Origin of the sequence: Chryseobacterium sp. SC28 (assembly GCF_003932955.1) — a bacterium.
GTDB lineage: Bacteria > Bacteroidota > Bacteroidia > Flavobacteriales > Weeksellaceae > Epilithonimonas.
Map to the genome: position 1 here is coordinate 1 of NZ_QOVY01000018.1, position 56,183 is coordinate 56,183.

The following is a 56,183-nucleotide window of genomic DNA, read 5'->3' on the forward strand; positions in this document are numbered from 1 at the left end:
TCCCAAAGATACACAAAAATGAAAGCAATTCACAACACTTAAATCTGTCTTGTATAAATCTGAATAGTTGTGTTGTATCCCAAAGATACACAAAAATGAAAGCAATTCACAACTAAACCACGATAAAAACGCAAAAAATGGCAGTTGTGTTGTATCCCAAAGATACACAAAAATGAAAGCAATTCACAACAGGATATCCTTACATCCACTACCCTAAAGGGTTGTGTTGTATCCCAAAGATACACAAAAATGAAAGCAATTCACAACGCTTAGGTCTGACATTATCCCCGAGCATTAGTTGTGTTGTATCCCAAAGATACACAAAAATGAAAGCAATTCACAACCCAATCATCTCGCAGTCCGGATGTTTTACGGTTGTGTTGTATCCCAAAGATACACAAAAATGAAAGCAATTCACAACGACTTGAGTAAGCTCTCTGACTCGGCTATAGTTGTGTTGTATCCCAAAGATACACAAAAATGAAAGCAATTCACAACAAAAGGTCGCCCCTTTGAGAATTTTGTAAGGTTGTGTTGTATCCCAAAGATACACAAAAATGAAAGCAATTCACAACTGGAAATCATTCACAGTAAAATTAAATTAAGTTGTGTTGTATCCCAAAGATACACAAAAATGAAAGCAATTCACAACCAGATGATAAACTGTGTATGGTTTCAGATAGTTGTGTTGTATCCCAAAGATACACAAAAATGAAAGCAATTCACAACCATAACATCATCCGCAACCTGTCCGTAAGCGTTGTGTTGTGTCCCAAAGATACACAAAAATGAAAGCAATTCACGGATCAGGGGCAAAAGTTGGGGAGAAGTTTAATAATCCTTAGTTTTGTCTTGTGTTTACAAGTCCAGAATTATTAAAGTTATTACTGCCCGAATATTTAGTGGCGTATTTCGATATTGTAAAATTTGAGGAAAAAGAAGGACAGCTTCATATTTATTTTGAAGAAAAGAATACCATTCCGAAAGAGTTTTCCTCACTTCATCTACAATCCAAAGGCTTTCATGAAGAAATTACGGTGGATGATTTTCCGCTTCGAGGAAAACCCGTAAAACTTCATATCCAACGTAGAAGATGGACAGACACAAAATCTGGAAAAATATTACAACGAGATTGGAATCTCATCGCAAAAGGCACTCGCATGACACAAGATTTTGCAGAGTTCTTAAAAAAAATCAGCCGATACTAAAGCCCTTCCTTTAGAAACCATCGGCGAAATGTACGGGGTAAATGGCAAAAAATTCCGAAGGCAATACAAAAAATCGTTAAGTGATTTTAAAAACTGGAAACAGAAACCCCATGCAGAAGATTACATTCTATTTTCCGAAAATTGTTCTGAAAATTTATCATTAGATGAAGTCGCTTTATCCGAAGGAGAACTTTACACCGTACTTACCTCCAAAACAGCAAGAGGTAGAAAAGGGAGTATTGTTGCCATTATTAAAGGAACAAAAAGCGAAAATGTAATTGAAAAACTTATGAAAATAGGTAGAAAATTAAGGCAAAAAGTAAAAGAAGTGACTCTGGATATGGCAGGTTCTATGAAACTGATTGCTAAAATAAGTTTCCCAAACGCAGTGCAGGTTATTGACCGTTTCCATGTTCAGAAACTCGCTATTGAAGCCGTTCAAGAACTCAGAATAAAACACCGATGGGAAGCGATTGATTTAGAAAATGAAATCCTAAAACATGCCAAAGACAAGAAAACAAAACCCGAAATCGAAGTTTTTGAAAACAACGATACCCGAAAGCAACTCTTGGCAAGAAGCCGTTATTTTTTGTATAAAAGCTGTGAAAAATGGACACAAAACCAAAGACTCAGAGCAGGAATTTTATTCCGAGAATACCCCGATTTAGAAGTCGCCTACAATTTAGCGGACGGTTTAAGAAAAATCTACAACCAAAATATTACAAAATCTGTTGCCATGCTCAAACTGGCTCATTGGTTTAAAGATGTTGAAGAATCAGGTTTTAAATCTTTTACAACACTTAAAAACACCATCACCAACCATTATAACGATATTCTCAATTATTTTGAAATAAGAAGTACCAACGCTTCCGCAGAATCTTTCAATGCTAAAATCAAAAACTTCAGACTTCAACTCAGAGGTGTTAAAGACAAAGCTTTTTTCCTTTTCAGATTATCCCAAATTTTTGCGTAGTCCCCAACTTTTGATACTGATCCCAATTCACAACCAGGTGGACGAACCGCCAGCGCGCGGCTGGGTTGTGTTGTGTCCCAAAGATACACAAAAATGAAAGCAATTCACAACGCAACGTATTTTCGGCAAAAATCCAAAAACGTTGTGTTGTGTCCCAAAGATACACAAAAATGAAAGCAATTCACAACCTTGGATCAGAATTTACCAGAAAAGTCTTCGTTGTGTTGTGTCCCAAAGATACACAAAAATGAAAGCAATTCACAACAAAAACGGCGTCGTAGTAGCGGTAGATATTGTTGTGTTGTGTCCCAAAGATACACAAAAATGAAAGCAATTCACAACAACTCAAATATGTTCCTCGTTTCGGACGCAGTTGTGTTGTGTCCCAAAGATACACAAAAATGAAAGCAATTCACAACAATTCGCCAATAATGCAGATGCAAAGGCTTGTTGTGTTGTGTCCCAAAGATACACAAAAATGAAAGCAATTCACAACAGCTTCATCGCCCAAGTCCTTTATTAATGAGTTGTGTTGTGTCCCAAAGATACACAAAAATGAAAGCAATTCACAACTGGTTATCTTTGGGGGGCTATTGTTATTTAGTTGTGTTGTGTCCCAAAGATACACAAAAATGAAAGCAATTCACAACACGTAAGAAACCAAACCTAAAGGGTGTGCAGTTGTGTTGTGTCCCAAAGATACACAAAAATGAAAGCAATTCACAACTGCTACACTTCGGCGCATTGAGATATCATCGTTGTGTTGTGTCCCAAAGATACACAAAAATGAAAGCAATTCACAACTAGTAAACGTATTACCTATTTTTTGCACACGTTGTGTTGTGTCCCAAAGATACACAAAAATGAAAGCAATTCACAACATGGTATAAAGGTATATACATTTTTGCAATGTTGTGTTGTGTCCCAAAGATACACAAAAATGAAAGCAATTCACAACATTTGCCGGTTTCGCTATCGCTATCTACATGTTGTGTTGTGTCCCAAAGATACACAAAAATGAAAGCAATTCACAACGAGGTTTACGGACAAGTAGACTTCAAAGAAGTTGTGTTGTGTCCCAAAGATACACAAAAATGAAAGCAATTCACAACGGAATTCAACGCCATTTAATTGAAGCGGTTGTTGTGTTGTGTCCCAAAGATACACAAAAATGAAAGCAATTCACAACGTCTTCCGAAAGGGCGTTTAAATAGTCCATGTTGTGTTGTGTCCCAAAGATGCACAAAAATGAAAGCAATTAACAACTTTAGACTTTGAGTTATCATAATGATAGGAGTTGTGTTGTGTCCCAAAGATACACAAAAATGAAAGCAATTCACAACGAAATGCCTAACTTCGTGGATATAGAAATAGTTGTGTTGTGTCCCAAAGATACACAAAAATGAAAGCAATTCACAACACAGACCTTGAGACAAACGCAAATATACTAGTTGTGTTGTGTCCCAAAGATACACAAAAATGAAAGCAATTCACAACTTTCTAATGTTACTTCCTCATTCTTATGAGGTTGTGTTGTGTCCCAAAGATACACAAAAATGAAAGCAATTCACAACCCAATATCGCCGCCTAATGCGCCAAAATTAGTTGTGTTGTGTCCCAAAGATACACAAAAATGAAAGCAATTCACAACGAGACCCAGAAGCCATAGAAATCCTTAACTGTTGTGTTGTGTCCCAAAGATACACAAAAATGAAAGCAATTCACAACCGCTGGCAATGATGATCCCGAAGCAGGCGAGTTGTGTTGTGTCCCAAAGATACACAAAAATGAAAGCAATTCACCGCTCTATTCCTGCCGATTCAGCGTCACCAGAACTGGAAAATGGTCGCTGTAGCCGCCAATATACCGAGATCCAGAATAGGTTCTCAGGGGATAGTGTCTGTGTCCGTTTGTTTTATTTATCAGAATCGGAGAATCGTAAATGTCGGCCGTATTGGTTTCGAGATTGAGTTGTTCACAAAGCATTTCCTCGCTAAACAGAATTTGATCAAAGCCCAGACCTTTTTTATTATGAAAAGTCGTAAATCGGCCGCCGAGGTAAAGCGTTTCAAAAGGGTTGGTCAGTATTTTTTTTCCAGTCGTGTCATAAAGCAGCAACTGCATTTCTTCTGCGTCGGGATTTTCATTAAAGTCGCCCATTAAAATGATGGGTTCTCCTTGGTCGCAAAGGTTTCGCACAGTTTTTCGAAGCTGCTGAATGATGTAAAGTCGATGTTTTTTCTGGATGTCGCCTTCTCTCTTGGATGGTAGATGAAGCACAAAAAAATGAATTTTTTTCCCCTCATATTGGAATTCTGCGTGTAAAATATCACGGGTTTCAAACGCCAAATCAGAATCCTTTTTAAATTTCAAAGTTCTGAAATCTAATACAGTATATTTTTGAGGATCAAAAAGCAAAGCCACACTCAAGCCTCTGGAATCTTTAGATTTCTGATAAAGGATCTGGTAGTCTTTAAGTGGTGAATCATTTTTAAGTAAGTCTTCCAAAACAACTCGATCGCCAATTTCTGCCAGGCCGATGATAGAAGGCAATTGCCCCCGGTCTTGCGCTACAAAACGAAAAACATTGGTGATATTGCGGACTTTCTGTCGGTATTTATACGAATCCCAATTTCGCAATCCTGAGTTTTGATCTGTCACGGAGTCCCCGTCGGGCGGAAAGAAGTTCTCCACATTGTAGAACATCAACAGTTCAGCATTCATCGGTGTTACCAGCGTTTTCTCTTCATATAGATAAAAGTGACGACAACGATGGTCAGCATCAATCCGAGTGTGAAAAAATAGCCATTTTTATGATGCAGTTCCGGCATGTTGTCGAAGTTCATACCATAAACTCCGGCTATAAAAGTGATCGGTAAAAAATAAACGGAATAGATTGCCAAAAGTTTCATCACCTGATTGGCTTTCTGGTCCGATAATGCTAGAAACATCGAGATAAGGTTGGTCGTCTGAGCATTCAGATGGTCGAAGTCTGCGATCACGTCTTTTTGCTTGTCCAGCAGGTCCATCACCTGCACCTCTTCCAGATCCAAAGTTTTGAATTTAGAGATCCATTCTCCCGACATATTGAGGATTCTTGTATTGAGACCAGATCTGCGTTTTAATTTGTAGAGTCGGCGGATTTGTACAGAGCTGTTGGTATTTTTCAGGAAGATCTCATTTTCGATCACATCCAGAAGATCAAGCAGGTTGTTGCTTTCGTCATCGAAGCTTTTCATGATTTTAAGAGCCAGGCGCAGTGCCATTTCATCTCTTGTGATCTTATTGATGTCTTCCTGGTCCAGTTCTGCCGATATTTCTTGGACACTTTTGCTTTTGGTCCGGTGTGTCGTGATGATGAAGTTGGGGAGCAAGAAGATGCCCAGTTTTGTGCTGATATCGCTCATGCTATTTAGCGATGTCCTTTCCATATCGGTAGATTCCCGTGTCAAGAAGAATTTTACATCGCCAACTTCCTCATACTTAGGAAGGTGATTCGGATCTATGGTATCTTCCAAAAGCAGGTAATTGATTTGATAGTTTTGATGCAGCAGCTTCAGATCTTCCTCATTCGGCGTCGTCACATCAATCCATTCCCAGTGCTTGGATTTATATTTTTTTTCAATTGGCATACAACAAAACTAAATAAAATTACGATTAGTTGGAAAAAATGGCGGATCCAATTTTATTGAACGGATTAGAACAATTGCTTTTTTTATGAAGTTATTTTTTCTTTTGATCGTGTTCCAACCTTTTTTAGCAGGTTTTTATCAAAATTAAGATTATCCTTTTGATCGTTGATTCGAAAAAACAGAAGCCATTTATTAAATATAAATAACTGTAAATCATTATATTAATTGTCACTGATCATCAAAATATTAAAATAAATACTCCGTGATAGATAAAACAATTATTTTTGTCTTCTACCTTAATTTGTAATAAATGATCAAAAGTGTAATCGCAGGCGTGGGTCATTACGTCCCAGAAAATATAGTTACCAACGACGACCTTTCTCAACGGATGACCACCACCGACGAATGGATTACCGAAAGAACCGGAATCAAGGAAAGAAGACACCGCAAAAACCGATTAGATTCCGAAGAGACCACTTCTTTCTACGGTTTCAAAGCTTCAGAAGTTGCGTTGAAAAATGCCAATCTTACCGCCAAAGACATCGATTATATCGTTTTCGCCACCTTGTCGCCGGATTATTTTTTCCCCGGCTGTGGCGTGCAGTTGCAGGAGCTCTTGGGTTGCGACACGATTGGCGCGCTGGACGTGCGAAATCAATGTTCGGGTTTCATTTACGCAGTGAGCGTTGCCGATGCGTTTATAAAATCCGGAATGTACAAAAATGTTTTGGTGGTAGGCGCCGAAATTCATTCTTTCGGGTTGGATTTTTCCGATGCCGGCCGCGGCGTTTCCGTCATCTTTGGAGATGGCGCCGGCGCGATTGTTTTATCATCCAGCGAGGCCAGCGATTCCCGAGGCATTTTGTCTGTCAATATGCATTCGGAAGGCAAATATGCGGAAGAGTTGGTCGTGAAATTTCCGGGAAGCAAATCGGGCTGGAGCGATAATCTGCTGTCGAATCCTGATTTGATTACTGCGGAAGACATCTATCCGGTGATGAATGGGAATTTCGTTTTCAAGCACGCCGTCACCCGTTTCCCAGAAACCATTCTCGAAGCTTTGCAGAAAGCCGGAAAAACCATTGAGGATTTGGATTTGCTCATTCCACATCAAGCCAATCTTAGAATATCGCAATATGTACAGCAACTGCTTCATTTGCCGGACGAAAAAATCTTTATGAACATTCAGAAATATGGCAATACCACAGCAGCATCTATACCGATTGCACTGAGCGAGGCCATTTTGGAAGGCCGGATGAAGCCCGGTGATCTGGTCTGTCTGTCAGCTTTTGGCAGTGGATTCACTTGGGGAAGCGTTTTGTTCGAATATTAATTTGGTTTGTCCTTTGAAGTCCCTCTCCTTTGGAGAGGGATTTAGGGTGAGGAAAAAGTCCCTCTCCTTCGGAAAGTGATTTAGGGTGAGGAAAAAGTCCCTCTCCTTCGGAGAGGGATTTAGGGTGAGGAAAGGGCAACCAACTAAGGCTCATTTTCCGTCAAAGATTTATTTTCTGAACAACTTTTTCGGACAAAGTTTTTAATTGCTGCATTTCGTCCAAATTGATATGCATCGCTTTCGCAAGATCTGATGGAATATTGGCAGCTTTTGACTTTAGCTTTTTTCCTTTTTCTGTCAAGTAGATTTTCACGATGCGTTCATCGTCGTGGCCCCGCTTTCGCACCAGAAATTCTTTGGCTTCTAATCTTTTTAGCAATGGCGTCAGCGTTCCATTATCCAGCTGCAAAATTTCACCAACTTGGCTGACGGTCTGTTCGTCCTTTTCCCAGAGCGCCATCATTGTGATGTACTGGGGATAGGTCAATTCAATATCTTTCAGGATTGGCCGGTAGCATTGCATGATCTCGCGGTGCAAAACATAGACCGAGAAACATAGTTGTTTATCAAGTTTTAATAAATCTTCCATGCCAAATTTTTGAATTTTAATTCCCAAAAATCAAAGTTAAGAGAATTTTAAATTTGCTGCCAATTAGCTACTTTGACAAAAAATTTAGTCGTTGCTCACTGTAAGTTTCACTTCTATATTTCCTCTTGTAGCATTGGAATAAGGGCAAACTTCGTGTGCTTTTTCAATTAATTCTTGTGCCTGCTCGATGCTGACGCCCGGAATGTTGGCATGCAACTCCGCTTCCAGACCGAAGCCGCCATTCTCTAATTGACCGATGCCTATTTTAGCAGTTACAGATGTTTCACCGGTCTCGATTTTGCTTTGCTTGATGATCATATTCAAAGCACTGTCAAAACAAGCGGCGTACCCTGCCGCGAATAGCATTTCGGGGTTTGGGAAGTCGTTATTAGCGCCTCCTAAGTTCTTGGGCATTCGGACATCCAGATCCAGAACGCCATTGTCACTTTTTACATGTCCGTTTCTTCCTCCTTGGGCGGTTGCGCCGATGCTGTACAATGTTTTCATTTTTAAGATAATTTTAATTGTTAATATTTTTCTTTGGCAAATATATAGTGTCATATTATATCGTGCACAATATAAATCCGCTTTTGAAACTATATCAATCATAGAAACAACCTATCAATACTTTAATGTAATAAGTCCCTCTCCTTCGGAAAGTGATTTAGGGTGAGGAAGAAAAGTCCCTTTCATTCGGAGAGGGATTTAGGGTGAGGAAGAAAAGTCCCTTTCCTTCGGAAAGTGATTTAGGGTGAGGAAGAAAAGTCCCTCTCCTTCGGAAAGTGATTTAGGGTGAGGAAGAAAAGTCCCTCTCCTTTGGAGAGGGATTTAGGGTGAGGAAGAAAAGTCCCTCTCCTTTGGAGAGGGATTTAGGGTGAGGANATAACCATTAGTCTTTCCAAGAATCTTCTTATCATCCGTGTTCAGCCATCTTTTCAGAACAGTGGCATAGACTTTCCGGAAATCTTCGGTGTACTTCAGGTCGCCGTCGTTCAGATTTTGAAGGTCTGGTAAAGCATTGAGTAAGCCTTTCTTTTTCAACCCGCCGCTGATGAAAAACATCTGATTGGCCGTTCCGTGATCGGTTCCGTTACTCGCATTTTGGGCGACACGCCGGCCAAATTCGGAAAAAGTCATAATCATCACATCGTTGAATTTGCCGCTGTCTTTCATATCTTTTACAAAAACCTGCACCGCCTCATCAATGCCGGTAAACAGTTGATTTTGTCTTTGATTCTGATTGTTGTGCGTGTCGAAACTGCCGACCGACAGGTAATAGACTTGCGTATTGATATCCGATTTGATCAGCGAAGCAATCGTTTTGAAATCTTTTCCGATTTGCGTTGCAGGATAAGTTTTATCTGTTGGCTTCGCTTTGCTTTGCTGAAAAATATATTCCGAGTTGTTCAGCGTATTGCCTAAGGTGTCGTACAGGTAGCTCGCCAAATCGTGCCGGTGATCCGTATTCTCGGCGGCCAGTTTTTTATACAGCGTTTCCTGACTGTTTTCGAAGAGTTTTTTCGGATCTTTCATGGCGATGGCTTTGTTGTTTTCGCCTTTCATGGCAAGGCTGAGAAGATCGTCCAGTTCTATCGCCTGTGTCGGATTTTTGCAGTCGTGGCAGGCTTCGTCCAGATATCTCCCCAGCCAACCGGAGTTCAGAAACTCATTGCTGTCGCTCGCAGATTGCCAAATATCCATACTTCGAAAGTGGGATTTATTGGGTTCCGGATAGCCAACATTGTTCAGCACCGCCAGCTCGCCATTATCGTACAGTTCTTTGAAATATCGCAGAGATGGATTGATTCCCGCTTCGTCCGTCAGCCTAAGCGCCTTGTCTTCCTTGATCGCAATTTGATTTCTGGAACTGTAATAAATATCATTTTTGATAGGAATAATCGTATTAAGACCATCGTTGCCGCCGGAAAGTTGAAGGACAATTAAGGTTTTTCCACTCAGTTCTAATGCTTCCGGAAGGCTGAGAGCTTTTAGGAAATTAGGAAAGAGGAACGAGGCGGCGGCAAGACTGCTGGTTTTTATAAAGGTTTTTCTATTGATAATCATAACAGTTTTTTTAGCAAAGTTGATATTCCGGGGTTGACATTATGCTGATCATCAGATGTTGTCTGCTCTTGCCGGCGTTGAATTCGGTCATCAGATTTCTTAGTTTTTCAGTAGGATTTGTCAGCAAAAAACTGAAAAGGTCTTCATCCAGAATGTTGGAAATGCTGTCCCAGTGAATTATAATTCTATTTTGGTTTTTGGTAACGACGACTTTATTTTCCTTTTGACCCATATTTACGTCGTCATTCGGTTTTGGTTCTACATCAAGGGTTTTGTAGCCCGCCATCACAGAAGGGATTTTCATTCTCAACAGTAGAGTAGAACTGTCGATCCACTCCGTTCCGGAGGGCCAGCCGGCAACGTTGGGCGGTTGCAAAAGTTGCTGCCCGAGAAGCCTTTCGAAGTAATAAATGCCCTTCCCCTCTCTGGTATCCATTGGCATAATTCGGCGCATTCCGATAATCAACTCGATGGGAGATTTGACCCGCGCACCGATATTAGTGTCGGAATAGAACCAGCTGGACAAAAATATTTCATCCATCAAGGTCGTCAGATTATAATCGGAGGCATAGAATTTTTGACTCAAATCTTTAATGATTTTCTCATCTGGTGTCTCATTCACAAAATATTTATAGATTTTGGTGGTGATGAAATGGGCGCATTCCGGTTGTTCAAGAATGATGTTGATGATATCTGTGCCTGTGAAATTGCCTTTTTTCCCCAGAAACTCTTTCTCTCCCGAGTCGTGCTGTCGCAGATTTTCGCGGAATTTCCCATTCTCGTCGTAGCTCCATCCTGTGAAGGCTCTGGCAGATTCTTTGATGTCTTTTTCGGTATAGAGATTTCCTCTTCCTAAAGTGAAAAGTTCCATCAGTTCTCTTGCAAAGTTTTCATTGGGTTTTTCTTTTTTGTTTTGCTGATTATTCAGGAAATTCAGCATCGCAGGTGATTTGGAAACCTCGAAAACCAAGTCGCGAAAATTTCCTACGGCATTTTTTCTGAAAATATTTACAATCTCCAAGTTGAATAAGGAATTCAGTATCCGAGTCGCAAAATGGCCGTGCCAGAAAAGCGCCATTTTTTCCTGAAGCTGGTTCGGGCTGTTGATCATCAGCTGCTGCCACGCTGCTACAATCGCTATATTGTGATTTTTGTTGAACTGGTTTAGCGTTTTTTTGTCTTCTGCTTTCGCCATTTGCTGATATTGCTGCGGCGATATTTTATAAGCAGCGATTTCGATGGGTCGATAGTTGGAAGTATCCTTCAATTGCTGATAAAACTTTTTCTGACCAACTGTTTTCGCTTGCTCCACATCATTATGATGCAGGCCAAATCCCGCTCTGGATGCCAAATGCTTATTCCTTTGGAAAGTATTCATAGACTGCTATTTGTAGGTTTGACTTGTGAAAATGCTTATGGTTAAATCAAAAATGATGAAAAATCTATATTTATGAACAAATTTTAATACAAAGGATAAAATTCATTATTAGAAAGTTACTTTAGGGATAAAATTTCAGATTTTAAAATTTTTTTAAATAAATATGACCGCTTACACGAATTTTATTTACTTTCAATGGGTCTATGATTAATATTTTAAACGGTTTTTAAAAGACTTACGATGCGGTATTTCTGCCGTAAAAGTGGAACAGACTTTCCCGTTAAATTGATTATCACTGCAAACACATACGTCATCATTTTTGGATGTCCGGCGTTTATATTTTCAGATTCGGGAAATATTCAGGAACTTTGCAAGTCGTTCTATCGCTGAAGAAGTGATTTCCAAAAGTTAAGTTCATGAAATTATATACCGTAAGTGGTCTTGGTGCAGACGAAAAAGTTCTGGAGAAACTCACTTTCAATCCGGGAATCGAGGTGGTTCACATTCCGTGGCTCATTCCCCATCTTGACGAAGAACTTTCCGACTATGTCGCCCGAATGTCAGCCTTTGTAGATGATTCTGAGCCGTTTTACTTGCTGGGATATTCCTTCGGTGGCATTATCGTTCAGGAAATCCACAAAATCAAACCGGCGAAAAAAGTAGTGATTCTCGGCAGCATCCGGTCCGACGCAGAAAAATCAAAGCTTATCAAAGCGGGCGAAAAAACCAACGCTTTAAAATACATTCCGCTCCGGTTTTTCAGCGACAGCGGCACGGTGTTTTATTCTTTTTTCAGAAAGTTATTAGATCCCAAAAACCCGAGACTGCTGCAGTATTTCCGCGTCAAAGATCCTTACTATCTCAAATGGTCGATGGACAAAGTCGCACATTGGAAATCCGAAAAAATCCCCGGTGTAGTGCAGATTATGGCAGATAAAGACATCGTCTTTCCACTGAAAAATTCGCAACCCGATTTTGTCATAAAAAATGCCACCCATCTTTTCCCTGCGACCAAACCAAAGGAAGTCTCCCAGATCTTGAAAAGTATTTTTATTTAATAGTGGATTTGGCGGAGGTTATCTAAACCCGTTGTTTAGTTAAGATATCACGAATCCAAATATTATTTTTGAGAGAAATTATTCCACTTCGTCCAGCGCTTCCAAAATGATTTTGCAACCCTTCCGGATTTCCTCTTCCGATAAGGTCAACGGTGGCGAGATCCTCAGATATTCGTTGCGATACATTTGCCAAAAGACGATCAAGCCTTTCTCCATGCATCTGGCTGCGACTTTCAAAGAATATTCAGGCGAACCAAGATTCACAGCGAGCATCAAGCCTTTTCCATTCACGTTTTTGATTTTTGGATGAACCAGAAGTTCGCGGAAGAGCTTTTCTTTTTGATCAATTTCTTGCATCAATCCGCTTTCCAAAACTTCCTTCAAAGTCGCAAGGGAAGCTGCTGCAATCAACGGATTTCCGCCAAAAGTCGTAATGTGTCCCAACTTTGGCGAATGTGAAAGGCTACTCATTATTTCTGCCGAACTCATAAAAGCGCCGACTGGCACGCCGCCGCCCATTCCTTTGCCCATCACCAGAATATCCGGCACGATTCCGTAATGCTCGAAGGCAAACAGTTTTCCCGTACGTCCAAAACCCGGCTGGATCTCATCGAGAATGAGCAAGGCGCCCACTTCCTCGCAACGTTTTTTCAGGTGGAGGAAATAATTTTCATTTGGCACTATAAATCCCGCCGCACCTTGAATGGTTTCTACAATCACGCAGGCTGTTTTCTCTGTAATTCTATCAAAATCGTTCTCATTATTGAACTCGATGAAATTCACCATCGGAAGTAAAGGGCGAAATTCCCGTTTATGAACTTCGTTTCCTGCAACCGAAAGCGCGCCGTGCGTGTTTCCGTGATACGCTTCTTTGAAGGCGATGATTTCTTCTCTTCCTGTGTAGCGCTTCGCTAATTTCAAACTGCCGTCAACGGCTTCTGCACCGGAGTTGACGAGATATGTGACTTCCAGAGGTTCAGGTGTAGCTTCTGCCAAAAGCTTGCAAAGCGCAACCGGTTTTTCCTGAGCATATTCGCCGTAAACCATCACGTGCAGATATTTATCAGCCTGTTCTTTGATGGCGTTCACGATTTTCGGATGCGAATGTCCCAACGTGTTGGCAGAAACGCCGGCTACGAAGTCCAGATAGGCTTTTCCATCTTTTCCGTAGATGTAGCTTCCTTCTGCTTTTTCCACTTCGAAACCTATGGCATAAGGTGTTGTTTGGGCTTGGTATTTGAAAAAATCGGTCTTCATTTTTTATGTAGATGTTTTATGTAGATGTTAGAAATTTGGATTTAAAATCAGATTATTCTGCTCATAGATGAGGTTCTAAACTTGTGCGAAGTTCGTCATTTTTGAGATTTCGATTCCACTAAATGAAAAAAATTCAATTTCGGCGAAGCGCGCCCCGACCTGAGTGGAGCTCTTTTTCTTTTTTGAGAAAAAAGAAAAAAGCGGGAACGGAGGGCGGATCAAGGCGCCCAAATTTCGACTTTGCTCAATGCAGCAGAATTACTTCTTAACCCGGATTGGTGTTTTTGGTTTATTTTTTTCTTCGAGTTTCTTGCGTTCGGCCTCCGCGCGTTCGAAAAGAGAATTGTCTGACTGGTAAACGACTTCCGGATAGTTGGGGGTATCGAGGAAGATGTCGCTCCATTTTTGCGGCCGGTCTCTGGTATTCCAATTGAAATCTTTGAAAAAACGTTCTTCCTTGGATATTTTGCTCATCGGATAGGTGTCCGTATTTGCGCCGATATTGCAGTCGACGACTTCCAGGCGACGTTCCAAAAATCGGGCAACAATTTCGCCGCAAGTCGAGAGCGCAACGCCAATTCTGGTAACTTGCTTGGTTTTTTCGTTCGTATCATCGGCATACGTGATGGCTTGGGCATTGCCGACGGCCTTTGCCATATCGATAACGTTATCCTTTAGATAGACGATCATATTCTTGCTTTTGATCTGGTTGAATTCGTCTTTCAGATTGAGAGAATCGGCTTTGCTGATGGCAAAGGCATTCCCAATGATTCGGATAGAATCTGTGATCTCTTTTTCGGGGTCGCTATACACGCGAATCTCGTCGCCGGTTACCTGTTTTACGCCCATCCAAAGGATTGGTTTTCGCATCAGATGCATCTCGCCATCGGTCTCGTTGAAGCTGAGAGAGTCTGCGCGGCCTTGCATATCGGTTTTGAAAATCCGCACTTTCCTGAAAGCCCGCAAGAAGCTTTTTTTCTTGCGATTGTCGGCAGAATCCGGTTTTTGGTAACTTAGAAATTTATCTGCGGCAAAATAAACCGAATCTTTACTGAGAATCTTGACGGCGTAGGGCTTTTCTGTCACCATTGCTGAATCTTTTTTCTCGTAGATTTCGCCGTAGCCACCTTTGATATAACGCTTTTGCTGCGGATCGTCCAAGGTCACATTTCCGTTTCCTTTTCCGAATCCGGTGTTTCGGTTGTAGTATAATTTGTCGCCGCTGAGGATTTTGTCATTATAATAGATCCTGGAATTTTTGTTGAGGAAGGATTCGCCGGTTTTGGAATTGTAAGTTCCTAATTCCGTGTAAACGAGATTTTTGGGGTTGGCTTTGTCTCTGATGGTGGTGGGGCCAAAAAAGTCTGACGTTCCCGTGTTCTGATTTTGCTTGATATTATCGCTAACGATGGTATATTTATCTGTTTCGATGTTGGAGCTTCCGATAAAATCGATCATTTTGGTATTGAGGTAATACGTTGCAGCTCTGGTGTACATTATGCTTCCGTCGTTGCTGTAGATGGTACCGCCGGTATTGAAATAAGCCGTATTGGGGATTCGGTCGTAGTAGAGTATTTCTGTTTTGATGGTCTGTTTGGGATCCGTGAGGACTACGTTTCTTCGGGCAATTCCGCGCTGGGTATTGCCGTCGTATTCCATTTCTTCTGCGGTGATGCGGTCTCCGTCTGCGGTGGTAAGCACTACGTTTCCGATGGCCTTTAGGAAGTTTTCTTTTTGATAAAAGACCACTTGGTTGGCCGTGAGAATTGAGCCTTGATGCTCGAAAACTACGTTGCCGGAGAAGACAGGATTGCCCTCGTATTGATCCGGTTTCACGCCAAAAGTATCCGAATGCCTGTGCTGAATTTTTTTAGAAGGTTCCGACTGTGGATTGGGATTGTTGAAAAAAGGATCTTTCACCAAACCTTGCGGCTGATCCGGAACCACTTGTGAAGATATTTTTACAATAAGAACAAGTAAAATTAAAAGAAAGATTTTCTTCATCAATTTTCAGCCTTCTTGTGTCCGTAGAAGTACAGAGAATGCGTATCAATACTCACACCAAATGCTTTTTCTATGGATTCTTTGATGCCTTGGATTCTGGGATCGCAAAATTCTATGATTTCCTCGATGACCTTGTCCGAATCTTCTTTATAAATGACCAAATGGTCGTGCTGTTTATCGAAGTAAGATTTTTCGTAAGATGAGGTGCTCAATGTTTTTTCGCCAAACTGGTGCTTTCTGATCAAGCCTGCATCCAGGAAGATCTCGATCGTATTGTAGATCGTAGCCTTGCTTACGTGGTATTTTTTCTGCATCATCAGAAGATATAGATCATCCACGTTGAAGTGATGCTCCATATTGTAGATCTCCTCCAATATGGTGTAGCGTTCCGGTGTATTGCGGAAGCCTTTTTCCATCAGGTATTGTCTCAAGACATCTTTGATCGTAGCGATATTTAACTCTTTTTGTTTCGTATCCATCTTACAAAATTAGCGTTTTTTTTTGTGATCAATCAAAGTGCTTATCCTCGGCTCTTTCTATTTTTTCGGTTTTGATTTTTTGATCGAGCAACGGTGCAGATTCTACCACCACATTGTGGTTGGCAAAGCCGAAAGCCGTGAAATCGTTACTGCCCAATTTTTTCACAAAATTATACATATTGAGAATGATTTTTTCCCGAATGGTCAGCAGCAAGTCGTTGATATAAACGTTATCGATGATCACGAATTTGAGATCCGGCGGTATGTTGTGCATTCGCAGCGATGGGTGCGAACTTCTGGACGGGATGGTTCCTTCTTCCATCATTTGTGCCAGCACCTGCTGGAAATAGTCGTTGATACGCCTGTCTCTTTTGAAACCGAGCAAGAAGCTGATTTTATAAATCGTACCGGGCAAAATCTCTTCTACCGTATATTTGAAAGTATAAGGATCTTCCTGATTTATAATATTGAGTATAAAATAATGATCTGCTCTCTTCGGCTGCGATCTCATAATAGAGTATATAATTTTGGACTCGACTTCATCATCTCTTTTTGCACGACTCATGAAGGCCAGATTGGTCGCGAATTTAGGAATGGTCTCATCCAGCTTCATATCTTTTATGGTAGATACATATTTTTCCAATTTTACGAATTTGATGAACCTTGTTTTGATGATTCTTCCGTTGTACCAAGCATACATACAAATACCGATAAAGCCTGCAAGCAGAACCGACATCCAGCCGCCATCGTAGAATTTGATAATATTGGCGCCGAAAAATCCGCCCTCGATGGTAATGTAAACCACTGCGAAAAGTGAAATCCAGATTTTACTGGTGCGCGATTTGAGAAACCAGAATATTAATAATATGGTGGTCATCAGCATCGTGATCGTAATGGAAAGACCATACGCGGCCTCCATCCTTCCGGATTCTTTGAAATAAATTACCACAATAAAACAGAGTATCAAAAGACCCCAATTGATTTTCGGAATGTACATTTGACCTTTGATCCCAGACGGATACTCGATTTCCTGATTTGGCCAGAAATTGAGCGACATCGCTTCCGAAAACATCGTGAAGGCGCCCGTAATGACAGCCTGACTGGCGATGATGGCGGCAGCCGTGGCGAGCATCACACCCGGAATGATGAACCATTCTGGCATAATCCCGAAAAACGGATTCGTACCGCGAAAGACCTCGTGATAGTTTTTGAGCAGCCAAGCACCTTGACCCAAATAATTCAAAATCAACATCACTTTTACAAATATCCAGCTGGCCTGAATATTTTTCATGCCACAGTGACCAAGATCGGAATATAAAGCTTCTGCTCCTGTGGTACAAAGAAATACCGCGCCCAAGATCACTATTGCGCTCGGCGAATTGTATATCAATTTCACGGCATAATAAGGATTGAAAGCTCTCAAGATCGAGGGATGTTCGGCGAGATGTACAAGTCCAAAACCACCCAAAACCAAAAACCACAGCACCATAACCGGTCCAAAAAATTTCCCGATAAAGCTGGTTCCGAACTGTTGTACGATAAAAATAATGATCAAAATAGCCAAAGTTATCGGCACCACGGGTGGCTTGTGTATTACCAGCTCCAGACCTTCTATCGCAGACATCACCGTCAGCGAAGGCGTGATAATGCTGTCTGCAAACAAGGCAGCGCCCCCTATGATCGCAATAAGATACAGCCACTTCTTCTTGAACCGTTTGACCAGCGAATAAAGCGATAGAATGCCACCCTCGCCTTTGTTATCGGCCTGCAGCGCAATAATAACATATTTGACCGTCGTCTGCATGGTCAAGGTCCAAATGATGCACGAGAGCGCACCTTCTATATATTCTTCCGAAATGGCTCCGCCTTCCTTTCCTGCGTTGATGATGGCCTTCATTACATACAACGGCGAGGTTCCGATGTCTCCAAAAACAATTCCTAATGAAACTAAAACGCCAATCCAGGAAAGTTTTTTAGGGTCAAAATGACCAGTGCTATCTTGCGACATAATTTAAGAATTATTGAAAAATAATTTTGCAAATTTAGATTATTTTATACGGTTAGGAATCTTTTTGGTGAAAATGTAATATTAACAGCGTTTTAATTGTGAAAGTGGTTGATTGTCTGCGATTTACAACAAGTATGTTTGGCCAGAATTACAAATACGAAACGAAACGCCAAAGTTTTCTTTCTTTGAGATAATTGACATTGTTTTCATTCTCGTACGCCTCTCTTTCAAAACTGAGATTGCGGTAAGCGAGATAAGGATTTTTATACCTCCACAATTTGAAATAATACTCTGATAAATACCAAATATAAAACGGAATAATTAAAAGCTCCAGCTGCTGACGAAGATGAATTTTCTCGTGGTTGATAAGGATTTTATTGGCTTTGTCCGATTTTTTTCTGAGTAAAATAAAGGGAAATACCGCAATCCCCGAAATTTTCGTATTTTTGAGTAATCTTTGGCAGACTATAATCATATCTCAAAGATAAAAATTTTGGTACAGTTTTTTAACTTATGAAACTAAATGAAATCAAAGAAAACGAAGACTTTTATTACAACGGGCATGGCTACAAAGTTTTTACAGAAAAATTCCACCTAAAGCGTGGCTATTGCTGCAAAAGCGGATGCCGGCATTGCCCCTACGGCTATGATAAAAATACCGATACATTCAACAAAAAATCTAAAAATCAAAAAAAATGAAAAAATATTTCTTCATATTACTGGCAGTTGTTTCTCTGGGTGTCAGTTCGTGCAGTCCTTTCCAAGTAAAATCTGATTATTCGGCAACGGCCAATTTTGCCGATTACAAGACCTATCTGCTGAGAACAGACGACCTGAAACTGAACGATATCGACAAAGACAGGGTGCTGAACGAGTTATCCAAACAGTTGAAAGCAAAAAATTTGTCACCGGATCAAAATCCCGATTTGATCGTCAATGTAAAAGCTTCCCACAAAAAAGTGCAGGACGTTACAACATCCTATGGCGGTAGTTTTGGATGGGGAAATCCGTGGGGTTGGGGCGGAGGCTTCGGCGTTGGAAATACTTGGACCAACAACTACAACAGCGGAACCATCATCGTGGACATCATCGATGCAAAAACCCAAAAACTGGTCTGGCAAGGTGTAGGAAGCGGTCTTTCTGTAGATTCGCCCGCCGCTAAACAAAGAGAGATTCCGGAAATAATGGCCGAAATAATGAAAAATTATCCTCCGCAGAAAGAGAAATAATTGATCGCATTTTGTAGATTATTAAAGATAAATTCAAAAAAAATCTGAACTCAACAACAAAGATTTGTAGCCGTTTCCCAATGTAAGCGGCTTTTTTTGTGGATTTTTGCACAAGTGTAAATCAAATTATGCGCAAAAGAACATTTTCCTATTGGCTGAAAATTAAACATAGCGCTTAATATCGCACACTCTAAACCTTTTGAATTTATTTCCTGATAATTTCCTCAAATTTCTTTAATTTGCACTGTTAAAAAATAATTTAAACAATGATTATCCAACCAAGAACCAGAGGATTTATATGTCTGACCGCACACCCAGATGGCGCACTTCAAAACGTAAAAAATCAAATAGAATATGTGAAATCCAAGGGAGCAATCAAAAACGGTCCCAAAAGCGTGTTGGTAATTGGCGCTTCTACCGGCTTCGGACTATCATCGAGAATAGCTACTGCTTTCGGATCCGGTGCTGCCACCATCGGTGTTTTCTTCGAAAAACCGGCGTCCGAAGGTAAATTGGGAACAGCAGGTTGGTACAACTCGGCGGCTTTCGAAAAAGAAGCACACGAGGCAGGATTGTATGCAAAAAGCATCAACGGCGACGCATTTTCCGACGAAGTGAAACGGCAAACCATAGACCTCATCAAGCAAGATCTGGGGCAGGTAGATTTGGTCGTTTACAGTTTGGCTTCGCCAAGAAGAACGCATCCCAAAACCGGCGTAGTGCATTCTTCAGTTCTTAAGCCCATCGGGAAACCTTATACCAACAAAACCGTCGATTTCCATACCGGCATTGTTTCGGAAGTCACGATTGCACCGGTTGAGAACGACGAGGATATCCTCAACACCATTGCCGTGATGGGCGGCGAAGATTGGAAATTCTGGATACAAGACCTGAAAGCGGCCGGCGCCTTGGCAGATGGCGTAAAAACCGTTGCTTACTCGTACATCGGTCCCGAACTGACTTTCCCAATTTATCGAAACGGAACCATCGGCAAGGCCAAAAATGATCTGGAAGCCACTGTGCCGGTTCTGGATGATTTGTTAAAAGATCTAAACGGAAAATCCTATGTTTCGGTGAACAAAGCTTTGGTTACGCAATCCAGTTCGGCCATTCCGGTGGTGCCATTGTATATTTCATTGCTTTACAAAGTGATGAAAGCCAAGGGGACGCACGAAGGCACGATAGAGCAAATGCAAAGGCTTTTAGCAGAGCGCTTATACACCGAAAATGGTACTGTTCCTGTAGACAGTGAAGGCAGAATCCGAATCGATGATTGGGAAATGGCAGACGATGTGCAGGCAGAAGTGGCCCAATTGTGGAAAGAAACAACGACGGAAAATCTTTCTCAAATCAGCGATATAGAAGGCTATAGGAAAGAATTTTTCAACCTTTTCGGCTTCGAAGTGGATGGAATCGATTATGAAAAAGAGGCCAACGAGAACGTGCAAGTGCCAAGCATTGAATCGTAAAAATTTGACTTTAAATTTAAACTACCACAAACCAGAACGGCTCTTTTTCAGGAGTCGTTTTTTGTAGGTTGAGATTTTGATTCCTTTAGTTTTGTATCGTACTCGTGAAGCAGATTATGCTCCGGAGTTTGCTCTATGGCATACATTATTTTGTCCAGTATTTGAGCCGCCGACTCGTTATCATAATCAATATCCAAAGCAGCTTTGAACTCCATTGTCGGTTTTACGCCGGTCACTTTTATTTTAAGACCTTTTTTGTCGAAAGCTCTTCGGAAGCCGTTGATTTTAATGGGAATGACGATGGGTCTTTGGTTTTTAATCAATTTCGCCGTCCCTTTTCTGCCTTGTGCAAACGCCGAAGTGGTTCCCTGCGGAAATGTAATGACCCAGCCATTGTCTAACGCTGTCATAATATTTTCTATCTCCCCAAGATCTACCAGCCTGTTGACATTTTTCCCTTCAGAACGCCAAGTTCTTTTGACGGTAATGGCGCCAGCAATTTTGAAAATTCTCGCCAAGATCCCTTTGTTCATCGTCTCTTCCGCAGCCACATAGTAGAAATCCGTTTTAGGATTCAAAAGATAAATTGGATTTTTGATGGTGTTGTGAAAACCATTGTTCACCGCACAAAAAACGTGATACATCGCAGCCACGTCTGCAAAATAGGTCTGGTGATTGGAGACAAAAAGCACGTTGCTATCGGGCAGATCGGTGAGATTTTCAGTTCCTTTGATTTTCAGTTTATTGAATCCGTTGAATCTTCTGTAAGACACAATTCCCAAAATGAAAATAATGAGTCTTTTGAGAATGTAAATATTTCCAAAAGGATCGGTAAAAATGTTTTTTCTTGCCATCAATCGTTAATTATAACTTCAGAAAACCAAAATTATGATTACAAAATTAAACATTTTTTAATAAGTTGCCGAATTCGCTCAGAATCATCGCCGTTGCACCCCAAATAATGTATCCGTTGAAGTCTATCACGGGAACTTCCGCTCCATGCGTCGAAGGCAGAACCATATTTTTTGGTTGATTTGGGAGACTCAGTAATGATGAAATTGGAAATTCTATCAACTCCACCGCTTCACTTTCTTGAAGGAAGAATTCTGGATTTTTTTTGGTGAAAGAAATGAATGAATGAACGTAAAAATTGCTTGGGGGAATATAAATTGGCGACATTTCGCGGATGATCCGCACATAATGCTCATCGATTCCCAACTCCTCGGAAGTCTCTCTTTTTGCTGTGTGAGAGAAGTCGAGATCCACCTTTTCTCTCTTGCCGCCGGGCAAAGAGATTTGGCCACTGTGCCGATCTCTTTCGTTTTGAGATCGCACAATCAAGGGAAAATGCCATTCGTTATTTTTAAGATAAAGAAGAATGTTGACCGCGGCCAACTTGGGATTCTTCGTCAGGATATCTTGATAACTGTACAGCGGACGGTACGGCGGCGAATAGATTTTGTGTGCATTCTCGCCCAGTAATTCCGCTTGTTTTATATCTCTCAATAAATCTTTTCCGAAGGTCTGCATCCCTCAAAGATAAGGAATTTTGCAATAATTTTAAGAAGATTTTGGCGCAAAGTCGCAAGAAAAAAATATTTAGATTTGGAAAAAATCGCGAAGATTGACTTCACGTTTTTTAACATTTAAAGCGAAATGCCCCTTCCTGCGTAGAAATCCAGAACTTTGATGCTGAACAGATAGTTGTATTTTGCCTGAGCCACAGATCCTTGCGCATTTGCATAATTGTTTCTGGCAATTGCAATATCGTAGATGGTAGAGCGGCCGGCATCATAGCTTTTGGTTGCAAAATCAAGTGCCAGCTTTGTGCTCCGCTCTGCTTCTCTTGCCGCGATATAAATTTGATAGTTGGAATCCGCATTGAACTGCGCCTGCTGAATATCCTGCTTCAACTGGAATTTTTGTTGATCCAAATTATTTTTGGCAACCAGCTCATTGATTTTGGTCTGCTCCACCTGCAGTTTCGTAATCCCTTTATTGAAAATCGGAATATTGGCAGATAAGCTTAATTGCTGACTGAAATTATCGCCGTATTGCTGCGTTAAGCTTCTTTCTTCGATTCCCATCACAGCGCCGGTGGCCGGATCCATTTGATAACCAACAGTGTTTTTATTCAAAAGATTGTTGTAGAAGCTTCCCAATCCTGCCGTTGCCGTCACCGTCGGATAAAAATTCGTTTTGACCACTTCGGTTTGTGCTTCGGCGGCTTTTATTCTTATTTCTGCCGCTTTGATAACCGGTTGAGAAGCATACGCGATGTTGAGAACTTCTTCCACGGTTTCTGTCTGAGGCATCAGTTCATCGGGAACGGGTATATCGACGACGTCAAAAGATTTATAATCCTGGAGTTGGAGGAGTTGAGCCATTGCAAACAAAGCTTGGTCTATATTGATCTGCGCCGTTTGCACGTTCTGCTTTTCTCGTGCGAGCGATGCGGCAGCTTCTGCCAAAACCGTTTGAGCCGTTGTGCCGATCTCGGTCGTGATCTTTGCACGGTCATAAGACTTCTGTGCGCTTTCCATAGCGCTTTCAGAGATCTTTTTGATTTCCCTGTTCAGCATTACATTTAGGTATTGCTGAGCAATTTGAAGGGCGATATTATTCTTAATGGTTTCAATATCTTGCAGGCTTGCATCCACGTCGAAGCTTGTCTTTCTCACCGTTTTCTCAAGTCTTCGGTTGTTGTAAACCAAGATGCTGGCACCCACGTTGGCACTGTTGGTATAGCTGTCGTTCCGGATGCTGCTTGTTCCGATCAAGGTCTGTCCAAAATTGGCATTGTTTGACAATGTGCCGGACACTGCCGGGAGATATTCTCTTTTTGCCATTTCAAGATTTTTTGCCTGCACATCTTTGTTGAAAGCCTGCGCCTGAACCTGCAGATTATTTTTGATCGCATAATCCACACATTCCTGAATGGTCCATTTCTTCTGAGAAAATCCCAATATCCCAAAACACAAGAGCGAAATACAAAAAACTTTTTTGAACATAAAGGAAAAATTATATACAATAAGACTTCGGAAATGCAGAAATGTTACGCCAACTGCGAATTTTTTTTCAAAGCTTATTTAATTTAAAATTCAAAATAATTTTTTAGAGTTGTAACAATTCCGCTGTATGATTTACTTATAATGTAAATTCCCCATAATGTCTCATCCGATTCTGAAAATACAAGATCTCAACAAATCTTACGACATAGGCAAGAACAAATTGCACGTGCTGAAGGGTATTAATTTGACGATTAATGAAGGTGAGTTTGTGTCTATTATGGGAAGTTCCGGCTCTGGAAAATCGACTTTGCTTAATATCATCGGGATTTTGGACGAGGCAGATGACGGCATTTATGAGTTGGACGGCGTTCCCATCAAGCATCTTACAGAAATAAAAGCGGCAGAATACCGAAGCCGGTTCATCGGTTTCATCTTTCAGTCATTTAATTTGATCAATTATAAAACGGCTTTGGAAAATGTGGCGCTTCCTCTCTATTACCAAAATGTTTCTCGAAAAGAGAGAACAAGAAAAGCGCTGGAATATCTCGAGAAAGTAGGCCTCAAAGAATGGGCAGAACATCTACCAAGTGAGCTTTCCGGCGGGCAAAAACAAAGAGTCGCGATTGCGAGAGCCTTGATTTCGAACCCGAAACTGATCCTTGCCGACGAGCCAACCGGTGCGCTGGATTCGAAAACCACGTACGATATTATGAAACTGCTTCAGGATATTAATAATGAAGGAAAAACCATTGTGGTGGTAACGCACGAGCCTGATGTGGCGGCACAAACCAAGAGAAATGTCGTCTTGAAAGATGGCAAAATAGAAAACGACACGTACATAAAGCAGATCATTCTATAACCCTCAACAACAATTAACAATTAACCATTAACCATTAACCATTAACCATTAACCATTAACCATTAACAATTAACCATTAACAATTAACCATTAACAATTAACCATTAACCATTAAAAAAGGATGTTCGATATAGACCGCTGGCAAGAAATCTTCAGTTCCATCCGCAGTAATGTATTGCGGACGATACTTTCCGGTTTTACGGTGGCGCTTGGTCTCTTCATTTTCATTGTTTTATTCGGGATAGGAAATGGTCTCAATAATTCTTTTGCAAAGGCATTTACCCGAGATGCGACCAACTTGATAATGATCTTTGGCGGCAAAACCACGCTTCCCTACGCAGGATTGCAATCGGACAGAACTATCACGCTGCGTAACGACGATTTCGATGCGGTGGTGAAAGAAAGTGAAGGCAAATTGGAATATGCATCGCCCCGATACCAAACCAATCTGATGGTGAAATATGGCAAAGAAAGCGGTAACTATCAGGTCAATGGCGTTTGGGGCGATGAAAAATTTCTGGAGAACCGCACAATGATCGATGGGCGATATATCACAGAGCGGGATAATGAACTAAAGCAAAATGTGGCCGCCATAGGAAGAATGGTCTGGCGAGATTTGATACGGGACGGCAATCCCATCGGCAAAGATCTGAACATCAATGGGACGATGTTCAAAGTAGTGGGGGTTTTCTCGGATCCCGGCGGCGATTGGGACGAGCGGCACATTTCCGTTCCGCTTTCTACCCTGCAGCAGCTGAAAAAAGGCTCGGACACCGTGAGCACCGTTATGCTTTCTTATAATCCGAATATGACACCGGAGGAGGGCGTAAAATATGGTGAGGAATTAGAGAAAAAGATTAAGGCAAAACACAAAATATCACCCGACGACCCGCAGGGAATCCGGGTTAGCAATAATGCTGTAAACACTCAGGATTCTTTTGCTTTCTTGTTTGTGATTACAGCAGTAGTGGGCTTCATTGGACTTGGGACTTTGCTGGCAGGGGTCATTGGCATCAGCAATATTATGGTTTACATCGTCAAGGAAAGAACCAAGGAAATTGGAGTTAGAAAGGCGATCGGCGCAAAACCGGCAGAAATCGTAGCGCTTATTTTGCAGGAAAGTATCGTGATTACGGTCATTTCCGGCTTGGTGGGCGTGGGGCTGGGTGTTTTAGCACTGAAGTTGATCGGGAACAATCTGGAGGATTATTTTATCACCGATCCTTCCGTAGGATGGGGCCTGATTGCCGTTGCGTTTTTCTGCCTCGTCTTTGCAGGCTCTATTGCCGGATTTGTGCCGGCATACAGAGCATCAAAAATAAAACCCATTGAGGCCTTAAGAAACGATTAAGAGATAAAATTAAAATTCATCCCAAAAGAACGTGAATATACTTTTCAAACGAGATACCTGGCAAGAGATTTATTATTCCCTTCGGAACAATAAACTGAGAACTTTTCTTACGATGATAGGCGTGGGATGGGGTATGTTTTTGTACGTCAGCCTTTTGGGTGCTGCCAAGGGAATGGAGAACGGGTTTAATAAATTATTTTCCGGTTTTGCCACCAACTCTATTTTTCTATGGCCTCAAAGTACCAATATTCCGTATGATGGTTTTGCTAAGGGCCGAAAGATGGATCTGCATCTGAAAGACATCGATTACATCTCCAAAAAAATCCCGGAGATAGATTACATTTCGCCCCAAAGCGTAAGAGGAAATTTTGGTAGCGCCGGCGAGCAGATTTCCAGAAACGGACTGAAAAATACTTATATGATTACCGGCGATTATCCTGTGGGTAACAAGATTTCTAAGAAGAAATTGCTATTCGGAAGATATATTAATGATGCGGATATTCGGGACAAAAAAAATGTCATCGTGATCGGAGAGGAGATTTACAAAAATCTTTTCGATGCCAAGAAAAATGAAGATCCAATCGGCAAATCGGTCAATTTAAAAGGTGTTTTTTTTAAAGTCATCGGCGTTTTTCGTGTATCGAGAAATGGCGGAATGGAGAACGACCACTCGGCCTACATTCCGTTTTCTACCTATGCCGGACTATATAATGAAGGTGATAAAGTCGGTTTTTTAGCCATCGTCGGCAAGCCCAATGCAGAAGCGGCGGTCATAGAAACCAAAGTGAAAGATGAACTCAAAAAAATCAACCACGTATCTCCGGAAGATACCAATGCGTTTGGCAGTTTCAATCTGGCTAAAGAATTCAAAAAAGTTACAGGATTTCTCACAGGAATGCAGCTGCTCACCATCACCGTCGGAACTTTGACGATCTTGGCCGGCGTGATCGCCATCTCCAATATCTTATTGATTACCGTCAAAGAAAGAACTAAAGAGATAGGAATCCGAAGAGCTCTGGGCGCCAAGCCGGCTGAGGTGCGCAATCAGATTTTGCTGGAAAGTGTGGTTATCACTTTATCATCGGGATTATTGGGTTTTTTGTCCGGCATCTTCCTGCTCATCATCCTTAATATTGCAACGATGAACAATGATAATTTCCCGTTCTCCAATCCGAGAGTCGATTACGGAAACGTATTTGTGGCGATGGCCATTATGATTTTCCTAGGTCTATTGATCGGACTGATTCCCGCGCAAAGAGCGGTAAAAATCCGCCCAATCGAAGCCCTGAGAACAGAATAACAATTAATATTAACCCAATTCAAAAACTATATTTCTATTATAATGGAAAAAAAGAAATTTACTGTCAAAAGAGCCCTTTATATATTTCTGGGTTTGCTATTCGTGGCGGCTGTGGTAGTAGGCATCGGCTATCTCATCAAATCTAATTCTGCAGAAAACGAAGTGTTCCTCACGAGAAAGCCAACGATCCAGAATCTGGACGATAAAGTGATGGCCACCGGCAAGATAGAACCGCGCGAAGAAATCGAAATCAAGCCCAATATTGCGGGAATCATTCAAAGTATTAATGTGAAAGAAGGCGATAAGGTGCAAGCCGGCCAACTCATCGCAACAATCAGAATTGTGCCCAATATCACGGAGGTTAATAACGCTCTGATGCAGGTGAATAATGCCCAGATTCAGGTTGCGAATGCGAATGTCAATGTTCAGAACCAGCGGCAGCAATACGAGATGCAGGCGAAGCTCTACAAGCAAGGGGTCATTTCCAAACAAGAATACATCACGGCCGAGCAACAGCTGCAGACCACTATCCAACAGCAAAAACTGGCGCTTCAAAGTTTGAATGCCGCGCAAAAACAATTGCAAATCGTGCGAACCGGTGCCACACCGGAGTTGGAAAGTATGGCTACCACGCAAGTGCGGGCAAAAGCAGCCGGTACCGTTTTGGAAATCCCCGTAAAGGTGGGCAGCCAAGTTATTGAGGCCAACTCCTTCAATGCGGGAACAACGATTTGTTCTATTGCGGATCTCAATTCATTAATCTTCAAAGGTGATATAGACGAAGCGCAAGCCGGAAAACTGAAACAAGGAATGGATATGAATGTGATCATCGGCGCATTGCAGAACAAAACTTTCCCCGGCAAATTGACTTTGATTGCGCCCAAAGGAAAAGAAGAAAGCGGAACCATAAAATTTGCAGTGGAAGGCGATGTTTACAACAAAACGGGAGAATATATCCGCGCAGGCTTCAGTGCCAATGGCGAGATCTTGTTGAGTTCTCAGAAAAATGCCCTGCTTCTGGATGAGTCGCTGATACAATATGAAAAAGCCGCCGGCGGCCAAGACAAAGCCTTCGTAGAAGTGAAGCAACCCAACGGAAGTTTCAAAAAAACCTACGTGAAATTGGGTGCCAGCGATGGGATCAACGTTCAGATACTTTCCGGAATAGGTAAAGATGCGGAGGTCAAAGTTTGGAATCCTTCCGATAAAGACAAGGAGGAACTGAAGGAGAAGAAAAATTAGAGCGTTTAAGATGATTTTATTTTTATAATCATTAAAATCCGTCTTCCTATTTGTAGCGAGACGGATTTTTTTGTAATCCTTCACCAATTCTCCTCAGTTCGTGTCGAAATTTCAATAAAATCTTCTTGATGAAATCAGCAATTCGTCAAGGCAGCAAGGGAAATAGCAGACTGCACAAAAAATCCCCGGTAAATGATTTTACCGAGGACTGTTGATTTTAAATTAAAGAGTACTAAACTTACATTGGAGGCATATCCTCGCCCCCGGGTGCATTGGCGTTGATGTCTATTTTCTTTTTCTGTAATTCAATTTTTTCTCCTTGTTTGAAACGGTACGTAAAGGATATCGAAAACTGTCTCGGACTCCACTGCATATACTGATATTGTTCGTAGCTGGGTGCCAGGGTGGTGCTCTCTCTGGCTCTTGTGTTAAAAATATCTTGGATGTTGAAGGCAAGGGTACCATCGCCTTTGAGGACGGTTCTTGTGGCTCCGAAATTGATGGCATACATCGCGTCTCTATCCATACTGGCCGTCGTTTCCGGACCTCGGTAAAAACCTTGTATTTGGAAAGACGTTTTTTTATCGGGGCGGAAAGTGCTGGTAAGTCTTATTCTGGATGAGAATCCTTCGCCATCGTAACTGAACTCGTTGTACGAACCGGAATTGCTGTAACCATACAAATCTATGTTACCCATAATTCTCCACCATTTGAAAGGGTCATAAGTAGCATTAAGATCCAGACCATAATTGGTCTCCGAGCCGGCATTTACCGGCATTCTGTACAGAACCGTGGAGCCTTGCGAGTCTAAGCCGTTGTACTGATAAAAATTGACTTCATCTTGCGATTTTTTGAAGTACAGCGTGGGATTAAAAACAATTTTACTTTTAGATAGGCTGTAACCGAGTTCAAATGAATTTTCGTAGGTCGGATTAAGGTCCGGATTCCCCAAAAACAAACTTCTGTCGTTTCCGAAAGACGTAAAGGGAATCAGAAACCAAGAGCGCGGTCTGTTGATTCTTCTCGAATAGTTCAATAATATCTGATTGCTTTTATCCAGATTATAACTTAAAAATACGCTGGGGAAAAGGCCTGTATAATTTTTCGACACCTCTACCAGTTCGGCAGTCTCCAAGCTTTTGAAACTTACATCCACATTTGTGTTTTCTGCGCGCAAGCCCAATTGATATCCCAAGTTTCCGATTTTACTTCGGAATTGGGAATAGGCTGCCGATATTTTTTCATCGTAACGGGTGTCGCTGGTGAATCTGTCGAGCGTTTCCAGAGGACTGCCGTCTATGCTTTGATTGACAAAATAGCTGTAATCATTATTGTTTGAATCATATCGGGCGCCGGCCTCCAATTTGGAAGCTTCGCCAATGGGCAGCTCGTAATCGGCCTTGGCTAGGAATGTGGTATTTTTGGAATCATTCAAGGTATTATTGATGGTGGCTTGGCTGCTACCGTCGCTGGTAAAACTTGTTTGGTCAATGACGCCCGAACTGTTGGTTTTATTGGTTTGGTAACTCGTAGCGAGGCTCAGCAGCTGACCTTTGTCTCCAATTTTCTGATCAAAACCGAGATCTGCTTGAAACGAATTGTTGTCCCGCAGCGATTCGTTGATGCGTAAAGAATTTTTGTCTAAGAACGTATACGCAGGAAGATTGGGATCTGCCGTATTTTGGTTGATGATCCTGTCCTCAGTTTTAATAGTTTCCGTCCCTTCGTTTTCGAAACTTCTGAACATCACCGAAGCATTCAAGGAGGATTTTTCTGTAAGATCCACCACGAAACCGCTGTTTACATTATAGTTTTTGCTTTCGCTTTTCGTTTCTCCCCGCTGATCGGTGTATAGACTTGCATTATCTGCTAAAGTAGAAGGATCCAATATATAGTTGTAGGTCGAGTTGTTTTTGGATTTATTTCTGTTGTAGCTTCCGCCTCCGTTGATATAGTAAGTCCATGCGCCTTTTTTCCAGCTGAGACTTGTGTTGAGTCTCGTGTTGGGAAGGTAGCCCAGAGTTCCTTCTACACTACCGTTGAAGCCCATCTTCGAAGATTTCTTAAGGATGATATTTAGAATTCCCGCCGTTCCGCTTGCTTCGAATTTGGACGATGGATTGGTGATGACTTCAATTTTTTCGATCTGATCTGCCGGTATCGATTTCAGTGCATCTGCGCCATCATCAATGCCTAATAACGAGGATGGCTTGCCGTTGATTAAAAATCTGATATTCGAATTCCCTCTCATCGACACAGTGCCGTCGGTATCCACAGAAACAGACGGAACATTTGATAGAACATCTTGGAGATTCCCTCCTTTGCTCACGATATCCTGAGACGGATCATAGGTCTTTTTATCGAGTTCCACTTTGTAAGGCTTCGTAGATGGCGCGGTAATCACGACTCCTTGGATGTCGGTAGTATTATCAAGATTGGCTTTGCCCGAAGAAACGATGACGAATGGTGCAATAGATCCAGCTTTTTCAATTTTGATGGTTTGGCTGAATTTTTTGTAATCAATAGCGTCGATACTGACTTCATACGTGCCGGGTACCAGTTCCAATTTAAATTTGCCCTCCGCATCTGCCAGCGCCGCATCGCTCCATTGTGCATTCTGTGTGTTTTTAAAAGTGATAGAAGAATATCCCACTGCGCCGTTGGCATCTTTGACGCTGCCTGAGATACTTACTTTCTGCTGAGCCATTACAAAACTGGCTGCTCCTATCGTGAAAGCCAAGCCAAAAGCTCTTTTTCGAATTACATTGACAATTTCCGTTCTTTTCATTGTTTATTGTTGATGAGCACTTGCTCTTTTATTTTATTTCTTTTCGATCCAGCCATTCTTGGTAGGCTTTCGCGTTTAGGGCATGCTCCGCTGCATTGTCTGTAAATTTGTGATATCCCGGTTTTTCGGGATCGGCGCACATAAAAATGTAATGATGATCGTCGGCATCCAAAACGGCATTCAGAGAACTCTTGTCCACAATACAAATGGGTCCCGGCGGGATGCCCTTGTTCGCATAAGTATTGTAAGGCGACTCTATTGTTAGGTCTTTGTAATAAAGTCTTTTGATCTTTCTGCTGAAGTTGCTCGCCTTGTTGATGGCGTAGATCACCGTGGGGTCGCTTTGCAATTTCATGCCTTTTCTGTAACGATTCAAATACAGGCCGGCGATGGTTTTCTGCTCGTCGGGTTTTCCGCCGGATTCTCTGTAAACGATCGAAGCCAAGGCATAAATCTGATCTCTCGTAAGCCCCGATCGTTTTTCTTTCTCAATTCTTTCCGCTGTCCAGAAGTTTTTATATTCGGTTTCAAATTTCTCGAAGAATTCCGTTGGCGTTACGGTCCAAAAGAATTCATAAGTGTTGTTGAAGAAATATTTCTTGAGATCTTCCGCGTTTTTATAACCTTTGCGGATGGCGATTTTATTCAATTCATTGGCAAAAGTCGCAGAGTCAATCTCGGTTTTTTTAGTTACCCTGCCCAGCATTTGATAGACGTCGTCAAAATCTTTGATTCGGAAGGAATTCGGCGTTTGATTGCCTGCCAAGATCATATTGACGATTTCGCGGTTGCTCATTCCCGACTTCATTTCATATCTTCCTGCCCGGTAGTTTTGGCTGAGCTTTTTCTCTTCGGCTACGCTTTTAAAATAATCTTTGTTTTTAATATAAGGCGAAATCGAATCTAATATTTGTTGTGCCGCAGCGCGATGAGGAATCAGTACAAATCCTTCTTTTGCTACGTTATTTCCGATATATTTATTATAAAATCTAATCCCGAAAAATCCGAGAATAACGATTGCGATAACAAATAGGATAAGAATTATTTTTTTCATTGTTTAAATTAAAAGGCAGGCTTTTTTCTAAATATTAATTTCCCCTTTAAAAACCTGATCTGCCGCACCTTCCAGCCAAATGTCCGAGAAACCGTCGCCGTTTTTCTCGGCATACACCTTCAGTTCCCCGCCCAAAACCTTTACCTCCACCGAGGTTTGATGGTTTTTATTCATAAAAGTTAAAGCCGCAGCGGTAACGCCTGTCCCGCAACTGTAGGTCTCGTCTTCCACGCCGCGTTCATACGTTCTTACAAACAATTGCCTCTCGGATAGGACTTCCACGAAGTTGACATTAATACCGCCTTCTTTATAAGTTTCAGAATTTCGGATTTCGTTACCATTTTCGAAAACTTTATAATTATTTAACGTTTCCACGTACTTCACGTAATGCGGCGAACCCGTGTTGAGCACAAAGTCCTTTCCTTGCGAAGAAATTTGATTGACATCCGACATTTTTAGCTTTACGATCCCGTTTTTGATCTCAGCTTCGTGCAGCCCGTCGATGGCGAGAAAAGACGTTTTGCTCTCGAAAATTCCTAAAAAATGAGCAAATGCCGCGATGCACCTTCCGCCGTTGCCACACATCGTACTTTCTCTACCGTCGGAATTGTAATAGACCATTTTGAAGTCCGCTTTGTCGCTATTTTCAAGAAGAATGAGACCATCGCCACCGATTCCGAAACGCCGGTCGCAGAGTTTTTCAATGAGTTCGGTGCTTTTTGGGAATTTCAAATCGCGGTTGTCGATCAGCACAAAATCGTTTCCTGTGCCTTGGTATTTATAAAATTGGATTGGATTGTTCATAAGTTCTTTTTTTACATAGATTGGAAAATGCGCCAGTTAGAATCCATTATTTTAAAATCGTCCCCAATTTTAAAATACTGATTATTAATCAATTGACTGTCTTTCTGTTGCTAAATTTGAGCCTGTAAAAGTAATGATTTTAAAATAATTGATCCAGACGAATGTTATTTAAATAAAATACACTGCTTCCCAATTATAGAATTTCTCGATCTTCAGCAATCTGTCTTTTTTAATTATAATCCTTATCTTTGTGAGTCTAAAATGAAAGAAGACCAGTTGCCCGCTCTTATCAAGAAAGCCCGAGACAGAGATCAAAAGGCTCAAACGCAGCTCATAAATTATTTTTGGGTCGATGTGTTCTCGTTTGTGATGAATAAAGTGAAGGATGAAAATGATGCCGACGAGATTACCGTTTCGGTATTTTCAAAAATCCTAAATAAATTGGATCTGTACGATCCCAGCTTCCAATTCAAAACTTGGATTCTGACAATTGCTCAAAACACTATTATCGATTTTTGGAGAAAGCGAAGCCGAGGAAACGAAGATCCAAACGCCGATCTCCAAGATCTGAAAAATGACTTTGCAAAATCGCCCGAGGAATTGCTAATCTCGGAAGAAGACCGGCAAAAGATCATCAAAATCATAGAAACAATGGATGCGAAGAATCAGGACGTCATCCGGCTCCGATTTTTTGAGGAAAAAAGTATCAAAGAAATTGCAGAGGAGCTCAATCTCTCCGTTGCCAACACCAAAGTGAGAATCATGCGTGCCAAAAAAATCTTGGCCGAATTATTAAAAGCAGACGAAACGGATTTTTAAATTAAAAAAAAATCAAAATGGAAGAAGAAATAAGTCAGAAACCCAAATGGATCCGCGTCAAATTGCCCACCGGACAAAACTACCGCGAACTGAGACATCTGGTAGATAAATATAAACTGAACACCATCTGCCAAAGCGGAAGCTGCCCCAATATGGGCGAATGCTGGGGCGAGGGAACCGCAACATTTATGATTTTGGGAAACATCTGTACAAGGAGTTGCGGCTTCTGCGGCGTGAAAACGGGAAAACCCTTGGATGTAAACTGGGACGAGCCGGAAAAAGTTGCCCGCTCTATTAAATTAATGAAAATCAAACACGCGGTCTTGACTTCCGTAGACCGCGATGATCTCAAAGATATGGGCTCCATCCTGTGGGCAGAAACGGTGAACGCGGTTCGCAGAATCGCTCCCGGAACTACGATGGAGACCTTGATACCGGATTTCCAGGGCATTACAAAACATCTGGACAGAATGGTGGAAGTGGCGCCAGAAGTGATCTCTCACAATATGGAAACAGTAAAACGCCTGACCCGAGAAGTGAGAATCCAAGCCAAATACGAACGCAGTCTGGAAGTATTGAGATATTTGAAAGAAGCCGGGCAAAACCGTACAAAGACCGGCCTGATGCTGGGCTTGGGCGAAACGAAAGGCGAGGTTTTCCAAACCATCGAGGACATCAGAAATGCCAATGTGGACGTCATCACAATCGGACAATATCTTCAGCCTACAAAAAAACACCTCCCCGTGAAACGTTTCATCACCCCGGAAGAATTCGATGAGTACCGGGATTTTGCCCGAAGTTTAGGATTCCGACACGTGGAAAGTTCGCCGTTGGTACGAAGTTCTTATCACGCCGAGAAGCATATTCATTAAAAATTTGAATTAAAAAAGACTCCTAAATGGAATCTTTGACACTTTGTTGGGGTTGTATATTTTCTGTTTTGTTCATGTTTTCCACTTGCTGCGGAATAAACATCATATAGACTAAATAGCCTATCAAAAATAAGGCTACTATCACGATAATTAAAATCATCGGACTTCTATTGGTTTCGCTGTCTGCTTTTGGGATATCTGATCTCATTTTGATTATTTTTGATTCTACTGCAAAACTAATGCCTGCCTATTAATGTGGTGTGTTTTTCACCATTTATTTATAATCTGCAAAATTTCTTGGGTCGCGGCAGGAAAATTCTATGTTTTTTAAAATTAACCCTATATATTTGTAGGGTCAAAATATTACATAGCCATAAAAATGAAAATCGAAAACCGTTGGATTGTTACTTTCATTATCATTAGTACTGTTTCTATCGCCGCTCTCTTCTGGCCCGCGCAGATCTCGATGCCGTCTCCGGGCACTTTTCTTGGCGCCGATAGTATCGTAGGCGCCGATGTGGGATGGATTTTAGCATCTTCCGGTTTGGTTTTATTGATGACGCCGGGACTTTCTTTTTTCTATGGCGGGATGGTTGGGAAGAAGAACGTGATCTCAACGATGTTGCAGAGTTTTATTGCTTTGGGCGTTATTAGTATTCTTTGGGTGCTCGTCGGCTTCAGTTTAGCTTTTGGCGAGCCTTTGGGAATCACCGTTAATGGGATTCATTACGGCTTGATCGGTAATCCCACCACGCATTTATTTTTTAATAATGTAGGCGTGTTGCCGCACAGCAGAATGGCTTCTACCATTCCGTTTGTGTTATTTGCACTATTTCAAATGAAATTCGCTGTTATTACGCCGGCTCTTATTACGGGATCTTTTGCAGAGCGCGTAAGATTTATTTCCTACTTATTATTTATGGTGCTTTTCAGCCTTTTCATTTATACGCCGCTTTGTCACATGGTTTGGCATCCGGACGGATTACTGAATAAATATTTCGGTGTTAAGGATTTTGCAGGAGGTACGGTGGTTCATATGAGTGCAGGATTTGCCGCTTTGGCCGGCGCTATGATGATTGGAAAACGAAAAAACCCGCACCACGAGCCTTCCAATATTCCGTTTGTAATTCTCGGAACAGGAATGCTTTGGTTCGGATGGTTCGGTTTCAACGCCGGTTCTGCTTTGGCAGCTAATGCAACGGCGGCAATGGCGTTCGGGACGACTACGGTTGCTTCTGCAACGGCGATGCTGTCTTGGATATTTTTCGATCGGGTCAATGGCCGCAAGGTTTCTGCTTTAGGCGCTTGTATCGGAGCGGTTGTCGGATTGGTCGCGATTACGCCGGCTGCAGGTTTTGTGACGATTCCCAATGCTATATTCATCGGATTTATTGCCTCTATTGTATCAAATCTGATGGTCAACTGGAAGCGGCTGAAAAAAGTGGACGACACCTTGGATGTTTTCGCGTGCCACGGCGTTGGTGGGATTATGGGGATGATTCTGACAGCCATCCTGGCTCAAGGAGAGAATGCAAGTCTTCTTCACGGCGGTTTTAGGGTGTTTGCACATCATATGATGGCCTTGGTTTTGGTTTCTGCTTTTACATTTTTAGGATCGTTGATTTTATATAAACTTACCGATATGATTATTCCTTTAAGAGTTACGGAAGATTCCGAAGATATTGGTTTGGACATTTCTCAGCACGACGAAACGTGGCTCTGAGGATACAAGATTGGATTGACTTGATTTTGATATGAAGAAAACCTCGCTGATATTTATTAGCGGGGTTTCTATTTTTTCAACCATAAAAGTTACAAAAGACAATGTTAAAAGATTTTCAAATGGGTAATTTTATCATTTTGCTTTTTTCAGCTTTAAATAATCGATAAAACTGTTGTGACTTTTGCGGTTTAATTCTGTAGCTTAATTTTCCCAAAACTTTCCCACAAAACACACCCAAATCCGCCAGAAAATCTCTAAATTCGTGTCTTAAATAATTTTTGAAAATGATGAAATTTGGAGTGGATGCTGCCAGTTTTTATGTGCCTTCTTTATATTTAGAAATCAAAGATCTTGCTGAGAAAAGAGGAATAGAACCTGCAAAATTGGAAAAAGGCTTGGGCTTGCGCAAAATGGCTTTGCCCGATGTTCACGAGGATGCAGCAACTTTCGCAGCAGAAGTTTTGCTTAAGTTAATTCAGGATTACCATCTCGATCCGAAAGAAATATCAAGAGTTTATCTCGGAACAGAAAGTGCTTTGGATGCTGCAAAACCAACCGCAACGTACGCCGTCCAAATGGTAGAAGAATTCTTGGCCGAAGTATTTGGCGAAAGAAGTTTCAGAAATTGCGATGTTGTGGATATCACTTTTGCCTGCGTGGGAGCAGTGGATGCCTTGCACAATTGTCTGGATTTTGTGCGAGCAAATCCTGCTAAAAAAGCGGTCGTCATTGCCAGCGATTATGCCAAATATGAGTTGGCTTCTTCCGGAGAATATACGCAAGGCGCCGGTGCGGTCGCATTATTGGTTTCCGCCAATCCGAGGTTGCTGGAGATCAATAATAATTGGGGTGTAGCCACAGAAAGCGTCTTCGATTTCTTCAAACCGCGACGTCACTTTTCTAAAGCCGATTTCCCAAACGCGCCGGAAAATTTTCCCGACAAAATTGAAGTGTTTACAGACGAGCCTATTTTCGACGGGCAATATTCAAACCAATGCTATCAAGATAGGATTCGCGAAGCTTATGAACATTACAAAGAGCAGACCTTCACTGTGCGCCCTTACGAAGATTGGCGATATCTGATTTTCCACCTCCCATACGCCTTTCACGGGAAAAGAGTTTTTACCGAGATCTACAGTTCGGAAAATCATTTGGATTATTCCGATGCAGAAAAACAAAAAGCAATTGCCAAATCTCAAGATTACATCGATTTCATTAATGAGAAAATCGAAAAATCTCAGCGCGCTTCGTCCGAAATAGGGAATATGTACACGGCTTCTATTTTTATGGCGCTATTCTCAGCTTTGCAAACTTCCTTCGACGAGAACGAAGAGTTGGCAGATCGGGAAATCGGGTTCTTGGCATACGGCAGCGGCTCCAAATCCAAAGTCTTCGTTGGCAAAGTTTCGCGGGAGTGGCAATCCATCGTAGAAAAATGGAATCTCTTTGAAATACTGAACAGCCGACTTGCCATAGATTTCGAAACCTATGAAAAGTTACACCGAAAACAGTTGCACACCTCGGTCAATCCGCATTATAAAGGTTTTGGACTGCTAAAAATTGAAACCGAAAATCCCGTTCTAAAAGGGGCAAGATATTACGGATATCAGAAATAGAATCCGACAAGCTTTAATCTCTAAAGAATTTTGAATGATGGATTCCGGCAAAGTTTAGTTCAAAAATTCTTTCAACGGTTTGATGAATTGGTCAAACACTTCGATGTGTGGCAGGTGTCCCACATTTTCTAATTCAACCAGTTTTGAACCTTTGATTTTTTTCTGGGTTTCTTTTCCGAGGATTTGATATTGCCCCATTTTTGCTGCAACAGCAGGATCTTTCACATTGTTTTTACCGATTGCCGTTCTGTCGCGAGTTCCGATGATTAACAACGTTGGAACGGACAAGTTTTGGAATTCATAGACTACCGGCTGCGTGAAAATCATATCCGAAGTTTTGGCGTTTACCAAAGCAACTATAGGATAGTCGGGAGATTTCGTCCAGCCTGTCAAGAGGTACACCCATTCGTCGTACTCCGGTTTCCAACGGTTGTCATAATAGAAATTGAGTTGGTATTTTTTGGCCGATTCGTAGTTGGATTTCAGTTCGGTTTTGTAGTTCTCGTCGATGGAAACATAGGGCGTCACCAGCTTCCAATCTTCCAGCCCGATCGGATTTTCTAAGATCAGTTTTTCTACCATTTCTGGGTACATCAGCGCAAATCTTGTCGCAACCATTCCGCCCATCGAATGGCCGAGCAGGGCTATTTTATCTATTTTTAAACCATCCAAAATCGCTTTTGTATTCTGTGCCAATTGCTGAAAGGAATATTGATAATCCGTAGGTTTTGACGACTTCCCAAATCCAATTTGATCGGGCGCTACGACTCGGAAACCATCTTTGGTCAAAGCTTGAATGGTCGTTTTCCAATAGGCGCCGTTGAAGTTTTTGCCGTGCAGCAGAACCACCGTTTTTCCGTTCGGTTTCTCGGGTTTTACGTCCATATACGCCATTTTCAGATCTTGGTTTTGGCTTTTAAAGTTCTGGAAATGAACTTCGTAGGGATATTCGTAATTGGTAAGCATAATGTCGAGAACCGGTCGATTTTGGGCAATGGTCTTTACGCTTGCGAGTATTGCTACGAGCGCCAATATTTTAATCAGATTTTTCATTTTTGTAAAATTTTGAATTCTTTAAACATTCCTAAGATTAAAAACAATATTTGCTCCAAAACCGATGATTTTTTTCGGTTTGTAAATAAACTTTATGCACAAATATTTTTATAATTTTTCCTTCTTAAATTACAATTGAAAATAATTCATTTTTTCCGCACCAACCACAATCCCAAAAACGTCAAAAATCCATTTAGAATAATCAGTTCCACGCCAATTCTGTAATCCGTATTATTGGTCACAAAAAGGTTAATCAGATAAGTCAAAACCGGCGCAAGAAGTGTTACGACCAAGATGGCGTATTTTTTTTCGATCGTAAATTTCGTCAAAATTCCGAAAGCAAATAATCCCAAAAGCGGTCCGTAAGTGTAACCCGCGATTTCCATTATCAGATATACAATGGACTTGTCATTCAGCGCTTTAAAAATCATTATTAATATAAAGAAAATGACGGTGAAGGTTAAATGGATTTTCATTCTCAGTCTTTTCTTTTGCTTCTCGGTTTTTTGCTGGTCTTCATTCATTCCTAAAAGATCGACGCAGAAGGAACTCGTAACTGCCGTCAAAGCACCATCAGCAGAGGGAAACAAGGCGGAGACCAATCCTATAATAAAAATAATAGAAAGTGCCAGCGGAAAATGCCCCAAAGACAAGGCCGGGAAAAGGTCGTCGCCCATAATATTCTTGATTTGGCCCGCAGAATCTCTGAACCCAAAGGCTCCATCGCCGTAAACGGCCCCGTTTTCCAATGCAAATAGGTAAAGCAAACCACCTAAAAAAAGGAAGGCCAAATTCACGATAAGTAAAGTTCCGGCAAAGGTGAGCATATTCTTTTTAGAGTTTTGCAGATTGTCTACGGAGATGTTTTTCTGCATCATTTCTTGGTCGAGACCCGTCATCGCGATTGTGATGAACATCCCGCCCAGAAGGGTTTTCAGGAAAAATGTTTTGGAATTGACATCGGAATTGATCAAATGCGTGTATTGCTTTTGCTCCAAAATTGAGTAGGCTTCGCCGAAAGACAGATTCAAATTTGATAAAATATAAACGATGCAGGCAATCAAACTGATGATCATAAACGATGTCTGCAGGGTGTCGGTAATTACAATCGTTTTCACTCCGCCTTCGAAAGTGTAGAGCAAAATCATCAGTAATAATACAAAAGCCGTCAGCCAGAAGGGAACGCCGAGATTCTCCAGTAGGAAAATCTGGAGAATGTTTACGACCAGATATAACCTCGCCGTGGCACCGATCGATCGGGAAATGATGAAGAAAATGGAACCAATTTTGTGCGCTTCTACGTTGAATCTTTTTCCCAGATAGGTGTAAATCGAAGTCAGATTCATCCTATAATACAACGGAAGCAAGACAAAAGCCACGATGAAATAGCCGATGAAAAAACCAATCACCATCATATAATATTCGAAGCCGCCAAAGGGATAGTCGCCCGCCGTGATCTTGCCCACCGTGCCGGGAACGGAAATAAAAGTGACACCCGAAAGTGAGGTACCGATCATCCCGAAAGCCACCAGCCACCATTTACTCTTCTTGTTGCCGATGAAAAACGACTGGTTGTCGGAATTGCGACTTGTGAAATACGCGATGACCAAAAGCCCTATAAAATAAGCAAATACGAAAAATAATAAAACGGTTCCGGGGTTCATTTTTGAATTTTGAATGCAGCAAAAATAGTTTTTTTTGGTCATAAAACTTTTATTGATCTACATCAATCGATAAAATCCTTTTTGGATTTAAATTTGCTATATGAGTTTCAAACAAATAAACGTTACCATTATGAAAAAGTTATTTTTATCATTTTTATTCGCTGCTTTCAGCGTTTTTGGTTTTTCACAAACCACTTGGAATGTAGATCCGATGCATTCTTCTTTCAATTTCAATATCAAACATATGGGAATCAGCTATGTGCAAGGCCGTTTCGACAAGTTTGAAGGAAAAGTCGTAACTCCTGCCGAGGATCTTACGGACGCGAAATTTGATTTTACGGTGTATACCAATTCAATCAATACCGGAGTAGAAATGCGTGACACGCATTTGAAAAGTGCCGAATTTTTTGACACGGCAAAGTATCCGGAAATGAAATTTGTAAGCACCTCCGTCAAAAAAGCCAAAGGAAACAACTATCTCCTAACCGGGAACCTGACGATTAAAGATGTTACAAAACCCATCACTGTAACTGCTGTATATGGCGGGAAAACCAAGGATCAACGAGGCAACGACAAAATGGGTTTCCAGACGATGTTTAAAATCAACCGACTGGATTACAACATCAGCTACGACCCAACGGGTGCCGGCGTTGCCAAAGATGTAGATGTTGCAGTCTATGTAGAGTTTACGAAAAGCAAATAAAAATTTTCCAATAAGTTCTTGAGCCACTCTAAGTTTTTAGGGTGGTTTTTTTGTGCCAGCATGGGGGTTTATAGCGCTGTGATTTTCTTTTTATAATTTATTCGCTACTTTTAAGTTGTTTTTTTTAACGATAATGTATTTTTTAGGTAAAAATATTCTTAAATAAAATTTAATTTACAAAAAATATAAAGTAAAATTTGGATAAAATAGGAATATGTTTATTATTTATAGATTGGTCTTTTTTTTGTTTGATATAGTATATTCTTAAGAACTATATAAATTCCTCTATATAGTGATTATTTTTTATAATTTCTATCAAATACCTATAAATGTATGAACAATATATTATGTTTTAGCCACCTGCAATGGAATTTCGTTTATCAACGTCCGCAGCATTTACTAACCCGATTTGCCAAGCAAAATAAAGTTTTTTATTTCGAAGAGCCGCGAAGTGGGCTTTCCGATTTCTACGAACTTAAATTGCAAGACGGTATTTCCATTATTCAGATGTTCCTGTCGGACGATTGTGAGAATCGAAATCTGAGACTAAAAAAATTGGTTAACAAAATTCTTGCAGATCAACATATTAGTAATTATTACTGCTGGTATTATACTCCTATGGCTTTGGAATATACTTCTCATCTGAAACCCGCCGTAACTATCTATGATTCAATGGACGAGCTTTCTGCCTTTCGCTTTGCACCTCCGCAATTATTAGAGTTGGAAGAGCAGCTTTTTAAGAAAGCAGATATTGTTTTTACTGGTGGCTACACGCTCTATCAGGCCAAAAAAAATAGGCATCACAATATCCATCCTTTTCCAAGCAGTATCGATAAGGAACATTTTCTGGCTGCCAGAAGAAATACTCCCGATCCTCAAGATCAAAAAAACATTCCCCATCCGAGACTCGGATTTTATGGCGTCATCGATGAGCGGTTTGATATTGAACTATTGCGGGAAATAGCTTTTAGTAGACCCGATTGGCATTTTGTAATCATCGGTCCGGTGGTGAAAATTGATAAAAAGGATTTGCCGAAAGCTCAAAATATTCATTATTTAGGTCCCAAAAAATATTCGGAATTACCGGATTATATGCGTCACTGGGATATTGCAATGGTAATGTTTGCGATTAATGAATCTACAGAATTCATCAGCCCCACCAAAACGCCTGAGTATCTTGCGGCCGGTCTTCCTGTCATTTCGACGCCGATAAAAGATGTTATAAAACCCTATGGCGAAGCCAATCTCGTTTATATTGCCGACAGCGCGGATAGTTTTATTGCGTATGCCGAAAAAGAACTGACTAAAAAGTGCAGAAAAAAATGGCTTATGAAGGTGGATGATTTCCTTGCAAACGAGTCTTGGGACAACACTTTCGAAAAAATGAATCTATTAATTAACAATGTCAAAAAAAGCAGCCAAAAATATGTATGATTTTTTAATTGTAGGATGTGGTTTCGCAGGTTCGGTTTTAGCGGAAAGACTGGCGGAGGCGGGAAAAAAAGTATTAATTGTGGATAAAAGGGATCATATTGGCGGTAATGCATACGATTTTTATGACACAGAAGGGATTCTGATTCACAAATACGGTCCCCATATTTTCCATACCAACTCAGAAGAAGTGTTCAGATATCTATCCAGATTCACACAATGGCGTCCATACGAACACAGAGTTCTAGCCAGTGTAGACGGGCAGTTGCTTCCGATTCCTATTAATTTGACAACAATTAACAAGCTGTATGGAAGGAATCTGACGTCCGATGAGGTAGTGAAATTTCTGGCTTCAAAAGCGGAACTTCGAAAACCTGTTTTGACCTCGGAAGATGTGGTGGTAAACGCTGTCGGAAAGGAACTGTACGAAAAATTTTTCCGTGGCTACACCAAAAAGCAGTGGAATCTGGATCCCTCGGAACTGGATGCTTCCGTGACTGCCAGAGTGCCAACGAGAACCAATAGCGACGACCGCTATTTCACAGACACCTATCAGGCAATGCCAAAAAATGGCTATACGCAGATGTTCAGAAATATGCTGTCGCACCCTAATATTCACATTATGCTCAACACCAATTATAAAGATATCGTCGATTTAATTCCCTATCAAAAATTGATTTATACGGGTCCGATCGACGCTTACTTCGACTATCAGTTCGGAAAACTGCCCTATCGAATCCGCTTTGGCGAAGTCTTCATTCTTTAATCGAGGAAGTTTTTGTTAATTATGGAAGGCCCATTGTTCTCTCGGAAACCAGTCATCCAGGACAAAATCGGCCCGCTTGGCTGTCCATGATACGAGATGAATGCGAAATTATTTGTCAATCTGGTCTTCCTTTTTTTGGATGCTGTATCTACCCGGTTATTGACCGTCCGGATTGGGATTTCCCGCATATTTGGCATCATAGCGGGCTGTGGGATATTACTGATGCCGAAAAACTGGAACGCGAGCCACACTCAGAAAGTCTTAAGGTAGTGAATACCTTCTCCGTGTTGGAGCGGAGCAGTTAACAGCCAATCTGCCTAAAAAAAATCCCTGATGATTTTAAAAATATGCAGTCATCGAAAAAGCCATCCTGATAAGAATGGCCTTTTTGCTTATTTTATTTTAAAAGGATTTTATGGCATTTTAAAACCTCGTGTCGTGATCCGGCCGTAGCTGTCCACATATTTTACTTGAACGTTGCCTTTATATCCGTTTAGGATTTTTTCTACATCTTTCTGCGTATTCACTGGTTTTCCGTTGATTTCCATCACGATGTAGTTATCAACCACACCAATTTTATCCATTTCACTACCTTCCACAACATTTTTTGCGATGACGCCGCTTTCAAGACCGTAGTCCGTTTTTACCCGTTCACTTAGCGGTTCGAATTCCGCTCCGATTTTTTCAGTGACGGTCAAATCCTCTTTGCTTCGGGTCGAAGTTCTGCCTTTGAGGTCTTTCAATGTCACATTTACGGTATTTTCTTTTCCGTTTCTGATGTACGTCACTGCTACTTTGTCGCCCGGTCTCTTGCTTCCTATGATAAACGAAAGATCAGAAAAACCGTTAATATAAGTATTATCTATTTTTATAATAATATCGCCCGGTTTTATTCCTGCATCTTCAGCACCACTTTTCTCGGTCACTTCGGTAACGTAAATACCGTCGCCGGTTTTCAAATTTTTCTTCTCTTTTTGATTGTAGGCTTCTACTTGCAGGGCATTAGAAAGATCCAAGCTTCCTACGCCCAGAAAACCTCGTTGCACCAAACCAAACTTCTTGATATCCTCCACAACTTTGCGGGCAAGGTTCGACGGTACTGCAAAACCATAGCCTTCGTAATAACCCGTTTTCGATTGGATGGCGGTATTGATGCCGATCAGATCACCGTTGACGTTTACAAGAGCACCCCCGCTATTCCCGGGATTAATAGCTGCATCTGTCTGTATAAAACTTTCGATCGGCGTTCTCGATTGTTGGCTTAGGATATCGATGCTTCTTCCTTTTGCCGATATGATCCCCGCTGTGACAGTAGAATTGAGCCCGAGCGGATTCCCTACAGCCAAAACCCATTGCCCCACTTCTGCCAAGTCGGAGTTGGCAAAATTGAGATAAGGCAAACCATTTTCTTCAATTTTTAAAAGAGAAATATCCGTATTGGGATCTGTACCGACCAACGTGGCGATGTAGGTTTTCTTGTTGCTCAAAACAACTTCCAATTTATTGGCACCTGCAACCACGTGATTATTGGAAATAATGTAACCGTCTGGCGAGATGATGACTCCAGAACCTAAACCGGAAGGCATGTTTTTAGGCGCTTGCTTCTGTCTTTGCTGGTTAGGTCCCAAAGGGCCAAAGAAAAACTCAAACATATCGATGTCGGGCATCGTTTGCGCGCGATCCTGATAATTTTTGATGGTTACAACAGCGGGAACCGTAGTTTTTGCAGCTTTTACAAAATCGTCGGCCACCGCAGAACCTATGCTCGCAAAAGCTGATTTATTGGAAGCCGTAGTGAAATAGGAGTAATCTTCTTTGCTGTTGTCCTGATCGAAATATTGACTCGCTCCGAAAACGGTTGCTCCGGAAATAACGCCGGTGACTACAAAAGGCATTAGTTTTTTTAAGGTATTCTTCATCTTATTATTCATTTCTATTTGGGATTATCATCTGACAAATTTAATGCTAAATTGGTCTGAACTAAAAAATTAGTGTTACAGTTTTAACGATATTTAACATTTTTACAAAACTCTTAGTAAAATTGGTGTTGGTTTTAAGTCAAATTGGCAGTTTTGGTATTCTCAAGCAACGCCGGATTGTTAATTTTTCTGCTTGCGAGTTTGGCGTCATAAATTAAAACGTTTGACTTACCGTATTTTGGCAAAACTTTTGTTCCTTGTTATTTTAGAAAGTTCCCGCTATTTCCGAAGAAAAGAATTTTCTTCAATTGCAATCAGAAAAAAATAAACCTATTATGGAAACAGAAAATATTGTCGAAAGACTCACCAAATACGAATTTGAAAAAAGTAATGTTTATACAGGTTTCAAATCGGTAGAAGAAGCGAGAAAATTCGCTGAAGAACGAAATGGCAAATTACTGGAGGTAGGCTTCCTCGATGGGAACGACAGCCCCGTGGAAGATGACTCTCAAAATCTTCTGGCGGAAAATAAATGTTACAAAGCCGTGGCAGGACCTGACTACCAATTTCTTTATTCAGCGGATGAAGGTTTTCAAGAAGCTGCAGAACAGTTAAAAGAAAGGCAGGCGGAGATTACGGAAAAAAGTCCCGACGAAAAGTACTTTTTTGATGCGGACTGGCAGATCACCGAAGATCCGGTTATTGTGCTCTTCAAAGGTAAAATTGTAGACGTCACTTCTCGCGAGAGATCGAAGTATCTGATGCATGCCAAAGTGTATGAAGTCGCCGTAAGTGTTCCGAAATCCGAATAAGATTGGCAAGATTATGCGGCTGGCAAATTTGTTCCGCTTCCCTTGTCTTCTAAAACTTTCGGGCTTGATATCTAAGAGATAATAATAAGATACAAAACGACAATCCTAACTTTTAAAAAAAAATTGAAAAAGATGGCAACAGAAAAAAAATATTCCGACAAAGCCCAAAAAAAGGTGGGTAAGGTAATGCACGAATTCAAAGAAGGTACTTTAAAATCCGGATCCGGCAAAAAAGTAACCAGCAAGAAACAAGCAGTCGCTATCGGGATTTCCGAAGCGAGAGACAAAGGTTTAAAAGTCCCTAAGGAAAAGAAATCCAAATAAAATCTCGTCCGGCTTATCAGCCGGATTTTTTTATTAGAAAAGTAGTAAAGAGAGAAATTTCTTCATTTGCAACATTTTGGTTTTTATTAATAACTTTGCAGCCTTATGTCGGATTTCCTTTCTCAACCGAAGACTGTTGCGTTTCACACACTTGGCTGCAAGCTCAATTTTGCAGAAACTTCTACTATTGCCCGGCAATTGACAGAGGCCGGTTATGAAAAAGTAAGTTTTGACGAGCCGGCAAAAGTTTATATCATCAATACTTGCTCCGTGACGGAAAACGCAGATAAAGAATGTAAACTTCACGTGAAGCGTGCTCTGCGGGCTAATCCGGAAGGCTTGGTTGCCATTATCGGTTGCTATGCGCAGCTAAAACCCGAAGAAATATCTGCGATCCCCGGCGTCGACCTAGTTTTGGGAGCAAAGGAAAAATTCAATATTCTCAGCTACCTTGATGATCTGGAAAAGTCGGAAACTAAGGCAATGGTCCACTCTTGCGAGATCGATGAAGCCGATTTTTTTGTAGGTTCGTATTCCATCGGCGACCGAACCCGTGCTTTTCTCAAGGTGCAGGACGGCTGCGATTACAAATGTACTTATTGCACAATTCCCTTGGCCAGAGGGATTTCACGATCCGACACAATCGGGAATGTGATTGCCAATGCCAAAGAAATTGCCGCGAAAGGCATTAAAGAAATTGTTTTGACAGGCGTCAATATTGGCGATTACGGAAAAGGCGAGTTTGGCAACAAAAAACACGAACATACTTTTCTGGATTTGATTGCGGAACTCGATAAAATAGAGGGCATCGAAAGAATCCGAATTTCTTCCATCGAACCCAACCTGTTGAAAAATGAGAGCATCGAGTTGGTCGCTAAGAGCAGAAGTTTTGTTCCGCACTTCCATATTCCGCTCCAGTCGGGCAGTGATGAATTGCTGAAAAAAATGAAGCGCCGCTACTTGACCAATCTATACAAAAACCGCGTTGAGAAAATCAAAGAAGTGATGCCGCGAGCAGCAATCGGTGTCGATGTCATTGTGGGATTTCCGGGCGAGACGGAAGCCTTGTTTATGGAAACTTATAACTTCATAAATGAACTTCCCATCAGCTATCTTCACGTTTTTACCTATTCCGAAAGAGAAAATACGGAAGCGGCTAATATGCCTGGCGCAGTTCCAATTCCTGAAAGAAAACGCCGAAACAAAATGCTGAGAATCCTTTCCGAGAAAAAGAAAATGGAATTCTACAGAAGTCAATTAGGAAGAAAACTGAGCGTCCTTTGGGAACACGAAAATAAAAAAGGAATGATGTACGGCTTTACGGAAAACTATATCCGAGTTTCCAAAACATTTGATGCTAAATCTGTCAACCAAATAGAAAATATCATTCTGGATCAAATCTCGGATGAAGGCTGTGTCTCTATCAAAGAAAGCTCATACCAAGAGTTTTTGGCAAAGATTTGAATCAAAAATATCACAATAAAAAAGCGGAATATTTATTATATAGTCCGCTCTAATATTTTGATTAAATTCCCATTAATCTTCCGTTGCCATATCCCGTGCTCTGGTTTTGTAAACCTGAAAGTTGAAAACAATACTTCTGTCTGTATACGCATAAATATTACTATCTCTGGCGAAAGCCGCTCTGGAAGGAACGATGATGACGCCCTGCATATTGTAATCGGCAGAATCCTCCAGATCGAAGGATTTGAAAAACTTCAACCCTTCCTGCAGGCCTTCTATCTCGTAGAAGTTTCTGCCGTACGTCGTATGATACGTATCATTGTAGTTCTTCAGAACGGAAGATTTTACGTAGTAATAAGCAGGATCCTTCACCACATTGCCGGAGGCCAAACTGTTAGAAAAAGTAGATTCGTTGCTATAAACGATTTTATCATCCACCTTGGTAGAAATATAACTTTTGGCGACGATCATTAAATGGATTACATCGGTGCTTCCGATTTCTTTTCCAGGCTCGGGTTGCGCGCCCGGTCTCAAGAGGTAAATAACACCAGACGGAAGTTTTACGTAATCGTAATCGATCAGTTTTATTTCATTATCATCGGTCGTCACAGTGTCATCAAACTCGGTAATCACTCCTTTGCTGTTGAGATAATTTTTGTTCATGAAATCTATGGCTGCTGCATCGTCATAGGAATTTTGTTCCTCGATAGTCAAAATTACTGCATCTTCATTATTGTCATCGTCATTATTGCATGCTTGCAGTATGACCGCAGACAGAGCAATTCCTAAAAGTATTTTCTTCATTTTTTATTTAATCTTAAATTGCGATTAATTTAACGCGACAAAAGTATAAAAAATAATGAGAATAGATAAATATTTGTGGAGCATAAGATTTTATAAGACCAGAACGCTCGCCGCAGATGAGATAAAAAAGAACCGAGTGAGCATAGGCGAAAATCCTGTTAAAGCTTCCAGGGAAGTGAGACCGGGCGATCTCATCAAAATCCGAAAAAACCAAATAGACTACAAAATAAAAGTTCTCGAAATCCCAAAAAGTAGAGTAGGAGCCAAGTTGGTACCCGTGTACGTGCAGGATATGACGGACAAAGATCAATACGAATTGCTAAAGCTCCGAAAATCGGCGCAAGATTATTACCGGCAAAAAGGCATCGGAAGACCTACCAAGAAAGACCGCCGAGAAATAGATGACTTCGCAGGCGACGGCTTTTCAGACGAGATTGACGATAACGGATGGGATGCCTTCTTCAAAGAAAATAAAGAAGACGAAGATTAGATTCCCAATAGTTTTACGATTTCGTCGGACACTTCTGTGGCGGTTTTGAAATCGGTATCGATGGTGAAATGCGCTTGGGAATAGTAGGGATTTCTCTCGAAAAGATGCTTCGCAATATATTCGGGAACCTCGGAATCTGCTAAATTGGCAATCAAGGGGCGTGTATTTTTATGCAGCAAAATGCGATGGGCGAGTGTCCCCACAGATGCGCGGAGAAAAAAGCTGGTTGACATCCTGTTGATGAGGTTTATATTGTCGTAATAGACCGGCGTGCCGCCCCCAAGACTAAGAACTATATTGTCCTCCGTCGCCAAAATTTCTTCCAAAATCGTTCTTTCAACTTTTCTGAAATAGATCTCTCCGCGCTGCTCAAAGATTTCGGAAATCGTCTGCTGATGCCGGTTAGAAATCATTTCGTCGAGGTCTACCAGCCTGAAATTTATTTTGCGGCTCAAGTTTATGGAAACGTGAGATTTACCACAACCCATATATCCCAGCAGAGAAATGATCATTATTTTATTTTTAACAAAGTTCCTAAAAAATTTTGAGATTTTAAAAAAACACCTATCTTTGCACCACTTAAAAAAGAGATAGAAATATTGAGGTTTTAGTGCGGCCGACTCGGTAGCTCAGCTGGTAGAGCAATACACTTTTAATGTATGGGTCCTGGGTTCGAATCCCAGCCGGGTCACGAGTTTAGTCCGTAGCAATACGGTTTTTTTTTGCCTGTGTGGTGAAATTGGTAGACACGCCATCTTGAGGGGGTGGTTTCCTATTGGATGTGCTGGTTCGAGTCCAGTCGCAGGCACATAAAAAAATAAATGATTATTGATAAATGATTCCGTAATGTTTTATAAAATTAAACGATAAACCATTAATTGTAATCCATTACAATTTATCATTCATCAATTATAAAAGACCGACTCGGTAGCTCAGCTGGTAGAGCAATACACTTTTAATGTATGGGTCCTGGGTTCGAATCCCAGCCGAGTCACGATTTACGAGAGTAAATTTTTTTCATATTAATATTTTGTGATTTGGTGTAGAAACTTCTTTGAAAAAAGAAGTTTCTTTTTTTGAATTTAATAATTCTAAATTCAGTCCAAATGCAGATTGTCTATCAATCGCACTGCGCCCACATTGACGACGATGAAAGCACGAAAACTTTTATCATTGCTATAAAAATCGACTTCTTTCAAAGTTGCTTCATCTGCAATAATGAAATATTCCAAATCCATATTTTCTTTGTCAAAAATGGCCTTCACTCTGCTTTTGATTTCGCCCACCGATAGGACTTTGAACCAGTCATTCACATGCATCAAAGTTTGGTAGATCAGAGCAGAAGTTTCTTTTTCCTTTTGGGAAAGGCGCATATTCCGGGAACTCATTGCGAGGCCGTTTGCTTCCCGATAAATCTTCACCCCATGGATTTTAATTTTCAAATCCAAAATTTGCACGAGTTTTTCCACAATCTTCAACTGTTGAAAATCCTTCTCTCCAAAATAAGCATTATCGGGCTGCACCTGTCGGAATAGCTCTTCCAAAACGGTTCCGACACCATCGAAATGCCCCGGCCTTGCAGCGCCCTCCATTTCCTTTTCGATGCCTCCAAAATCATAATGTTTCCTGAGCATCCCGTGGGGATAGATATCTTCCGTTTTCGGGATGTAAACGGCATCTACCAAAGAAGAATCTGCCAGCTTTGCTATGTCGTCATCGATTGTTCTTGGATATTTTTCCAAATCGTCGGGATTGTTGAATTGGGTAGGATTGACGAAGATAGAGCAGACCACAATGTCGTTGTCCCTTTTCGCTTCTTTGTAGAGCGAGATATGCCCGGCGTGCAAAGCACCCATCGTAGGTGCAAAGCCTATTTTCTTGTTCAATTTTTTTTGAGTTTTAATAAACTCCGAAAGAGAATCTTTGTCGTAGAAGACCTGCATTATGTTCTTATTTTGAGCATCAAAGATAATCGTTTTTGTAATTTCCAAAGCGGCAAATAGCTATTCAAAAAGATTTTTCAAATCTCAGCTATCATCGAAACAAAATCAGTCAACTGGAGTAAGCAATATTACAACGGGTCACAAAATCTTTGCGAAAGAACAGAAAAGCCTTAAATTTGCCTTAATGATAATTTTTGCTCGACCACTCCCTGTTTTTGTTGGAATAATTATGGGATTTGGGATGCGCTATTAATATGAATGAAAATTAATGATTTGATTTTATTTTCGTAATTTTGCAAAATGAAGATTTATACTTCATCTAAAGTAAATTTATATGCCTAATCAAAAGATTTTATACGTTACTACAGAAATGTTCCCGTATCAGGAAGATACCAATATGGGAAGTTTGGTACACAAAATGGCGCTGAAAATGCACGCAAGTGGTAACGATGTCAGGGTCTTTATGCCGAGATTTGGACAGATAAGCGAGAGAAAATTCCAGCTTCACGAGGTCATCAGACTATCCGGTATGAACATTATCATCAATGATCTGGATCAGCCTTTGATCATAAAAGTAGCCTCTTTACCCGGCGAGCGTCTTCAGGTTTATTTTATTGATAATGAAGAATATTTCAAAAGAAAACAGTATTATTTTGATGACGATGGGAAACCCTTCGCCGATAATAACGAAAGAGCCGTTTTTTTTGCCAGAGGGGTCATAGAAACCATCAAAAAACTCAATTGGGTTCCCGATGTGATTCATCTGAACGGTTGGATGTCTGCACTTATTCCCATTTATCTTAAAACTTATTACAAAGACGATACCTATTTCAACGATACCAAAATTGTGCTTTCTGTGTACAACGAAGATGATATAGAGCTGAATAGTAATACAAAAGAAATTTTGGCTTTTGATAATATTTTCGATTTGGAATCGTTAAATAATCCTAGCTTTCTCGGTTTTGTAAACGACAGTATGCAGTACGTAGATGTGATCGTGAAGGGAAATGAATTTCTCGAAGACAAATTAGAAGAAGCTTACGGAAAAGCAGATGCAGAGAAATCGGATTATCTCAATGCCGACTCCATAGCAACTGTTTATTAATTACGAATTTATAAGATGATAAAAATAAAAACTTTGATGAAGTTGATCCCGTTTTTGATAATGGGAATGGTAGTTTTAAATTCTTGCGAAGGAGATTTGGATGATTTGGGATCGCAATTGGTAGATGGCAACGCCGCAGATGGTTACGACAAAGCCTACAGCCTTTTAGCATATAACATCAGTAACAAAGACACGATCCAAGCGGATGCTTCTAAGCTAGACAGTGTGCAGCTGGGCGCTTTCGCCGAGCCCATTTTCGGAAAACAAAAAGTATCCTACGTTACTCAGCTGAGACTCAGTACCTACGATCCGGATTTCGGGACAAATCCTGTTATCGATTCGGTTGTGTTGACTTTGAAACCGAGATATGAAACGGCTTCGGATTCTATCAAAACAACCACCAATGAAGACTATATCTATCCGGATGGTGCAGTGGCCGCAAAAAAAGTGGTTACCACATATCCGGTAAGCAAATATGGAAAAACCAAAATTAACGGTAAAACGCTCTTTACAATCAAAGTTCACGAGGTTACCGATTTCCTTGGCGGCACTGCGGATAAACTTTCTTCCAACAAAGTCGTCGCCCTAAATCCTACTGTGCTGGGGTCTAAGGTTTTCGAGGGCACCGTTAATTCTGTGGTTATTACCAAAGATTCCGATGCCGCCGAGCTGCTTAACAGAGCGGTTTCTTTCCGAATGAAATTGGATAGTGCTTTTTTCCAAAGCAAAATTTTTGCAAAAAAAGGCGATCAGGTTCTCAAAGATGCGGCGTCTTTCATAAGATATTTCAAAGGAATCAGCATTTCGGTATTAGAGGAAGATGGCTATCTGTTCTCGATGGCACCCAATGATGCCGGCGTTACTATTTATTATAAAAATGACGTCACGGCAACCGATGGCACGGTGACGCGTACGAAAGCAGAGTTTGCTCTCAATTTGGGTTCTGGGAATGTCCATCTCAGTCAGATTATGTACGACAGATCCGGAACGCCGTATGCAGCAGCAGTTTCCGACACCGCTCCTCCAAACGATGTCACAGGAGATGCCCTTATCTATACTCAAGGAATGGGCGGCGCCAGTTTTGGAATTAAAATCCCAGAAAGTACTATTGCTCAACTTAGAGCGATGTACAAAAACGACAAAATCGGAATCGTCTCTGCCAAGATTAGGCTTTATAATGATGAAACCGGTTGGAACAATTCCTATAAAAAACCATCTAGTTTACTGGTAAGAGAGAGAGGCGTCGCCAAAGATTCCATGAGATTCCTTCCCGATATGACGGTCTTGGCCTCCGCCGGCTATAGCTTGATAAAAACCAATAATCTGAGCACCAAAGACGCCTATTATGAAATAGGGATTACAAAAAGCTTAAAAGACATCGTCGAAGGAGATTCTGAAATCAGAGCTTTCCGGATGGATATTGGAAGATATCTGCAGGATCCTTCTACCGGCACCTTGCTTGGTCAAAATTATAATACCAGAGCTTATACGCCATACCGAATTGTCCTCAAAGGAACGGATTATAATAACACGGGTCAGGCAATTCCAATAGAATCGAAGGCAGCGCAGTTGAGATTAATATTTACCCAAAAGTAAAAAAACTAATAATAAAATATGTGTGGAATCGTAGGTTATACAGGTTTTAGAGATGCGTATGACATTGTAATCAATGGGTTGCGCCGTTTGGAATATCGCGGATACGATAGTGCCGGAATGGTTTTGGAAACGGATGATGGCGACTTCGAAGTGAAGAAAACCAAAGGTAAAGTTGATGATTTGGTAGCCATATCTAAATCTTTTAAAAATACCTCCAAAATAGGCATGGGTCATACGCGATGGGCGACCCACGGCATCCCGAGCGATAGCAATTCCCATCCTCACCTTTCGAATAACGGGAAGATAGCATTGGTTCACAACGGGATCATCGAAAATTATGATACCATAAAAACGATGCTCATCAACCGCGATTTTGATTTCAAATCAGAAACCGATACCGAGGTGTTGGTCAATCTGATCCAATACTTTATGGATAAAGAGCCATTGTTGGATTTTCCTGAAGCGGTAAGATTTGCACTCAACGAAATTTATGGCGCTTATGCGATTGCCGTGATGCACGAAGATTTCCCCGGCGAGTTGGTTGTCGCCAGATTGGGATCTCCTTTAGCCATCGGAATTGGGGAAAATGAATTTTTTGTAGCGTCGGACGCATCTCCATTTGTAGAGTTTACCAAGGAAGCGGTATATCTTGAAGAAGGTCATATGGCCACCATATCTCTTGCAAAAGGAATCGATATCCGAACTATTAAAGAAAATACCAAAATAGAGCCGGCCATTCAAGAACTGAGACTTAATCTCGAACAAATTGAAAAAGGCGGTTATGAGCATTTCATGCTAAAAGAAATATTCGAACAGCCAAAATCTATCCTAGATACGATGCGAGGCAGATTGCTGGCTGAAGAAGGAATCATCAAAATGGCCGGTATCTGGGATCATCTCGAAAGATTGACCAACGCCGAACGGATCATTATCATTGCTTGTGGCACCTCTTGGCACGCAGGGCTTATCGGCGAGTATCTCATAGAAGAATTTGCGAGGATACCTGTGGAAGTAGAATACGCTTCCGAATTCAGATACAGAGATCCCATTATCAGTTCGAAGGATGTAGTGATTGCCATATCCCAATCCGGCGAAACAGCCGATACAATGGCCGCCATCAAATTAGCAAAAGAAAGAGGGGCGTTCGTATTCGGGATCTGCAACGTGGTAGATTCGTCTATCGCCCGATATACAGATGCCGGTGCTTATACACACGCAGGACCGGAAATTGGAGTTGCTTCTACCAAGGCTTTCACAGCCCAACTTACCGTACTGTCTTTGATAGCGATTAAATTAGGACATCATAACGGAAATCTGGGCAAAGCCGAGTTCATGAGATTAATCCATGAATTGGAAGCTATTCCCAAAAAAGTGGAAGATGTCCTGAATTCTACAAACAGTGTGGTGAAAAGCATCGCTTCAAAATTTGCAAATGCCACCAACTTCTTATATTTAGGAAGAGGTTATAATTTTCCGACAGCATTGGAGGGTGCTCTCAAACTTAAAGAAATCTCTTATATCCACGCAGAAGGATATCCGGCTGCCGAAATGAAGCACGGCCCCATCGCATTGATTGATGAAAATATGCCAATCGTCATTATCGCGCCGAAAATTGGGCATTACGACAAGATCGTTAGCAATGTTCAGGAAATCAAAGCGAGAAAGGGAAAAGTAATCGCGGTAATCAACAAAGGTGACACACAAGTGGCTGCAATGGCCGATTATATCATAGAAATTCCTGAGACTTCCGAATGTTTCTCTCCTATTTTAGCATCAATTCCACTGCAATTGCTGTCTTACTATATTGCAGTAGAAAGAGGAGCGAATGTCGACCAGCCTAGAAACCTTGCAAAATCCGTAACAGTAGAATAATTTCATACCTGTTGTGCATTTAGAATAAATTCATTTTAATTTTGTTCAAACTTCTTTTGAAAACAAAGAAATTGAGATATTGAATCATTGTAAAAGATGTGATTTTGGAGGTAATTC

General features: G+C 41.1%; 50 protein-coding genes, 3 tRNA genes and 2 CRISPR repeat arrays. Of the genes, 29 read left to right on the forward strand and 24 right to left on the reverse strand.

Annotation, left to right across the window (positions count from 1 at the left end; genetic code table 11):
- Nucleotides 1-66: 66 nt before the first annotated feature.
- Nucleotides 67-806: direct repeats of the CRISPR family, unit length 47 nt; unit sequence GTTGTGTTGTATCCCAAAGATACACAAAAATGAAAGCAATTCACAAC.
- Between the two features lie 48 nt (nt 807-854).
- Together DTW91_RS10010 and DTW91_RS10015 are read left to right on the forward strand one after the other, a co-directional pair.
- Entirely contained in the window at nt 855-1,208 is a 354-nt protein-coding gene (locus tag DTW91_RS10010; RefSeq protein WP_124802471.1) for a transposase, read from the forward strand.
- A 28-nt stretch (nt 1,209-1,236) separates the two neighbouring features.
- The gene (locus tag DTW91_RS10015; RefSeq protein ID WP_125203247.1) at nt 1,237-2,181 is read left to right on the forward strand and encodes a transposase; all 945 of its coding nucleotides are present in this window, start codon (nt 1,237-1,239) and stop codon (nt 2,179-2,181) included.
- 64 nt (nt 2,182-2,245) lie between these two features.
- Nucleotides 2,246-3,986: direct repeats of the CRISPR family, unit length 47 nt; unit sequence GTTGTGTTGTGTCCCAAAGATACACAAAAATGAAAGCAATTCACAAC.
- Nucleotide 3,987: 1 nt separating this feature from the next.
- On the opposite strand, the gene DTW91_RS10020 is transcribed toward DTW91_RS10015, so the two are convergent.
- Nucleotides 3,988-4,905 (reverse strand): endonuclease/exonuclease/phosphatase family protein, encoded by a 918-nt coding sequence (locus DTW91_RS10020; RefSeq protein ID WP_125203248.1) that lies wholly within the window; start codon nt 4,903-4,905, stop codon nt 3,988-3,990.
- Nucleotides 4,906-4,910: 5 nt separating this feature from the next.
- Nucleotides 4,911-5,813, reverse strand: a complete 903-nt coding sequence (locus DTW91_RS10025; RefSeq protein WP_125203249.1) for a CorA family divalent cation transporter — start codon at nt 5,811-5,813, stop codon at nt 4,911-4,913.
- A 310-nt stretch (nt 5,814-6,123) separates the two neighbouring features.
- On the opposite strand from DTW91_RS10025, the gene DTW91_RS10030 reads away from it, so the two are divergent.
- Nucleotides 6,124-7,146 carry a 3-oxoacyl-ACP synthase III family protein gene (locus tag DTW91_RS10030; protein WP_125203250.1) on the forward strand — a complete coding sequence of 341 codons (1,023 nt, stop codon included), beginning with the start codon at nt 6,124-6,126 and terminating at the stop codon, nt 7,144-7,146.
- A gap of 160 nt (nt 7,147-7,306) precedes the next feature.
- Here the strand turns inward: DTW91_RS10030 and DTW91_RS10035 are convergent, their stop codons facing one another.
- The 4 genes from DTW91_RS10035 to DTW91_RS10050 form a co-directional block, all read right to left on the reverse strand.
- Nucleotides 7,307-7,735, reverse strand: coding sequence for a MarR family winged helix-turn-helix transcriptional regulator (locus tag DTW91_RS10035; protein ID WP_125203251.1), 429 nt, complete (start codon nt 7,733-7,735; stop codon nt 7,307-7,309).
- Between the two features lie 84 nt (nt 7,736-7,819).
- Nucleotides 7,820-8,242, reverse strand: a complete 423-nt coding sequence (locus DTW91_RS10040) for an organic hydroperoxide resistance protein (protein ID WP_125203252.1) — start codon at nt 8,240-8,242, stop codon at nt 7,820-7,822.
- Between the two features lie 321 nt (nt 8,243-8,563).
- Nucleotides 8,564-9,799, reverse strand: a complete 1,236-nt coding sequence (locus DTW91_RS10045; protein WP_125203253.1) for a DUF1501 domain-containing protein — start codon at nt 9,797-9,799, stop codon at nt 8,564-8,566.
- 10 nt (nt 9,800-9,809) lie between these two features.
- Complete coding sequence (locus tag DTW91_RS10050; protein WP_125203254.1) at nt 9,810-11,177, reverse strand: DUF1800 family protein; 1,368 nt, start codon at nt 11,175-11,177, stop codon at nt 9,810-9,812.
- 416 nt (nt 11,178-11,593) lie between these two features.
- On the opposite strand from DTW91_RS10050, the gene DTW91_RS10055 reads away from it, so the two are divergent.
- Nucleotides 11,594-12,235 (forward strand): alpha/beta hydrolase, encoded by a 642-nt coding sequence (locus DTW91_RS10055; protein WP_125203255.1) that lies wholly within the window; start codon nt 11,594-11,596, stop codon nt 12,233-12,235.
- Nucleotides 12,236-12,313: 78 nt separating this feature from the next.
- Here DTW91_RS10055 and DTW91_RS10060 read toward each other — a convergent pair whose 3' ends face one another.
- From DTW91_RS10060 to DTW91_RS10080, 5 genes are all read right to left on the reverse strand, one after another.
- Nucleotides 12,314-13,492 carry an aspartate aminotransferase family protein gene (locus DTW91_RS10060; protein ID WP_125203256.1) on the reverse strand — a complete coding sequence of 393 codons (1,179 nt, stop codon included), beginning with the start codon at nt 13,490-13,492 and terminating at the stop codon, nt 12,314-12,316.
- A gap of 258 nt (nt 13,493-13,750) precedes the next feature.
- Nucleotides 13,751-15,496, reverse strand: coding sequence for an OstA-like protein (locus tag DTW91_RS10065; RefSeq protein ID WP_125203257.1), 1,746 nt, complete (start codon nt 15,494-15,496; stop codon nt 13,751-13,753).
- Nucleotides 15,496-15,975, reverse strand: coding sequence for a Fur family transcriptional regulator (locus DTW91_RS10070; protein ID WP_125203258.1), 480 nt, complete (start codon nt 15,973-15,975; stop codon nt 15,496-15,498). The genes DTW91_RS10065 and DTW91_RS10070 overlap by 1 nt, the downstream gene beginning before the upstream one ends.
- Before the next feature lie 28 nt (nt 15,976-16,003).
- Complete coding sequence (locus tag DTW91_RS10075; RefSeq protein ID WP_125203259.1) at nt 16,004-17,983, reverse strand: KUP/HAK/KT family potassium transporter; 1,980 nt, start codon at nt 17,981-17,983, stop codon at nt 16,004-16,006.
- Nucleotides 17,984-18,131: 148 nt separating this feature from the next.
- The gene (locus DTW91_RS10080; RefSeq protein WP_125203260.1) at nt 18,132-18,458 is read right to left on the reverse strand and encodes a hypothetical protein; all 327 of its coding nucleotides are present in this window, start codon (nt 18,456-18,458) and stop codon (nt 18,132-18,134) included.
- A 38-nt stretch (nt 18,459-18,496) separates the two neighbouring features.
- Here DTW91_RS10080 and DTW91_RS10085 point away from each other — a divergent pair, with 38 nt between their 5' ends.
- From DTW91_RS10085 to fabV, 3 genes are all read left to right on the forward strand, one after another.
- Nucleotides 18,497-18,682 (forward strand): DUF5522 domain-containing protein, encoded by a 186-nt coding sequence (locus tag DTW91_RS10085; RefSeq protein WP_125203261.1) that lies wholly within the window; start codon nt 18,497-18,499, stop codon nt 18,680-18,682.
- A complete protein-coding gene (locus DTW91_RS10090; protein WP_125203262.1) occupies nt 18,679-19,212 on the forward strand; it encodes a DUF4136 domain-containing protein in 534 nt (177 codons plus the stop codon). The genes DTW91_RS10085 and DTW91_RS10090 overlap by 4 nt, the downstream gene beginning before the upstream one ends.
- A gap of 266 nt (nt 19,213-19,478) precedes the next feature.
- On the forward strand, nt 19,479-20,681 hold the full coding sequence (gene fabV / locus DTW91_RS10095; protein WP_125203263.1) for an enoyl-ACP reductase FabV: 1,203 nt from the start codon (nt 19,479-19,481) through the stop codon (nt 20,679-20,681).
- Between the two features lie 47 nt (nt 20,682-20,728).
- Here the strand turns inward: fabV and DTW91_RS10100 are convergent, their stop codons facing one another.
- The 3 genes from DTW91_RS10100 to DTW91_RS10110 form a co-directional block, all read right to left on the reverse strand.
- Nucleotides 20,729-21,535: a lysophospholipid acyltransferase family protein gene (locus DTW91_RS10100; protein WP_125203264.1), complete on the reverse strand. Its 807-nt coding sequence runs from the start codon at nt 21,533-21,535 to the stop codon at nt 20,729-20,731.
- A 46-nt stretch (nt 21,536-21,581) separates the two neighbouring features.
- Nucleotides 21,582-22,211 (reverse strand): NUDIX hydrolase, encoded by a 630-nt coding sequence (locus tag DTW91_RS10105; RefSeq protein WP_125203265.1) that lies wholly within the window; start codon nt 22,209-22,211, stop codon nt 21,582-21,584.
- A 116-nt stretch (nt 22,212-22,327) separates the two neighbouring features.
- Nucleotides 22,328-23,692 (reverse strand): TolC family protein, encoded by a 1,365-nt coding sequence (locus DTW91_RS10110; protein ID WP_125203266.1) that lies wholly within the window; start codon nt 23,690-23,692, stop codon nt 22,328-22,330.
- Between the two features lie 169 nt (nt 23,693-23,861).
- Here DTW91_RS10110 and DTW91_RS10115 point away from each other — a divergent pair, with 169 nt between their 5' ends.
- The 4 genes from DTW91_RS10115 to DTW91_RS10130 all read left to right on the forward strand — a co-directional run bounded on the left by DTW91_RS10115 (nt 23,862) and on the right by DTW91_RS10130 (nt 28,444).
- Entirely contained in the window at nt 23,862-24,551 is a 690-nt protein-coding gene (locus DTW91_RS10115; protein ID WP_125203290.1) for an ABC transporter ATP-binding protein, read from the forward strand.
- Nucleotides 24,552-24,672: 121 nt separating this feature from the next.
- Complete coding sequence (locus DTW91_RS10120; protein WP_125203267.1) at nt 24,673-25,902, forward strand: ABC transporter permease; 1,230 nt, start codon at nt 24,673-24,675, stop codon at nt 25,900-25,902.
- Between the two features lie 31 nt (nt 25,903-25,933).
- Nucleotides 25,934-27,202, forward strand: a complete 1,269-nt coding sequence (locus tag DTW91_RS10125) for an ABC transporter permease (protein ID WP_228412704.1) — start codon at nt 25,934-25,936, stop codon at nt 27,200-27,202.
- 42 nt (nt 27,203-27,244) lie between these two features.
- Nucleotides 27,245-28,444: an efflux RND transporter periplasmic adaptor subunit gene (locus tag DTW91_RS10130; RefSeq protein ID WP_185144770.1), complete on the forward strand. Its 1,200-nt coding sequence runs from the start codon at nt 27,245-27,247 to the stop codon at nt 28,442-28,444.
- A gap of 238 nt (nt 28,445-28,682) precedes the next feature.
- Here the strand turns inward: DTW91_RS10130 and DTW91_RS10135 are convergent, their stop codons facing one another.
- From DTW91_RS10135 to dapF, 3 genes are read right to left on the reverse strand one after another with little or no spacing between them, the layout of a single operon-like run.
- Entirely contained in the window at nt 28,683-31,232 is a 2,550-nt protein-coding gene (locus DTW91_RS10135; RefSeq protein WP_125203269.1) for a TonB-dependent receptor domain-containing protein, read from the reverse strand.
- 28 nt (nt 31,233-31,260) lie between these two features.
- Nucleotides 31,261-32,286: an endolytic transglycosylase MltG gene (gene mltG / locus DTW91_RS10140; RefSeq protein WP_125203270.1), complete on the reverse strand. Its 1,026-nt coding sequence runs from the start codon at nt 32,284-32,286 to the stop codon at nt 31,261-31,263.
- A 27-nt stretch (nt 32,287-32,313) separates the two neighbouring features.
- On the reverse strand, nt 32,314-33,090 hold the full coding sequence (dapF, locus tag DTW91_RS10145) for a diaminopimelate epimerase (RefSeq protein ID WP_125203271.1): 777 nt from the start codon (nt 33,088-33,090) through the stop codon (nt 32,314-32,316).
- Nucleotides 33,091-33,351: 261 nt separating this feature from the next.
- Here dapF and DTW91_RS10150 point away from each other — a divergent pair, with 261 nt between their 5' ends.
- A complete protein-coding gene (locus tag DTW91_RS10150) occupies nt 33,352-33,909 on the forward strand; it encodes an RNA polymerase sigma factor (RefSeq protein WP_125203272.1) in 558 nt (185 codons plus the stop codon).
- Nucleotides 33,910-33,926: 17 nt separating this feature from the next.
- On the forward strand, nt 33,927-34,781 hold the full coding sequence (gene lipA, locus DTW91_RS10155) for a lipoyl synthase (protein ID WP_125203273.1): 855 nt from the start codon (nt 33,927-33,929) through the stop codon (nt 34,779-34,781).
- A gap of 22 nt (nt 34,782-34,803) precedes the next feature.
- Here lipA and DTW91_RS10160 read toward each other — a convergent pair whose 3' ends face one another.
- Complete coding sequence (locus DTW91_RS10160) at nt 34,804-34,989, reverse strand: hypothetical protein (protein ID WP_125203274.1); 186 nt, start codon at nt 34,987-34,989, stop codon at nt 34,804-34,806.
- A 171-nt stretch (nt 34,990-35,160) separates the two neighbouring features.
- Between DTW91_RS10160 and DTW91_RS10165 the strand changes: the two genes are divergently transcribed.
- Nucleotides 35,161-36,504, forward strand: a complete 1,344-nt coding sequence (locus tag DTW91_RS10165) for an ammonium transporter (RefSeq protein ID WP_125203275.1) — start codon at nt 35,161-35,163, stop codon at nt 36,502-36,504.
- 287 nt (nt 36,505-36,791) lie between these two features.
- Nucleotides 36,792-38,120: a hydroxymethylglutaryl-CoA synthase family protein gene (locus DTW91_RS10170; RefSeq protein WP_125203292.1), complete on the forward strand. Its 1,329-nt coding sequence runs from the start codon at nt 36,792-36,794 to the stop codon at nt 38,118-38,120.
- 54 nt (nt 38,121-38,174) lie between these two features.
- On the opposite strand, the gene DTW91_RS10175 is transcribed toward DTW91_RS10170, so the two are convergent.
- Both DTW91_RS10175 and DTW91_RS10180 read right to left on the reverse strand, forming a co-directional pair.
- Nucleotides 38,175-39,173, reverse strand: a complete 999-nt coding sequence (locus DTW91_RS10175; RefSeq protein WP_125203276.1) for an alpha/beta fold hydrolase — start codon at nt 39,171-39,173, stop codon at nt 38,175-38,177.
- A 146-nt stretch (nt 39,174-39,319) separates the two neighbouring features.
- Nucleotides 39,320-40,837, reverse strand: coding sequence for a sodium:solute symporter (locus DTW91_RS10180; protein WP_125203277.1), 1,518 nt, complete (start codon nt 40,835-40,837; stop codon nt 39,320-39,322).
- Nucleotides 40,838-40,967: 130 nt separating this feature from the next.
- Between DTW91_RS10180 and DTW91_RS10185 the strand changes: the two genes are divergently transcribed.
- The 4 genes from DTW91_RS10185 (at nt 40,968) to DTW91_RS12735 (ending at nt 44,007) form a co-directional block, all read left to right on the forward strand.
- Nucleotides 40,968-41,540: a YceI family protein gene (locus DTW91_RS10185; RefSeq protein ID WP_125203278.1), complete on the forward strand. Its 573-nt coding sequence runs from the start codon at nt 40,968-40,970 to the stop codon at nt 41,538-41,540.
- A 333-nt stretch (nt 41,541-41,873) separates the two neighbouring features.
- A complete protein-coding gene (locus DTW91_RS10190) occupies nt 41,874-42,974 on the forward strand; it encodes a glycosyltransferase family 1 protein (RefSeq protein ID WP_125203279.1) in 1,101 nt (366 codons plus the stop codon).
- On the forward strand, nt 42,943-43,737 hold the full coding sequence (locus DTW91_RS10195) for a UDP-galactopyranose mutase (protein ID WP_228412705.1): 795 nt from the start codon (nt 42,943-42,945) through the stop codon (nt 43,735-43,737). Before DTW91_RS10190 ends, DTW91_RS10195 begins: the two co-directional genes overlap by 32 nt.
- 96 nt (nt 43,738-43,833) lie before the next feature.
- The gene (locus tag DTW91_RS12735; protein ID WP_185144771.1) at nt 43,834-44,007 is read left to right on the forward strand and encodes a hypothetical protein; all 174 of its coding nucleotides are present in this window, start codon (nt 43,834-43,836) and stop codon (nt 44,005-44,007) included.
- Between the two features lie 143 nt (nt 44,008-44,150).
- Here DTW91_RS12735 and DTW91_RS10200 read toward each other — a convergent pair whose 3' ends face one another.
- A complete protein-coding gene (locus DTW91_RS10200) occupies nt 44,151-45,656 on the reverse strand; it encodes a trypsin-like peptidase domain-containing protein (RefSeq protein WP_125203280.1) in 1,506 nt (501 codons plus the stop codon).
- A gap of 335 nt (nt 45,657-45,991) precedes the next feature.
- On the opposite strand from DTW91_RS10200, the gene DTW91_RS10205 reads away from it, so the two are divergent.
- From DTW91_RS10205 to mtaB, 3 genes are all read left to right on the forward strand, one after another.
- On the forward strand, nt 45,992-46,468 hold the full coding sequence (locus tag DTW91_RS10205) for a hypothetical protein (protein ID WP_125203281.1): 477 nt from the start codon (nt 45,992-45,994) through the stop codon (nt 46,466-46,468).
- A 132-nt stretch (nt 46,469-46,600) separates the two neighbouring features.
- Nucleotides 46,601-46,792: a DUF6496 domain-containing protein gene (locus DTW91_RS10210; protein WP_125203282.1), complete on the forward strand. Its 192-nt coding sequence runs from the start codon at nt 46,601-46,603 to the stop codon at nt 46,790-46,792.
- A gap of 105 nt (nt 46,793-46,897) precedes the next feature.
- Nucleotides 46,898-48,256, forward strand: coding sequence for a tRNA (N(6)-L-threonylcarbamoyladenosine(37)-C(2))-methylthiotransferase MtaB (mtaB, locus tag DTW91_RS10215; protein ID WP_125203283.1), 1,359 nt, complete (start codon nt 46,898-46,900; stop codon nt 48,254-48,256).
- Between the two features lie 72 nt (nt 48,257-48,328).
- Here the strand turns inward: mtaB and DTW91_RS10220 are convergent, their stop codons facing one another.
- A complete protein-coding gene (locus DTW91_RS10220; RefSeq protein ID WP_125203284.1) occupies nt 48,329-49,060 on the reverse strand; it encodes a hypothetical protein in 732 nt (243 codons plus the stop codon).
- Nucleotides 49,061-49,115: 55 nt separating this feature from the next.
- On the opposite strand from DTW91_RS10220, the gene DTW91_RS10225 reads away from it, so the two are divergent.
- A complete protein-coding gene (locus DTW91_RS10225) occupies nt 49,116-49,550 on the forward strand; it encodes an RNA-binding S4 domain-containing protein (protein WP_125203285.1) in 435 nt (144 codons plus the stop codon).
- Here DTW91_RS10225 and DTW91_RS10230 read toward each other — a convergent pair.
- Nucleotides 49,547-50,062 (reverse strand): shikimate kinase, encoded by a 516-nt coding sequence (locus DTW91_RS10230; RefSeq protein WP_125203286.1) that lies wholly within the window; start codon nt 50,060-50,062, stop codon nt 49,547-49,549. The two genes, DTW91_RS10225 and DTW91_RS10230, sit on opposite strands and share 4 nt — an antisense overlap.
- A 106-nt stretch (nt 50,063-50,168) precedes the next feature.
- Between DTW91_RS10230 and DTW91_RS10235 the strand changes: the two genes are divergently transcribed.
- From DTW91_RS10235 to DTW91_RS10245, 3 genes are all read left to right on the forward strand, one after another.
- Nucleotides 50,169-50,241: transfer RNA gene (locus DTW91_RS10235), tRNA-Lys, on the forward strand.
- Nucleotides 50,242-50,274: 33 nt separating this feature from the next.
- Nucleotides 50,275-50,358, forward strand: a tRNA-Leu gene (locus tag DTW91_RS10240).
- 113 nt (nt 50,359-50,471) lie between these two features.
- Nucleotides 50,472-50,544, forward strand: a tRNA-Lys gene (locus DTW91_RS10245).
- Nucleotides 50,545-50,647: 103 nt separating this feature from the next.
- Here the strand turns inward: DTW91_RS10245 and panC are convergent.
- A complete protein-coding gene (panC, locus tag DTW91_RS10250; protein WP_125203294.1) occupies nt 50,648-51,493 on the reverse strand; it encodes a pantoate--beta-alanine ligase in 846 nt (281 codons plus the stop codon).
- Between the two features lie 334 nt (nt 51,494-51,827).
- Between panC and DTW91_RS10255 the strand changes: the two genes are divergently transcribed.
- Genes DTW91_RS10255 through glmS form a run of 3 tightly spaced genes read left to right on the forward strand, consistent with a single transcriptional unit; the run spans nt 51,828 to nt 56,066 of the window.
- Nucleotides 51,828-52,598 (forward strand): glycogen/starch synthase, encoded by a 771-nt coding sequence (locus tag DTW91_RS10255; RefSeq protein WP_125203287.1) that lies wholly within the window; start codon nt 51,828-51,830, stop codon nt 52,596-52,598.
- Nucleotides 52,599-52,613: 15 nt separating this feature from the next.
- The gene (locus DTW91_RS10260) at nt 52,614-54,194 is read left to right on the forward strand and encodes a DUF4270 domain-containing protein (RefSeq protein ID WP_125203288.1); all 1,581 of its coding nucleotides are present in this window, start codon (nt 52,614-52,616) and stop codon (nt 54,192-54,194) included.
- A gap of 18 nt (nt 54,195-54,212) precedes the next feature.
- Nucleotides 54,213-56,066: a glutamine--fructose-6-phosphate transaminase (isomerizing) gene (gene glmS / locus DTW91_RS10265; protein WP_125203289.1), complete on the forward strand. Its 1,854-nt coding sequence runs from the start codon at nt 54,213-54,215 to the stop codon at nt 56,064-56,066.
- Nucleotides 56,067-56,183 lie beyond the last annotated feature (117 nt).

Excerpts from the sequence above, each read along its gene's own strand:
- DTW91_RS10015 (WP_125203247.1), top strand. The coding sequence starts at position 1,237 with ATGTACGGGGTAAATGGCAAAAAATTCCGAAGGCAATACAAAAAATCG.
- DTW91_RS10020 (WP_125203248.1), bottom strand. The coding sequence starts at position 4,905 with ATGAATGCTGAACTGTTGATGTTCTACAATGTGGAGAACTTCTTTCCG.
- DTW91_RS10025 (WP_125203249.1), bottom strand. The coding sequence starts at position 5,813 with ATGCCAATTGAAAAAAAATATAAATCCAAGCACTGGGAATGGATTGAT.
- DTW91_RS10030 (WP_125203250.1), top strand. The coding sequence starts at position 6,124 with ATGATCAAAAGTGTAATCGCAGGCGTGGGTCATTACGTCCCAGAAAAT.
- DTW91_RS10035 (WP_125203251.1), bottom strand. The coding sequence starts at position 7,735 with ATGGAAGATTTATTAAAACTTGATAAACAACTATGTTTCTCGGTCTAT.
- DTW91_RS10040 (WP_125203252.1), bottom strand. The coding sequence starts at position 8,242 with ATGAAAACATTGTACAGCATCGGCGCAACCGCCCAAGGAGGAAGAAAC.
- DTW91_RS10050 (WP_125203254.1), bottom strand. The coding sequence starts at position 11,177 with ATGAATACTTTCCAAAGGAATAAGCATTTGGCATCCAGAGCGGGATTT.
- DTW91_RS10055 (WP_125203255.1), top strand. The coding sequence starts at position 11,594 with ATGAAATTATATACCGTAAGTGGTCTTGGTGCAGACGAAAAAGTTCTG.
- DTW91_RS10060 (WP_125203256.1), bottom strand. The coding sequence starts at position 13,492 with ATGAAGACCGATTTTTTCAAATACCAAGCCCAAACAACACCTTATGCC.
- DTW91_RS10065 (WP_125203257.1), bottom strand. The coding sequence starts at position 15,496 with ATGAAGAAAATCTTTCTTTTAATTTTACTTGTTCTTATTGTAAAAATA.
- DTW91_RS10070 (WP_125203258.1), bottom strand. The coding sequence starts at position 15,975 with ATGGATACGAAACAAAAAGAGTTAAATATCGCTACGATCAAAGATGTC.
- DTW91_RS10075 (WP_125203259.1), bottom strand. The coding sequence starts at position 17,983 with ATGTCGCAAGATAGCACTGGTCATTTTGACCCTAAAAAACTTTCCTGG.
- DTW91_RS10080 (WP_125203260.1), bottom strand. The coding sequence starts at position 18,458 with ATGATTATAGTCTGCCAAAGATTACTCAAAAATACGAAAATTTCGGGG.
- DTW91_RS10085 (WP_125203261.1), top strand. The coding sequence starts at position 18,497 with ATGAAACTAAATGAAATCAAAGAAAACGAAGACTTTTATTACAACGGG.
- DTW91_RS10090 (WP_125203262.1), top strand. The coding sequence starts at position 18,679 with ATGAAAAAATATTTCTTCATATTACTGGCAGTTGTTTCTCTGGGTGTC.
- fabV (WP_125203263.1), top strand. The coding sequence starts at position 19,479 with ATGATTATCCAACCAAGAACCAGAGGATTTATATGTCTGACCGCACAC.
- DTW91_RS10100 (WP_125203264.1), bottom strand. The coding sequence starts at position 21,535 with ATGGCAAGAAAAAACATTTTTACCGATCCTTTTGGAAATATTTACATT.
- DTW91_RS10105 (WP_125203265.1), bottom strand. The coding sequence starts at position 22,211 with ATGCAGACCTTCGGAAAAGATTTATTGAGAGATATAAAACAAGCGGAA.
- DTW91_RS10110 (WP_125203266.1), bottom strand. The coding sequence starts at position 23,692 with ATGTTCAAAAAAGTTTTTTGTATTTCGCTCTTGTGTTTTGGGATATTG.
- DTW91_RS10120 (WP_125203267.1), top strand. The coding sequence starts at position 24,673 with ATGTTCGATATAGACCGCTGGCAAGAAATCTTCAGTTCCATCCGCAGT.
- DTW91_RS10130 (WP_185144770.1), top strand. The coding sequence starts at position 27,245 with ATGGAAAAAAAGAAATTTACTGTCAAAAGAGCCCTTTATATATTTCTG.
- DTW91_RS10135 (WP_125203269.1), bottom strand. The coding sequence starts at position 31,232 with ATGAAAAGAACGGAAATTGTCAATGTAATTCGAAAAAGAGCTTTTGGC.
- mltG (WP_125203270.1), bottom strand. The coding sequence starts at position 32,286 with ATGAAAAAAATAATTCTTATCCTATTTGTTATCGCAATCGTTATTCTC.
- dapF (WP_125203271.1), bottom strand. The coding sequence starts at position 33,090 with ATGAACAATCCAATCCAATTTTATAAATACCAAGGCACAGGAAACGAT.
- DTW91_RS10150 (WP_125203272.1), top strand. The coding sequence starts at position 33,352 with ATGAAAGAAGACCAGTTGCCCGCTCTTATCAAGAAAGCCCGAGACAGA.
- lipA (WP_125203273.1), top strand. The coding sequence starts at position 33,927 with ATGGAAGAAGAAATAAGTCAGAAACCCAAATGGATCCGCGTCAAATTG.
- DTW91_RS10160 (WP_125203274.1), bottom strand. The coding sequence starts at position 34,989 with ATGAGATCAGATATCCCAAAAGCAGACAGCGAAACCAATAGAAGTCCG.
- DTW91_RS10165 (WP_125203275.1), top strand. The coding sequence starts at position 35,161 with ATGAAAATCGAAAACCGTTGGATTGTTACTTTCATTATCATTAGTACT.
- DTW91_RS10170 (WP_125203292.1), top strand. The coding sequence starts at position 36,792 with ATGAAATTTGGAGTGGATGCTGCCAGTTTTTATGTGCCTTCTTTATAT.
- DTW91_RS10175 (WP_125203276.1), bottom strand. The coding sequence starts at position 39,173 with ATGAAAAATCTGATTAAAATATTGGCGCTCGTAGCAATACTCGCAAGC.
- DTW91_RS10180 (WP_125203277.1), bottom strand. The coding sequence starts at position 40,837 with ATGAACCCCGGAACCGTTTTATTATTTTTCGTATTTGCTTATTTTATA.
- DTW91_RS10185 (WP_125203278.1), top strand. The coding sequence starts at position 40,968 with ATGAAAAAGTTATTTTTATCATTTTTATTCGCTGCTTTCAGCGTTTTT.
- DTW91_RS10190 (WP_125203279.1), top strand. The coding sequence starts at position 41,874 with ATGAACAATATATTATGTTTTAGCCACCTGCAATGGAATTTCGTTTAT.
- DTW91_RS10195 (WP_228412705.1), top strand. The coding sequence starts at position 42,943 with ATGTCAAAAAAAGCAGCCAAAAATATGTATGATTTTTTAATTGTAGGA.
- DTW91_RS12735 (WP_185144771.1), top strand. The coding sequence starts at position 43,834 with ATGAATGCGAAATTATTTGTCAATCTGGTCTTCCTTTTTTTGGATGCT.
- DTW91_RS10200 (WP_125203280.1), bottom strand. The coding sequence starts at position 45,656 with ATGAAGAATACCTTAAAAAAACTAATGCCTTTTGTAGTCACCGGCGTT.
- DTW91_RS10205 (WP_125203281.1), top strand. The coding sequence starts at position 45,992 with ATGGAAACAGAAAATATTGTCGAAAGACTCACCAAATACGAATTTGAA.
- DTW91_RS10210 (WP_125203282.1), top strand. The coding sequence starts at position 46,601 with ATGGCAACAGAAAAAAAATATTCCGACAAAGCCCAAAAAAAGGTGGGT.
- mtaB (WP_125203283.1), top strand. The coding sequence starts at position 46,898 with ATGTCGGATTTCCTTTCTCAACCGAAGACTGTTGCGTTTCACACACTT.
- DTW91_RS10220 (WP_125203284.1), bottom strand. The coding sequence starts at position 49,060 with ATGAAGAAAATACTTTTAGGAATTGCTCTGTCTGCGGTCATACTGCAA.
- DTW91_RS10225 (WP_125203285.1), top strand. The coding sequence starts at position 49,116 with ATGAGAATAGATAAATATTTGTGGAGCATAAGATTTTATAAGACCAGA.
- DTW91_RS10230 (WP_125203286.1), bottom strand. The coding sequence starts at position 50,062 with ATGATCATTTCTCTGCTGGGATATATGGGTTGTGGTAAATCTCACGTT.
- panC (WP_125203294.1), bottom strand. The coding sequence starts at position 51,493 with ATGCAGGTCTTCTACGACAAAGATTCTCTTTCGGAGTTTATTAAAACT.
- DTW91_RS10255 (WP_125203287.1), top strand. The coding sequence starts at position 51,828 with ATGCCTAATCAAAAGATTTTATACGTTACTACAGAAATGTTCCCGTAT.
- DTW91_RS10260 (WP_125203288.1), top strand. The coding sequence starts at position 52,614 with ATGATAAAAATAAAAACTTTGATGAAGTTGATCCCGTTTTTGATAATG.
- glmS (WP_125203289.1), top strand. The coding sequence starts at position 54,213 with ATGTGTGGAATCGTAGGTTATACAGGTTTTAGAGATGCGTATGACATT.